The sequence below is a fragment of the Cupriavidus sp. GW822-FHT06G04 genome, assembly GCF_058799075.1.
The window spans coordinates 284,390-342,060 of record NZ_JBXALD010000006.1; the positions used below are offsets into that span (position 1 = coordinate 284,390).

Annotated in this window: 50 protein-coding genes and 1 tRNA gene (2 of these 51 running past the window's edge); 27 read left to right on the forward strand and 24 right to left on the reverse strand. The window is 64.3% G+C overall.

Annotated elements, in window-relative coordinates:
- Positions 1-180 carry the start of a 2-C-methyl-D-erythritol 4-phosphate cytidylyltransferase gene (gene ispD, locus AC1RKI_RS16015; protein ID WP_492796289.1) on the reverse strand. The gene continues 561 nt to the left of window position 1, outside the view, so only the first 180 of its 741 coding nucleotides appear in the window; it begins with the start codon at positions 178-180; its stop codon lies off the left edge, out of view.
- A gap of 183 nt (positions 181-363) precedes the next feature.
- Between ispD and mfd the strand changes: the two genes are divergently transcribed.
- From mfd to AC1RKI_RS16045, 6 genes are all read left to right on the forward strand, one after another.
- Positions 364-3,816, forward strand: coding sequence for a transcription-repair coupling factor (mfd, locus tag AC1RKI_RS16020; RefSeq protein WP_061957511.1), 3,453 nt, complete (start codon positions 364-366; stop codon positions 3,814-3,816).
- Between the two features lie 55 nt (positions 3,817-3,871).
- Positions 3,872-5,083: an acetylornithine deacetylase gene (gene argE, locus AC1RKI_RS16025; RefSeq protein ID WP_244787291.1), complete on the forward strand. Its 1,212-nt coding sequence runs from the start codon at positions 3,872-3,874 to the stop codon at positions 5,081-5,083.
- Between the two features lie 94 nt (positions 5,084-5,177).
- Positions 5,178-6,032: a phosphoserine phosphatase SerB gene (gene serB / locus AC1RKI_RS16030; protein WP_061957505.1), complete on the forward strand. Its 855-nt coding sequence runs from the start codon at positions 5,178-5,180 to the stop codon at positions 6,030-6,032.
- Between the two features lie 147 nt (positions 6,033-6,179).
- Positions 6,180-6,557, forward strand: coding sequence for a hypothetical protein (locus AC1RKI_RS16035; protein ID WP_223505701.1), 378 nt, complete (start codon positions 6,180-6,182; stop codon positions 6,555-6,557).
- Positions 6,554-6,853, forward strand: coding sequence for a hypothetical protein (locus AC1RKI_RS16040; protein WP_061957503.1), 300 nt, complete (start codon positions 6,554-6,556; stop codon positions 6,851-6,853). The genes AC1RKI_RS16035 and AC1RKI_RS16040 overlap by 4 nt, the downstream gene beginning before the upstream one ends.
- 10 nt (positions 6,854-6,863) lie before the next feature.
- The gene (locus AC1RKI_RS16045) at positions 6,864-8,495 is read left to right on the forward strand and encodes a PepSY-associated TM helix domain-containing protein (RefSeq protein ID WP_492796286.1); all 1,632 of its coding nucleotides are present in this window, start codon (positions 6,864-6,866) and stop codon (positions 8,493-8,495) included.
- 94 nt (positions 8,496-8,589) lie between these two features.
- Here AC1RKI_RS16045 and AC1RKI_RS16050 read toward each other — a convergent pair whose 3' ends face one another.
- From AC1RKI_RS16050 to phaC, 8 genes are all read right to left on the reverse strand, one after another.
- Positions 8,590-9,804, reverse strand: a complete 1,215-nt coding sequence (locus AC1RKI_RS16050) for a cystathionine beta-lyase (protein WP_341248945.1) — start codon at positions 9,802-9,804, stop codon at positions 8,590-8,592.
- 191 nt (positions 9,805-9,995) lie between these two features.
- On the reverse strand, positions 9,996-10,526 hold the full coding sequence (locus tag AC1RKI_RS16055; RefSeq protein ID WP_492796477.1) for a hypothetical protein: 531 nt from the start codon (positions 10,524-10,526) through the stop codon (positions 9,996-9,998).
- Between the two features lie 125 nt (positions 10,527-10,651).
- Complete coding sequence (gene bktB, locus AC1RKI_RS16060) at positions 10,652-11,836, reverse strand: beta-ketothiolase BktB (protein WP_492796284.1); 1,185 nt, start codon at positions 11,834-11,836, stop codon at positions 10,652-10,654.
- 125 nt (positions 11,837-11,961) lie between these two features.
- Entirely contained in the window at positions 11,962-13,335 is a 1,374-nt protein-coding gene (gene rimO / locus AC1RKI_RS16065) for a 30S ribosomal protein S12 methylthiotransferase RimO (RefSeq protein WP_061957498.1), read from the reverse strand.
- A gap of 395 nt (positions 13,336-13,730) precedes the next feature.
- Complete coding sequence (gene phaR, locus AC1RKI_RS16070) at positions 13,731-14,282, reverse strand: polyhydroxyalkanoate synthesis repressor PhaR (protein WP_061957497.1); 552 nt, start codon at positions 14,280-14,282, stop codon at positions 13,731-13,733.
- 421 nt (positions 14,283-14,703) lie between these two features.
- Positions 14,704-15,444: a 3-ketoacyl-ACP reductase gene (locus AC1RKI_RS16075; protein ID WP_061957496.1), complete on the reverse strand. Its 741-nt coding sequence runs from the start codon at positions 15,442-15,444 to the stop codon at positions 14,704-14,706.
- 127 nt (positions 15,445-15,571) lie between these two features.
- Positions 15,572-16,750, reverse strand: coding sequence for an acetyl-CoA C-acetyltransferase (locus AC1RKI_RS16080; RefSeq protein WP_061957495.1), 1,179 nt, complete (start codon positions 16,748-16,750; stop codon positions 15,572-15,574).
- 76 nt (positions 16,751-16,826) lie between these two features.
- The gene (phaC, locus tag AC1RKI_RS16085) at positions 16,827-18,701 is read right to left on the reverse strand and encodes a class I poly(R)-hydroxyalkanoic acid synthase (protein WP_061957494.1); all 1,875 of its coding nucleotides are present in this window, start codon (positions 18,699-18,701) and stop codon (positions 16,827-16,829) included.
- Positions 18,702-19,019: 318 nt separating this feature from the next.
- Between phaC and AC1RKI_RS16090 the strand changes: the two genes are divergently transcribed.
- Positions 19,020-19,241, forward strand: coding sequence for a hypothetical protein (locus AC1RKI_RS16090; protein ID WP_061957493.1), 222 nt, complete (start codon positions 19,020-19,022; stop codon positions 19,239-19,241).
- Here AC1RKI_RS16090 and pgeF read toward each other — a convergent pair.
- Both pgeF and AC1RKI_RS16100 read right to left on the reverse strand, forming a co-directional pair.
- Positions 19,238-20,056 (reverse strand): peptidoglycan editing factor PgeF, encoded by an 819-nt coding sequence (pgeF, locus tag AC1RKI_RS16095; protein WP_492796280.1) that lies wholly within the window; start codon positions 20,054-20,056, stop codon positions 19,238-19,240. The genes AC1RKI_RS16090 and pgeF overlap by 4 nt on opposite strands.
- On the reverse strand, positions 20,043-21,239 hold the full coding sequence (locus AC1RKI_RS16100; RefSeq protein WP_244787279.1) for an RluA family pseudouridine synthase: 1,197 nt from the start codon (positions 21,237-21,239) through the stop codon (positions 20,043-20,045). Before AC1RKI_RS16100 ends, pgeF begins: the two co-directional genes overlap by 14 nt.
- 16 nt (positions 21,240-21,255) lie before the next feature.
- Here AC1RKI_RS16100 and AC1RKI_RS16105 point away from each other — a divergent pair, with 16 nt between their 5' ends.
- Together AC1RKI_RS16105 and AC1RKI_RS16110 are read left to right on the forward strand one after the other, a co-directional pair.
- Complete coding sequence (locus AC1RKI_RS16105; RefSeq protein ID WP_061957491.1) at positions 21,256-22,086, forward strand: outer membrane protein assembly factor BamD; 831 nt, start codon at positions 21,256-21,258, stop codon at positions 22,084-22,086.
- A 229-nt stretch (positions 22,087-22,315) separates the two neighbouring features.
- A complete protein-coding gene (locus tag AC1RKI_RS16110; protein ID WP_490713391.1) occupies positions 22,316-22,981 on the forward strand; it encodes a response regulator in 666 nt (221 codons plus the stop codon).
- Between the two features lie 9 nt (positions 22,982-22,990).
- On the opposite strand, the gene yoaA is transcribed toward AC1RKI_RS16110, so the two are convergent.
- From yoaA to AC1RKI_RS16125, 3 genes are read right to left on the reverse strand one after another with little or no spacing between them, the layout of a single operon-like run.
- Positions 22,991-25,246: a DNA repair helicase YoaA gene (gene yoaA / locus AC1RKI_RS16115; protein WP_492796475.1), complete on the reverse strand. Its 2,256-nt coding sequence runs from the start codon at positions 25,244-25,246 to the stop codon at positions 22,991-22,993.
- 59 nt (positions 25,247-25,305) lie between these two features.
- Complete coding sequence (locus tag AC1RKI_RS16120; protein ID WP_061957488.1) at positions 25,306-25,509, reverse strand: DUF465 domain-containing protein; 204 nt, start codon at positions 25,507-25,509, stop codon at positions 25,306-25,308.
- A gap of 59 nt (positions 25,510-25,568) precedes the next feature.
- Positions 25,569-26,339, reverse strand: coding sequence for a hypothetical protein (locus AC1RKI_RS16125; protein ID WP_227459565.1), 771 nt, complete (start codon positions 26,337-26,339; stop codon positions 25,569-25,571).
- 176 nt (positions 26,340-26,515) lie between these two features.
- On the opposite strand from AC1RKI_RS16125, the gene AC1RKI_RS16130 reads away from it, so the two are divergent.
- The gene (locus AC1RKI_RS16130) at positions 26,516-28,885 is read left to right on the forward strand and encodes a Tex family protein (RefSeq protein ID WP_492796277.1); all 2,370 of its coding nucleotides are present in this window, start codon (positions 26,516-26,518) and stop codon (positions 28,883-28,885) included.
- A 67-nt stretch (positions 28,886-28,952) separates the two neighbouring features.
- Here AC1RKI_RS16130 and AC1RKI_RS16135 read toward each other — a convergent pair whose 3' ends face one another.
- The 8 genes from AC1RKI_RS16135 to AC1RKI_RS16170 all read right to left on the reverse strand — a co-directional run bounded on the left by AC1RKI_RS16135 (position 28,953) and on the right by AC1RKI_RS16170 (position 38,557).
- Positions 28,953-30,851 carry a potassium transporter Kup gene (locus AC1RKI_RS16135; RefSeq protein ID WP_061957485.1) on the reverse strand — a complete coding sequence of 633 codons (1,899 nt, stop codon included), beginning with the start codon at positions 30,849-30,851 and terminating at the stop codon, positions 28,953-28,955.
- Positions 30,852-31,227: 376 nt separating this feature from the next.
- Positions 31,228-31,941: an ABC transporter ATP-binding protein gene (locus AC1RKI_RS16140; protein ID WP_492796275.1), complete on the reverse strand. Its 714-nt coding sequence runs from the start codon at positions 31,939-31,941 to the stop codon at positions 31,228-31,230.
- Positions 31,938-32,711 (reverse strand): ABC transporter ATP-binding protein, encoded by a 774-nt coding sequence (locus tag AC1RKI_RS16145; RefSeq protein WP_227459568.1) that lies wholly within the window; start codon positions 32,709-32,711, stop codon positions 31,938-31,940. The genes AC1RKI_RS16140 and AC1RKI_RS16145 overlap by 4 nt, the downstream gene beginning before the upstream one ends.
- An 8-nt stretch (positions 32,712-32,719) precedes the next feature.
- On the reverse strand, positions 32,720-33,784 hold the full coding sequence (locus AC1RKI_RS16150; RefSeq protein ID WP_061957482.1) for a branched-chain amino acid ABC transporter permease: 1,065 nt from the start codon (positions 33,782-33,784) through the stop codon (positions 32,720-32,722).
- Positions 33,785-33,799: 15 nt separating this feature from the next.
- Complete coding sequence (locus tag AC1RKI_RS16155) at positions 33,800-34,666, reverse strand: branched-chain amino acid ABC transporter permease (RefSeq protein ID WP_061957481.1); 867 nt, start codon at positions 34,664-34,666, stop codon at positions 33,800-33,802.
- 54 nt (positions 34,667-34,720) lie between these two features.
- The gene (locus tag AC1RKI_RS16160) at positions 34,721-35,944 is read right to left on the reverse strand and encodes an ABC transporter substrate-binding protein (protein WP_244787269.1); all 1,224 of its coding nucleotides are present in this window, start codon (positions 35,942-35,944) and stop codon (positions 34,721-34,723) included.
- Between the two features lie 76 nt (positions 35,945-36,020).
- The gene (locus tag AC1RKI_RS16165; RefSeq protein WP_227460166.1) at positions 36,021-36,836 is read right to left on the reverse strand and encodes an alpha/beta fold hydrolase; all 816 of its coding nucleotides are present in this window, start codon (positions 36,834-36,836) and stop codon (positions 36,021-36,023) included.
- A gap of 11 nt (positions 36,837-36,847) precedes the next feature.
- The gene (locus AC1RKI_RS16170; protein ID WP_492796272.1) at positions 36,848-38,557 is read right to left on the reverse strand and encodes a benzoate-CoA ligase family protein; all 1,710 of its coding nucleotides are present in this window, start codon (positions 38,555-38,557) and stop codon (positions 36,848-36,850) included.
- Between the two features lie 264 nt (positions 38,558-38,821).
- On the opposite strand from AC1RKI_RS16170, the gene AC1RKI_RS16175 reads away from it, so the two are divergent.
- The 13 genes from AC1RKI_RS16175 to AC1RKI_RS16235 all read left to right on the forward strand — a co-directional run bounded on the left by AC1RKI_RS16175 (position 38,822) and on the right by AC1RKI_RS16235 (position 51,989).
- The gene (locus tag AC1RKI_RS16175; protein ID WP_227459571.1) at positions 38,822-39,784 is read left to right on the forward strand and encodes a helix-turn-helix transcriptional regulator; all 963 of its coding nucleotides are present in this window, start codon (positions 38,822-38,824) and stop codon (positions 39,782-39,784) included.
- 168 nt (positions 39,785-39,952) lie between these two features.
- Positions 39,953-41,626: a 2,3-epoxybenzoyl-CoA dihydrolase gene (gene boxC / locus AC1RKI_RS16180; protein ID WP_492796271.1), complete on the forward strand. Its 1,674-nt coding sequence runs from the start codon at positions 39,953-39,955 to the stop codon at positions 41,624-41,626.
- A gap of 45 nt (positions 41,627-41,671) precedes the next feature.
- Complete coding sequence (gene boxB, locus AC1RKI_RS16185) at positions 41,672-43,096, forward strand: benzoyl-CoA 2,3-epoxidase subunit BoxB (protein WP_061957475.1); 1,425 nt, start codon at positions 41,672-41,674, stop codon at positions 43,094-43,096.
- 21 nt (positions 43,097-43,117) lie between these two features.
- Complete coding sequence (boxA, locus tag AC1RKI_RS16190; RefSeq protein WP_227459573.1) at positions 43,118-44,365, forward strand: benzoyl-CoA 2,3-epoxidase subunit BoxA; 1,248 nt, start codon at positions 43,118-43,120, stop codon at positions 44,363-44,365.
- Positions 44,366-44,463: 98 nt separating this feature from the next.
- A complete protein-coding gene (locus AC1RKI_RS16195; protein WP_150978974.1) occupies positions 44,464-44,853 on the forward strand; it encodes an antitoxin Xre/MbcA/ParS toxin-binding domain-containing protein in 390 nt (129 codons plus the stop codon).
- Positions 44,813-45,577, forward strand: a complete 765-nt coding sequence (locus AC1RKI_RS16200) for an RES family NAD+ phosphorylase (RefSeq protein ID WP_244787259.1) — start codon at positions 44,813-44,815, stop codon at positions 45,575-45,577. Before AC1RKI_RS16195 ends, AC1RKI_RS16200 begins: the two co-directional genes overlap by 41 nt.
- A 110-nt stretch (positions 45,578-45,687) precedes the next feature.
- A tRNA-Met gene (locus AC1RKI_RS16205) sits at positions 45,688-45,764 on the forward strand.
- Between the two features lie 193 nt (positions 45,765-45,957).
- On the forward strand, positions 45,958-46,542 hold the full coding sequence (locus AC1RKI_RS16210) for an NUDIX hydrolase (RefSeq protein ID WP_061959661.1): 585 nt from the start codon (positions 45,958-45,960) through the stop codon (positions 46,540-46,542).
- Positions 46,543-46,566: 24 nt separating this feature from the next.
- The gene (gene aat, locus AC1RKI_RS16215) at positions 46,567-47,325 is read left to right on the forward strand and encodes a leucyl/phenylalanyl-tRNA--protein transferase (protein WP_222156415.1); all 759 of its coding nucleotides are present in this window, start codon (positions 46,567-46,569) and stop codon (positions 47,323-47,325) included.
- Positions 47,326-47,717: 392 nt separating this feature from the next.
- Positions 47,718-47,993: a hypothetical protein gene (locus tag AC1RKI_RS16220; RefSeq protein ID WP_150978972.1), complete on the forward strand. Its 276-nt coding sequence runs from the start codon at positions 47,718-47,720 to the stop codon at positions 47,991-47,993.
- 9 nt (positions 47,994-48,002) lie between these two features.
- Positions 48,003-49,793, forward strand: a complete 1,791-nt coding sequence (locus AC1RKI_RS16225) for a glycoside hydrolase family 19 protein (RefSeq protein WP_244787253.1) — start codon at positions 48,003-48,005, stop codon at positions 49,791-49,793.
- Positions 49,794-50,070: 277 nt separating this feature from the next.
- The gene (locus tag AC1RKI_RS16230) at positions 50,071-50,868 is read left to right on the forward strand and encodes an arginyltransferase (protein ID WP_244787251.1); all 798 of its coding nucleotides are present in this window, start codon (positions 50,071-50,073) and stop codon (positions 50,866-50,868) included.
- Positions 50,869-50,954: 86 nt separating this feature from the next.
- Complete coding sequence (locus tag AC1RKI_RS16235) at positions 50,955-51,989, forward strand: quinone-dependent dihydroorotate dehydrogenase (protein WP_061959666.1); 1,035 nt, start codon at positions 50,955-50,957, stop codon at positions 51,987-51,989.
- Between the two features lie 129 nt (positions 51,990-52,118).
- On the opposite strand, the gene AC1RKI_RS16240 is transcribed toward AC1RKI_RS16235, so the two are convergent.
- Entirely contained in the window at positions 52,119-53,171 is a 1,053-nt protein-coding gene (locus AC1RKI_RS16240) for a sensor histidine kinase (protein ID WP_492919052.1), read from the reverse strand.
- Between the two features lie 546 nt (positions 53,172-53,717).
- Here AC1RKI_RS16240 and AC1RKI_RS16245 point away from each other — a divergent pair.
- From AC1RKI_RS16245 to AC1RKI_RS16260, 4 genes are all read left to right on the forward strand, one after another.
- Positions 53,718-54,230: a cytochrome P460 family protein gene (locus tag AC1RKI_RS16245; RefSeq protein ID WP_084004258.1), complete on the forward strand. Its 513-nt coding sequence runs from the start codon at positions 53,718-53,720 to the stop codon at positions 54,228-54,230.
- Positions 54,231-54,588: 358 nt separating this feature from the next.
- Positions 54,589-55,569, forward strand: a complete 981-nt coding sequence (locus AC1RKI_RS16250; RefSeq protein ID WP_492796263.1) for an ABC transporter substrate-binding protein — start codon at positions 54,589-54,591, stop codon at positions 55,567-55,569.
- Positions 55,570-55,669: 100 nt separating this feature from the next.
- Positions 55,670-56,566 (forward strand): ABC transporter permease, encoded by an 897-nt coding sequence (locus tag AC1RKI_RS16255; RefSeq protein WP_061959669.1) that lies wholly within the window; start codon positions 55,670-55,672, stop codon positions 56,564-56,566.
- Position 56,567: 1 nt separating this feature from the next.
- Positions 56,568-57,362, forward strand: a complete 795-nt coding sequence (locus AC1RKI_RS16260) for an ABC transporter ATP-binding protein (protein ID WP_061959670.1) — start codon at positions 56,568-56,570, stop codon at positions 57,360-57,362.
- 79 nt (positions 57,363-57,441) lie between these two features.
- Here the strand turns inward: AC1RKI_RS16260 and AC1RKI_RS16265 are convergent, their stop codons facing one another.
- Positions 57,442-57,671, reverse strand: the 3' portion of a protein-coding gene (locus tag AC1RKI_RS16265) for a hypothetical protein (RefSeq protein WP_061959671.1). The gene runs 37 nt beyond the window's last position; only the last 230 of its 267 coding nucleotides appear in the window; the start codon falls outside the window, past its right edge — the gene reads right to left on this strand; its stop codon occupies positions 57,442-57,444.

The window sequence follows — 57,671 nt, forward strand, 5'->3', positions numbered from 1 at the left end:
CAGGTCGTCCGGCGCCAGCACCAGCGCCGTGGCGCTGATGGCCTCACATGCCGAAAACGCGGCCAGCGCGAACCACAGCATCGGCCGTCCGGCCACCGTCTGGTATTGCTTCTGCACGGCGCCGCCGGCACGGCTGCCGGTACCGGCACAGGGAATCAGGGCGAATCGACGATCGGACACGGGCTTGGCGGTTGGGATATCGGAAGCCGGCCTGCAGGCCGGCCGGTGCGCATTCTATAATACGGCCCTCGCCCGCCGCCACGATCCTCCGATCCAGGCAGGCAAAAACCGATTTTCCCTGCCCGCGACATGCCGCACGCATGCGCCGGCGGGGTATGGTCGTTTACGCGTTATCTGCTGCCAATGCCTGACAACCAAGCTGCTTACCCGTTTGCCGTGCTGCCGCTGATCAAGCCCGGCATGCGCCATGCCGTGCCCGGCCTGACCGGATCCTCCGACGCGCTTGCCGTGGCCGCCTACGCGCGCCAGCATCGCGACAGCGTGCCGATGGTGGCCGTGGTGTGCGCCCATGCGATCGATGCGCAGCGGCTGGCCGACGAAATCCCGTGGTTTGCGCCCGAACTGCGCGTGCGCCTTCTGCCTGACTGGGAGACGCTGCCCTACGACAGCTTCTCGCCACATCAGGATCTGGTGTCCGAGCGGCTGGCGACGCTGCACGATATTCAAGGTGGCCAATGCGACGTGATGATCGTGCCGGCATCGACGGCGCTCTATCGTCTGGCCCCGCCGTCGTTTCTGGCTGCCTACACGTTCTTCTTCAAGCAGGGCGAAAAGCTCGACGAAGCCGCGCTCAAGGCGCAATTCACGTTGGCCGGCTACGAGCATGTGAGCGCCGTGATGCGCCCCGGCGAGTACAGCGTGCGCGGCGGGCTGATCGATCTCTATCCGATGGGCTCGGCGTTGCCATACCGGATCGACCTGTTTGGCGACGAAATCGAGACTATTCGCGCCTTCGACCCCGATTCGCAACGCAGCCTCTACCCGGTCAAAGAAGTGCGGTTGCTGCCGGGCCGCGAATTTCCGCTCGACGAGGCCGCGCGCACGGCGTTTCGCGGACGCTGGCGCGAGGTGTTCGAAGGCGACCCGACCAAATCGCCGATCTACAAGGATATCGGCAACGGCGTGCCGTCGGCCGGGATCGAGTACTACCTGCCGCTGTTCTTCGAGCAAAGCGCCACGCTGTTCGACTACCTGCCGCAAGGCACTCAGCTGGCATTCACCGGCGGCGTCGACGACGCCATCCGGCGTTTCTGGGCCGACACCACGCAGCGCTACAACTTCATGCGGCACGACCGCGAGCGCCCGCTGCTGCCGCCTGCGGATCTGTTCCTGTCCGAAGAACAGTTCTTCGTCGCGGCCAAGCCTCTTGCGCGACTGTTGCTGCAGCGCGAGCCCGCGCCGGAGCAGGCGCCATCGTTCGCGGCCGGGCTGCCCGATGTTTCGGTCAACCGGCGCGCCGAAGATCCGCTGGTCAATCTGGAAGCGCTGCTGCTGAACAAGGCCACGCGCGTGCTGATGTGCGCGGATTCGGCCGGCCGGCGCGAGACGCTGCTGCAGCTGTTTGCCGAAAGCGGCTTGCGTCCGACGATCGTCGACGACTTCGCATCGTTCCTGAGCGGCGAGTCGCATTTCTCGATTGCCGTGGCCCCGCTGCAAAGCGGCTTCGCACTGCCATCGGCGCAACTCGCGTTCGTCACCGAAAACGAACTGTATGCAGGCACCGCGCGCCGCGCGGGCCGCCGCAAGCAGGAACAGGCCAGCACCGTCGATGCCATGGTGCGCGACCTGGCCGAACTCAAGATTGGCGATCCAGTCGTCCACAGCGAACACGGAATCGGCCGCTACCAGGGCCTGGTCACGCTGGACATGGGCCAGGGCGACGAAGAGTTCCTGCATCTGGACTACGACAAGGCCAGCAAGCTCTATGTGCCGGTGCACCAGTTGCACGTGATCTCGCGCTATTCCGGCGCCGATCCCGAAACCGCGCCGCTGCACTCGCTTGGCACCGGGCAGTGGGACAAGGCCAAGCGCCGTGCCGCGCAACAGATCCGCGACACCGCCGCTGAACTGCTGAACCTGTACGCGCGCCGCGCCTCGCGCGAGGGTTTTGCGTTCCCGCTGCAGCCAAAGGATTACGAGACCTTCGCCGAGAGTTTCGGCTTCGAGGAAACGCCGGACCAGGCCGCAGCCATTGCTGCGGTGATCGCCGACATGACGTCGGGCAAGCCGATGGACCGCCTGGTCTGCGGCGATGTGGGCTTTGGCAAGACTGAGGTGGCGTTGCGCGCGGCGTTCGTGGCGGTGCTTGGCGGCAAGCAGGTGGCCATGCTGGCGCCCACCACGCTGCTGGCCGAGCAGCATTTCCAGACCCTGTCCGATCGCTTCGCCGAATGGCCGGTGCGGATCGTCGAGCTGTCGCGCTTCAAGACCAAGAAGGAAATCGACGCGGCAATCAAGCAAATCAACGAAGGCACGGTCGATATCGTGATCGGCACGCACAAGCTGCTGTCCGACGACGTGAAGTTCCAGCGGCTGGGGCTCGTCATCATCGACGAGGAACACCGCTTTGGCGTGCGTCAGAAGGAAGCGCTGAAGACGCTGCGCGCCGAGGTCGACGTGCTGACGCTGACCGCCACGCCGATTCCGCGCACGCTGGGCATGGCGCTGGAAGGCCTGCGCGATTTTTCCGTGATCGCCACCGCGCCGCAAAAGCGCCTGGCGATCAAGACGTTCGTGCGTCGCGAGGAAGACGGCGTGATCCGCGAGGCCATCCTGCGCGAGCTCAAGCGCGGCGGCCAGGTGTACTTCCTGCACAACGAAGTCGAAACCATCGAGAACAAGCGCGCCAGGCTGGCCGAACTGGTGCCCGAGGCGCGCATCGCCGTGGCTCACGGTCAGATGCACGAGCGCGAACTGGAGCGCGTGATGCGCGATTTCGTCGCGCGTCGCGACAACATCCTGCTGTGCACGACGATCATCGAAACCGGAATCGACGTGCCCACGGCCAACACGATCCTGATCCACCGCGCCGACAAGTTTGGCCTGGCGCAGTTGCACCAGTTGCGCGGTCGCGTGGGCCGCAGCCACCACCAGGCGTACGCCTACCTGCTGGTGCACGATGTGGATGGGCTGACCAAGCAGGCACAGCGCCGGCTCGAAGCAATCCAGCAGATGGAAGAACTTGGTTCGGGCTTCTATCTGGCCATGCACGACCTGGAAATCCGCGGCGCCGGCGAGGTGCTCGGCGACAAGCAATCGGGCGAAATCCACGAAATCGGCTTCCAGCTCTATACGGACATGCTCAACGCGGCCGTGAAGGCGCTGAAGGCGGGCAAGGAACCTGATCTGATGGCGCCGCTGGCCGCCACAACCGAGATCAATCTCGGCACGCCGGCGCTGCTGCCCAACGATTATTGCGCCGATGTGCACGAGCGCCTGTCGCTGTACAAGCGGCTCGCCAACTGCGAGACCGGCGAGCGCGTGGACGACATCCAGGAAGAGCTGATCGACCGTTTCGGCCGGTTGCCGGCGCAGGCCCAGGCACTGATCGAAACGCACCGGCTGCGTATCGCCGCCGCGCCGCTTGGCGTGCGCAAGATCGACGCAGGCGAGGCGACGGTCAGCGTGCAATTCGTGCCAAACCCGCCGATCGACGCCATCCGTATCATCGATCTGGTACAGAAGAACCGCCATATCAAGCTGGCCGGCCAGGACAAGCTGCGCATCGAGGCAAAGATGCCCGATGTGGCCGCGCGTGCGCAAACCATCAAGCACACGCTGCGCCAACTGGCCTGATACGACCGCCCGGTGTACGATCACATCCTTGACGAATCAACCGTTTCGACGCCCCATGCAAGCCACTTCCGACACCAAGACCGCCGCAACCGAAGCGTCCGGGCGCCATAGTGCGCTCGACTGGACCAAGCGCCTGGTGTCGTTCGACACCACTTCGCGCCATTCCAACCTGGGATTGATCGAATCGGTGCGCGACCACTTCCTGGCCAAGGGCCTGCGCCCGCACCTGAGCTACAACCCGCAGGGCGACAAGGCAAACCTCTTCGTCACGGTGCCCGCCGCAAACGGCGCAACCGATGGCGGCATCGTGCTTTCGGGCCATACCGATGTGGTGCCCGTGGACGGCCAGAACTGGACCACCGATCCGTTCACCCCGGTGATCCGCGACGGCAAACTTTACGGCCGCGGTACGTGCGACATGAAGGGCTTTATCGGCACGAGCCTGGCGCTGCTGCCAACCATTCTCGAAGCGAAGCTGCGCGAGCCGGTCCATTACGCGCTGTCGTTCGACGAGGAAATCGGCTGTATGGGCGCGCCGTATCTGCTGACCGAACTGCGCGATCGCGGCGTCAAGCCGGCCGGATGCATCGTTGGCGAGCCGACCAGCATGCGCGTGATCGTCGCGCACAAGGGCATCAATGCCTATCGCTGCTGCGTAAAAGGCCAGGCCGCGCATTCGTCGCTCACCCCGAAAGGCGTCAACGCCATCGAATACGCCGCGCGCCTGATCTGCTACATCCGCGACATCGCCGACGAATTCAAGGCCAACGGCCCGTACGACCGGGCTTTCGATGTGCCATTCACCACGGCGTCGACCGGCACCATTCACGGCGGCATTGCACTCAACACCATTCCCGCGGAATGCGAGTTTGTGTTCGAATTCCGCAATCTGCCCGGTGTCGATCCCGAAGCCATCCTCGCGCGCATCGAAGCCTACGTGCACGATGTACTGGCGCCGAAGATGCGCGCCGAGCATGTCGACGCCGGAATGGTCATCAGCAAGATTGCCGCAGCGCCCTCGCTCGACGCTGCGGAGGCCGATGCCATCACGCAACTGGTGCGCGCGCTGACCGCCGACCGCGACACCAACAAGGTGGCCTACGGCACCGAGGCGGGCCTGTTCCAGCGCGCCGGCATTCCAGCCGTGGTTTGCGGCCCCGGCGATATCCAGCAGGCGCACAAGCCTGACGAATTCGTCGCCCTGGACCAGCTCGCGGCATGCGAGGCGTTTTTGCACAAGGTGGTGGACAGCCTGCGCGTGGCATAACCGCCAGCGTTTCAGTGCGCGCCCTCGCCCCGGGGCGCGCATGCACTCGCAGTACAATACCGCCTCCCCGCTTCCAGCCTATTCTTCCGCTGTCATGCCCCTGATTCTCCAGAGCTTGTCCCCGCTGTCCGCGGCCGACATCGCCGCCGTGCGCACCGTGGCCAACGCGTCAGCCTTCGCACTGCGCGATGAAAACGTCGCCGTTGCGGACGAATGCCTGCCCTTGTCGCCCCCCTTGCACACTGCGCTCGATGACCTGTGCGGACCGCGCGGCATCGACTGGGCAGTGGTGCCGGCCGGCCGCAAGCTGTCGGACTTTCGCCTGGTCGCCATGGACATGGACTCGACCCTGATCACGATCGAGTGCATCGACGAGATCGCCGATTTCTGCGGGCTCAAGGCTGAAGTGTCGGCGATCACCGAAGCCGCGATGCGCGGGGAAATCACCGATTTCAACGAAAGCCTGCGCCGCCGCGTGGCGCTGCTCAAGGGCCTGGACGCGAGCGTGCTCGACCGGGTGTACGAAGAACGGCTGCGTCTGTCGCCGGGCGCCGAGCGCATGCTCAAGGCGGTCCAGGCACTCGGCCTGCGCACACTGCTGGTTTCCGGTGGATTCGTGCATTTCACGGACAAGCTCAAGCCGCGCCTCGGGCTCGATTTCACGCGCGCCAACACGCTGGAAATCGTCGATGGCAAGCTGACCGGCAATGTGGTCGGCGAAATCGTCAATGCCGACGTCAAGGCGCGCACCGTGCGCGAGGTCTGCGAACAGATCGGCGCCGATCCCGCTCAGGCAATCGTGATGGGCGATGGCTCGAACGACCTGAAAATGATGGCCGTGGCCGGGCTGTCGGTGGCTTTTCGCGCCAAGCCCATCGTTCGCGCGCAGGCCAGCGTCGCATTCAATCATGTCGGACTTGACGGCTTGCTGAACCTGTTCGCCCAGTAACGCGCCCCCGCTCAGCATCCCACCCGCCCGGCCATCGTGCCGGGCGTTTTCATTTGCACGACTGGCTGCGGCGTGGACATTACATTTTTGTCATGTCGCTGCGGGCCGAGAGCGTACCAAATCGTCACATAAGGCCCTGATTTCCTTGTGAAATTAAATGCGAATCATTATTATTATGTTTTTATTCGTTACCGCCTTCGGGACGCCCGACGCATGCAAGCGTTAGCCATACTTTTCTCCCTGGCCGCTGCCGCGTGCCTGTATCTTGCCTCGCCGAATCAGGTGTTGATGGTCGACGCCAACGGCAAGGGTCGTGCGCCGCTGTCTGCGCGCACGCTTTGCTGGATCGCCGTGTTGCTGGCTGCGGCCGGCATGTGGCTGATGAGCGTGCCCGAAGGCTGGCCAGTTGCCATCGCCGCGACGCTCGTCACGCTTACCTGCTGCCTGTCGCTATGGCCGTTCATCGGCACCTGGCTCCATCACCACCGCGACGATGAATCGTGCAGCGAAGGAAATCCATCATGATGGGCACCAAATGGCTGGCCGGAACACTGCTGGGATTGCCGCTGGCGATTGCGCTTTGCACGCTCGGCGTGCTGTGGCTGCCGGGCGGCTGGGAAGGCGGCGTGGTCGTTGCCATCGTACTGAGCTTCGTGCTGTGGGTCGCCATCATCAGCCTGACCCTGCTGTTCCACAGCAGTCGCGCCGCATGGCTATGGCTGGCCGGCGGCAATCTGGTCTGTTACGGCATTCTGTGGGCCGTGCGAGCCATGCATGCGATGCCACCCGCTTCCACGCTCTCCGCAGTGACTGGCTCCTGAGACGATTCGCATGAAACCCAATACTCTTCGCGTGTTCAATACGCTTCACACCTGGGTCGGGCTGATGGCCGGATGGGCGCTCTTTATCGCGTTCTTCGCGGGCGCGATCACGGTGTTCCATCACGAACTGCATGTCTGGCAGAACCCGGCGCGCCTGGAAGGCCATCACGCCACCGATGTCGCGGTGGAAGGCCCCGCCATCGACGCGTTCGTGCAAAAGCTGGTCGCCGTGCATCCCGAAGCGGCCAATAGCGTCTTCGTCGGCCTGCCCAGCAAGGAAGAGCCGGACTTCAATGCCTACTGGCAGGACAAGGCGGGCGAGTGGCAGACGATAAACGGCGCGCGCCTGAACGGCGACAAGGCGGCGCAGACCGACACCTCGCTCGATCATGTCACCGGCGAGTTGTCGGCGTTCCTGAATTCCCTGCACTATGCGCTCGGGCTCGGCATGAACGGCATGTACTTCATGGGGATCATCTCCGTGCTGTATGGCCTGGCGCTGGTGTCCGGCGTGATCCTGCATCTGCCACGCCTGAAGAAAGACCTGTTCGCGGTGCGCCCGGGGCGAAATCTCAAACGCTTCTGGATGGACGCGCACAACGTGGTGGGCTTGTTCAGCCTGCCGTTCCATCTGATCTTCGCCATCACCGGGGCCATGTTCTGCCTGTCGCTGGTGATGGTGATGGTCTTCAACACGCTCACGTTCGACGGCAAGTTGTTCGAGGTGGTGCCGCGTGTGACCGCCGCCACGCCGGAAGTCACGGCGTCGGGCCGTCCGTCGCCCACGCTGCCGGCCGCGCAATTGCTGGCCATCGCGCGCGACCATGGCGGCGAGCGCTTCACGCCGAATGCGATCCGCTTCCAGCGCTACGGCGACGCAAATGCCGTGGCCGAAGTGCGCGGTGACAGCAGCCGCGCTCTGGGCAACGGCGGTGGCGTCGGCATTCATGCGGCGTCGACCGAACCCAATGCCGGCCAGTTGATCGCCAACCAGACCGCGGGCGCGCGCGACACGAACCACATGTTGCTCAGCGCCATGTACGCGCTGCACTTTGGCACCTACGGCGACCTGGCCGTCCGGCTGGTCTATCTGCTGGCCGGCCTGGGCGGCGCCTTCCTGTTCTATTCCGGCAATCTGCTGTGGATCGAGACGCGCCGCAAGGCGCGCCAGAGCGAACAACCGCGCGTACATAAGTTGCTGGCGCAGGCTACGGTGGGCGTGTGCATCGGCACCTGCATCGGCGTGGCGCTGTGCTTCCCCGCGGCACTGCTTTGGCCCGAACGCGCCGTGAGCTACGTGTTCTGGCCGGTTTTCGCGGCCGCGATCGTCTGGGCATTGATCCGGCCGCCGATCCGCGCCGCGGTGGAATTGCTCTACATCGCCGCGCTGGCTGCGCTGAGCGTGCCCGTATCGAACGCATTGCTGACGGGCGACCACCTGTTTGTCGCCGCGCTCAATGGGCGCTGGGCCATCGCCGGCTTCGACATTGGCGCCATCGCGATGGCGGCGGGCTTTGTCGCCATCGCGCGCGCCACGCAGCGTCGCGCCCGGAATGGCCCGGCCGAATCGGTGTGGTCGACACGCGCCGCTGCGGAACATCTATCGCCACAAACGAGCATGCGCAACGCCGACGCATCCTGACCCGCGTCCCGCCATCCATGCAAAAGCCCCGCTGTTTCCGCGCGGGGCTTTTTTTTGGGCTTCGCGAGGCGCAACCGTACGCCCTGGTTCCGGCCTATCGCAGATGCGTCTCCATCGCCTGTTTCAGATCGGCGATGAGGTCGCGTGTGTCTTCGAGTCCGATATAGAGCCGCACCAGTTCGCCAGCATTTTCCCATCCCGCTGGCGGCCACGTGCCGGCCGGGCGCATGGTCTCGACGTGGTACGGCACCGCCAGGCTATGCGCGCCGCCCCACGACCAACCGATTGCAAACAACTTCAGCGCTTCGACAAACGCATCCACCTGCTCAGGCGTGTAACGACGGTGAACAATTAGCGAGAACAGGCCACCGCCGCCCGTGAAGTCGCGCTGCCATGCCTCGTGACCCGGGCAGTCCGGCAGCGCCGGATGCAGTACGCGCGTCACTTCGGGACGTCGTTTGAGCCATTCGGCCACCTCCCGCGCGGCGCGATCATGCGCGGCCAGACGCACCGGCATGCTGGACAGTCCGCGCAGCACGAGGAAGCAGTCGTCCGCAGACACACCCCAGCCCATGATCATCCGCGTGCGTTTGAGACGATCGTGCAACTTTTCGTCGCGCGTAATCACGGCGCCCATCAGCACGTCGCTGCCGCCCGACTGGTATTTGGTCAGCGCCTGCACGGAGATGTCGATGCCTTTCTCGAACGGCTTGAAATACACCCCTGCGGACCATGTATTGTCGATCGCGGTGAGGACGCCGCGGGCGCGCGCCGCCGCCACAATCGCTTCGCTATCGGGCACTTCCATCGTGACCGAACCCGGCGCCTCCATCCAGATCAGCCGCGTGTTGGGCTGAATCAGCGCGGCGATGCCGGCCCCGATCGACGGATGGTAGTAACGGACCGTGACACCATATTCGCGCGCCAGCCACTCGCCGTGGTCGCGGTTCGGGCCATAGACGTTATCGGGCACGAGCACATCGTCGCCCGAGCGCAGGCATGCGAAATAAACCAGCGAAATGGCCCCCATGCCCGACGGCAACAGCAGCGTCTGCCGGCCGCCCTCGATCTGGGCCAGTTGCTGGCACAGTGCCTCGCTGGTGGGCGTGGCGTGCAGACCGTAGCGCCAGTACGTCTTGCTGCGATCGCCGTAGGCGCGCAGCTCTGCCAGATTGCGGAAGACGATGGTCGACCCACGATAGGTAGGCGTGGAAAACGATTCAAAGCCCGGCGCGATATCCAGTTCGGGCTGGACCGCGGTGGTCTGAATGTAATGGGACGATTTACGGGACGAGTCGGATGCAGACACGGCGAGTACCCTGGGAAGTCAGTTCGGACGCCCGAGCTTACCAGCAAATGCCGGGTCCGCTACATCGCGGGCGCCGATCGTCGGAGTGCGGTCCAGGCTGCGGTCCAGGTGCGGATCCGGCTGGCGCACCAGATCGCGCAACGATCAGCGCCTACGGAGCCGCAGGTGGTCGCTTTGCGCGGGGCACGCGGCTATCGCGTCGTTCCCGTGGAAATCGACGACTTGGGCGGTGGCGGCGCGTAGGTGACGCCGCTGCCCGCGCGCATGTCGAACGGCGGGATCACGAGATTGCCTCCAGACGGGCGAATGAAAAACGGCAGCACGATGGACGGATCAAATGCATCGGTCCACGTGCCGCGCACAGCGCCATTCTGGTCGATCTGCCCTTCCCAATTGCCGGAAACACGCGTGCCGTCGTCGGACTCTTCCATCAGGAAGCTGCCATCGTCCCATTCGCCCGATAACAGCCGCACACTTTTGCCGTCGCCGATCGTGTATTCGCCTTGCAGACTGTCTCGTGTGTCCGACTTCGGCGCCACGCGCATTCTTACGGGCTTGTCCCCAACCGTGCCGACATAGACCGGATAATTCGCATATTCCGATCGCGGTAGTAGTGGGCGCGCCGGCCCGGTGGAAAGCGAGGTGCCGCGCCTGGCTTCTCCCGCGCGGATGGCGTCGTTGATGCCGAAGGCGCTGCCCTGTCCTTCCCCGGTCGACACCATCTCGTCGGCCCCCAGCACAGCGGCGGGAAGCGAGAGAATTGTCGCGATTATCACCAAACACCGCGATCGAAACGGGGCAAAACGGAACAAGACAGCCTTCCTTCGGCAAATGGGGCAACAGGACTTTAGACGCGCTCGAAGATCGCGGCAATCCCCTGCCCGCCGCCGATGCACATCGTCACCAGCGCATAGCGTCCTTGCACGCGCTGCAACTCATGCAAGGCCTTCACGGTGATCAGCGCACCTGTCGCGCCGATCGGATGGCCCAGGGAAATTCCGGAGCCATTCGGATTGACCTTGGCCGGATCCAGGCCCAGCGCCTTGGTAACCGCACAGGCTTGCGCGGCGAACGCCTCGTTAGCCTCGACGACGTCGAGATCCTTGACGGACAGCCCTGCGCGCTCCAGCGCAATCTTCGTCGCCGGAACCGGCCCGATGCCCATCGTCTTCGGATCCACGCCAGCGTGGCCATAAGACACCAGCCGTGCCAGCGGCTTGAGGCCACGTCGCTCGGCTTCGGCACGCTCCATCAGCACCACGGCGGCAGCGGCGTCATTGAGTCCCGACGCGTTGCCGGCCGTGACCGTCCCGTTTTCCTTGGCGAACACCGGCTTGAGCTTGGCCATGTCGTCCATCGTCGCGTCGTGACGCACGTGCTCGTCGGTATCGAACACCACATCGCCCTTGCGGGACTTCAACGTGATGGGAACGATCTGATCCTTGAAATATCCGGCCTTGATCGCTGCAGACGCGCGGCGATGCGATTCCAGCGCAGCTTCATCCTGCTGCTGCCGCGAGATGTCATATTCCTTGGCGACATTCTCGGCCGTCACGCCCATATGAATGCTGTGGAACGGATCGTGCAGCGCGCCGAGCATCATGTCGATCAGCTTGGCATCGCCCATGCGCGAACCCCAGCGGGCCATGGGCGCCAGATACGGCGCCCGGCTCATGCTTTCCGCGCCGCCGCCGATGGCCACGTCGGCATCGCCGAGCAGGATGGTCTGGGCAGCGCTGACGATCGCCTGCAGGCCGGACCCGCACAGCCGATTCACGGTCAGGGCCGGCGCGTTGATCGATACGCCGCCGTTCACTGCGGCGACGCGGCCGAGATACATGTCCTTCGGCTCGGTCTGAATCACGTTGCCGAATACCACGTGGCCGACGTCGTCGCCGGATACGCTCGCGCGCGCCAACGCCTCGCGGACAACGAGGGCTCCGAGTTCGGTCGGCGCCAGCTCTTTCAGGCTGCCGCCAAAGGTACCGATGGCGGTGCGTACACCGCTGACAACCACTACTTCACGCGTCATGTCTGTCTCCATGCGTTATGTTGCGGTGCACAGTATAGACCCCGGGCAAGAAAAACGAACGACCGTACTTTTACCTAATTGTGCAGACAGGTGACGGGCCGAGCCCGCCCCACCGAGTGATGCCTTCAGGCCACTTCACCCCACAGATCGTGACCGTCGGCGCCGGTAATCTTCACGTTGACGAAATCGCCGGTCTTGTAGCGTTGCGACGTCTTGGCGGCCGGATCGATATAAACCAGACCATCGATCTCCGGCGCATCCGCGGACGACCGGCCGATGCCACCATCCTGATTCACCTCGTCGACCAACACGCGCAGCGTCTGGCCGACCTTGCGCTGCAGGCGCCGCGCGGACACCGCCTCGGCCACTTCCATAAACCTTGCACGGCGCTCCTCGCGAACTTCGTCCGGCAATGCGCCCGGCAGATCGTTGGCGGTCGCACCTTCCACCGGCGAGTAGGCAAAGCAGCCCACGCGATCCAGCTCGGCTTCGGCGATGAAATCGAGCAGGGTCTGAAACTCGGCTTCCGTTTCCCCCGGGAATCCGGCGATAAAGGTGCTGCGGATGGTCAGGTCGGGACAAATGGCGCGCCACGCGCGGATGCGGTCGAGCGTCTTTTCGGCATTGGCCGGGCGCTTCATGCGCTTGAGGACATCGGGATGCGCGTGCTGCAGCGGTACATCGAGGTAGGGCAGCACGTTGCCCTGGTTCATCAGCGGGATGATTTCATCGACGTGCGGGTACGGATAAACGTAGTGCAGGCGCACCCACGCACCGTATTGGCTGGCCAGTTCGCCCAGCGCCGCCACCAGCTCGGTCATGCGCGTCTTGAGCGGACGGCCGTCCCAGAACCCCGTGCGGTATTTCACATCCACGCCGTAGGCGCTGGTGTCCTGGGAAATCACCAGCAATTCCTTGACCCCGGCCTTGAAGAGGTTTTCCGCTTCCAGCATGACCTCGGCGACGGGACGCGACACGAGGTCGCCACGCATCGACGGGATGATGCAGAACGAGCACCGGTGATTGCATCCTTCCGAAATCTTCAGGTATGCGTAGTGCTTCGGTGTGAGCTTGATGCCGGCTGCCGGCACCAGATCGGTAAACGGATCATGCGGCTTGGGCAGGTGCGTGTGCACGGCCTGCATGACCTCGCCCAGCGCATGGGGGCCCGTGACAGCCAGCACCTTTGGATGCACCGACGTCACCACATCCTGACCCGCCGCGTCTTTCTTTGCACCGAGGCAGCCGGTCACGATCACCTTGCCATTCTCGGTCAGCGCCTCGCCGATGGCGTCGAGGCTTTCCTGCACCGCTTCATCGATGAAGCCGCAAGTGTTGACCACTACGAGATCCGCGCCGTCATAGGTTCCGCTGATGGCGTAGCCTTCGGCACGCAGCTGGGTAATGATCTGCTCGGAATCGACCAGGGCCTTGGGACAGCCAAGTGAGACAAAGCCGACTTTTGGCGCGGAGTTGGACAAATTGGTTTCAGACGACATGGGGCACCGCAAATGTGGGAGGTCCGGACGCTTCCTACCGTCCCCGGTGGCGCGCCTCGTTGGGCTACGGCATCCGGCGAGCCTGCCGGGCGCCGTTGTTGCCGTAAAAGGCGGCAATTTTAACCCGGCAACGCCAAGTTGGCTCGCGTCTCGACGCCCGGCAGATCATCGCGCCCATGGGAGAGTGGTTGCGAGTGGCCGCGCAGGTTCGTGCAAGCGCCCAACGAGAACGCTGAACGATTGGATCACACCAGCACTGTCGAAGTCTTTCGCATCGGCTCAGTGCATCGCGAATATGGCAAATTGCCACGCAACCACAACAAGCCGTGGCAGCGACGCAACCAAAAAGGCCCTGCATGTGCAGGGCCTCGGATTCGCTTGCCAACCTGGCGCGGCTACTTCTTCTCGGGCTGATTGAAGGGGAACGTGCCGAACATGTTCTTGGCCTGGTTCTGCATCTGCTCTTGCATCTGGACGAACAGGTTCTTGCTCTGCTCGATGTAGTTGCTCATCATGCCCTGCATCATCGGCCCCTGCAGGTTCATGAACTGCGACCACATGTCAGGGCTGAACGCCTCGCCCGAGTACAGGCCCTTGGAGTTTTCCGCCAGCTTGCTCTGGATATCGATGAAGGCCTGGATGTTCTTTTCCAGATAGGTGCCCATCATGCCTTGCATGGCATGACCGTAGAAACGGATGATCTGCGAGAGCATCGCGCTCGAGAACATCGGCACGCCGCCGGTTTCTTCTTCCAGGATGATCTGCAACAGGATGCTGCGGGTGAGTTCCTCGCCGGACTTGGCGTCAACGACCTTGAAGTCCTCGGTATCCATGACCAGCTGCTTGACGTCCGCCAGCGTGATGTAGGTGCTGGTTTGCGTGTCGTAGAGCCGGCGATTCGGATACTTCTTGATCAGTCGCTCTGCGCCTTTCTTGGTCGTGGCCATCGGTGCTCTATCCTTTTGTCGTCGCTGATGCCGGACGGACACCGGCAATCCGCTGCTGCGGCATCGCTCTCTTACTGCTGCACCGCATGCGGTGCAGTGCGCAATGAGGCGTCATTTCCGCGTGAAATCCTGCCGCAGGCGCACAAGAAACAACCGGACCAGACCCGTGTAGAGCGCTCTACTTTGGTGCCGGTTGCGCCATTGCCCTGATTCTATGCTCAAGAAAGCACTATGGAAAGACGGCCGGGTTTAAGGAAAACCCGCAGCAAAAGCGCACCTGACGCGAGAAAACTGGCGCCGCGAGGGGCTCGATCCAGCTAGTGCTTTCTAAAAATACGAACGCGGGCCCGCATGCGACCCGCGCTTGTGCACTGCGCTCGGTGCGCCGCATCAACGACGCACCGCATCGCTCACGTGCCCATCAGCCCATGTGCAGGCCGCCGTTCAGCGAGAAGTCCGCGCCGGTCGAAAAACCCGATTCGTCCGAAGCCAGCCACGCGCAGATCGAAGCAATTTCCGACGGCTCGCCCAGACGCTTGACCGGAATCGTGCCGACGATCTTGTCGAGCACATCCTGGCGAATCGCCTTGACCATGTCGGTGGCGATGTAGCCCGGCGACACCGTATTGACGGTCACGCCCTTGGTCGCCATTTCCTGCGCCAGCGCCATCGTGAAGCCGTGCAGCCCGGCCTTGGCGGTCGAGTAGTTGGTCTGTCCGAACTGGCCCTTCTGGCCGTTGACCGACGAGATGTTGATGATCCGGCCCCAGCCGCGGTCGGCCATGCCGTCGATCACCTGCTTGGTGACGTTGAACAGCGAGGTCAGGTTGGTGTCGATGACGGCGTCCCAGTCCGCGCGGGTCATCTTGCGGAATACCACGTCACGCGTGATGCCGGCGTTGTTGACCAGCACGTCGACCTCGCCCAGCTCGGCCTTGACCTTGTCGAACGCGGCCTTGGTCGAATCCCAGTCGGCAACATTGCCCTCCGAAGCCACGAACTCGAAGCCGAGCGCGCGCTGCTGCTCGATCCATTTCTCGCGGCGCGGGGAATTCGGGCCGCAACCGGCCACCACCTTGAAGCCGTCCTTGGCCAGACGCTGGCAAATGGCAGTCCCGATGCCGCCCATGCCGCCGGTCACATATGCAATGCGCTGAGTCATATCTACTCCTGGGTTGGCTCGCTCGATTTGTCTTATCGATGCTTAGCGTCGTTGTTTTAGAAGCCGACAGCGGCGTACCTCGGCCGCCGCTGCCGGCAATGCCCCTCACTTGCGGGCGTGCACTTTCTTATCGCTCAACCGCCAGTGCAACACCCATGCCGCCGCCGATGCACAGCGAAGCCAAGCCTTTCTTTGCATCCCGACGCTTCATTTCGTGCAGCAAGGTCACCAGAATACGGCAACCCGATGCGCCGATCGGATGGCCGATGGCGATGGCACCGCCGTTCACGTTGATCTTCGACTGGTCCCAGCCCATCTGCTGATGAACGGCCAGCGCCTGCGCAGCGAATGCCTCGTTGATTTCCATCAGATCCAGGTCCTTGACCTCCCAGCCCGCGCGCGACAAGCAGCGCTTGCTGGCCGGAACCGGGCCCATGCCCATCACGGCCGGATCGACGCCGGCATTGGCGTACGCCTTGATCGTCGCCAGCGGCGTCAGGCCCAGCTCGCGGGCCTTGGCGGCGGACATCACCACCACCGCGGCGGCGCCGTCATTCAGCCCCGATGCGTTGGCGGCGGTGACCGTACCGGCCTTGTCGAAAGCCGGCTTGAGGCCCGCCAGGCTCTCTAGCGTGGCGCCGTGACGAACGAATTCGTCGGTCTTGAACGCGACCGGATCGCCCTTGCGCTGGGGAATCATCACCGGAACGATTTCCTCGTCGAACTTGCCGGCCTTCTGCGCGGCCTCGGCCTTGTTCTGCGAGCCCACGGCAAATTCGTCCTGCGCCTGCCGCGTGATGCCGTATTCCTTGGCGACGTTTTCGGCCGTGATGCCCATGTGATACTGGTTGTAGACGTCCCACAGGCCGTCGACGATCATCGAGTCGATCAGCTTGGCGTCGCCCATCCGGAAACCGTCGCGCGATCCCGGCAGCACGTGCGGCGCGGCGCTCATGTTTTCCATGCCGCCAGCCACAACGATCTCGGCCTCGCCCGCCAGGATCGCATTCGCGGCGAGCATCACCGCCTTCAGGCCCGATCCGCACACCTTGTTGATGGTCATGGCCGGCACCATGTCGGGCAGCCCGGCCTTGCGTGACGCCTGACGCGCCGGGTTCTGCCCCGACCCTGCCGTCAGCACCTGGCCCATGATCACCTCGCTGACCTGATCGGGCTTCACACCGGCGCGCTCGAGCGCGGCCTTGATCACGATGGCGCCCAGTTCCGGCGCCGGAATCTTTGCCAGGGACCCGCCGAACTTGCCTACGGCGGTACGGGCTGCGGAAACGATGACGATGTCAGTCATTTGAGATCCTTTTAAGAAAGCGATTCGATGATGGATGCAAAGCTGGCCGGCGGACGTCCGCCGACCCTTGTGCAATTCATGCGCGCTGCCTCACATAGCGGCCGGGGGCTGGTTCTATAGCCTTGTAATGGTCATTGCCGAACCTGGTGGGCGCGGCACGCTTCTGGCCGGCGTGCTTGCCAAGCCAGCTCATCCAGTCGGGCCACCAGCTGCCGCGATGTTCCTGCGCGCCGGCCAGCCAGTCATGCGCGGACGTCGGAAGCGCGTCGTTGGTCCAATGGCTGCGCTTGTTCTTGGCCGGAGGATTGATGACGCCGGCAATATGGCCCGATGCCCCGAGCACGAAACGCAGCTTGTTCTTCAACAGCGCCGTCGATGCGTAGGCCGCGGTCCATGGCACGATGTGATCTTCGCGCGAACCATAGAGATAGGTCGGCACATCGATCGCGCCCAGATCCACCGGTGAATTGCACACCGAGAGCTTACCCGGCACCTTGAGTTCGTCCTGCAGATACGTATGCCGCAGGTACCAGCAATACCAGGGCCCCGGCAAATTGGTGGCATCGCCGTTCCAGAACAGCAGGTCGAACGGGACAGGCGTGTTGCCTTTCAGATAGTTGTCGACGACGTAGTTCCACACGAGGTCGTTCGGGCGCAGGAACGAGAACGTGTTGGCCAGCTCGACGCCGCGTAGCAGACCGCAAGGCGCACCGGCCGCGCCGCCCAGCGTGGCTTCGCGCAATTGCACGTGGGCTTCGTCGACGAAGACGTCGAGAATGCCAGTGTCGGCGAAATCGAGCAGCGTGGTCAGCAGCGTGAGGCTGGCGGCCGGGCGTTCGCCGCGCGCCGCCAGCACGGCCAGCGCGGTGGAAATGATCGTGCCGCCCACGCAGAACCCAAGCACATTGATCTGGTCCAGCCCGCTGATGTCACGCGCCACTTCTATCGCGCGAATGGCGGCGTGCTCGATGTAGTCATCCCAGGTTCGCTCGGCCATCGTCGCATCGGGATTGCGCCACGACACCAGGAACACGGTGTGCCCCTGCTCCACGGCATGGCGCACCAGCGAACTTTCGGGCTGCAGGTCAAGAATGTAGAACTTGTTGATGCACGGTGGCACCAGCAGCAATGGCCGTGCATAGACCTTTTCGGTCAGAGGCTTGTACTGCAGCAGTTGAAAGTACTCGTTTTCGTAAACGACGGCCCCTTCCGTCACCGCCACATTGCGGCCAACTTCGAAGGCGGTTTCGTCGGTCTGCGAAATCTTTCCGCGCCCCAGATCCTCGAGCATGTTGCGCACGCCATTGCGCAACGATTCTCCGCCCGATTCGATCAGACGCTGCTGGGCTTCGGGGTTGGTCGCCAGGAAGTTGGCCGGGGACATTGCATCGACCCATTGCGACACGGCAAACCGGATGCGCTGGCGCAGCTTGGGATCGGCCTGTACGGCATCGGCCAGCTCCGTCATGGCGCGTGCGGTCAGCAGGTAGAACGCCGCGGTGTAGCGATACGAGGCATTGTTGCGCCACGCCGGGCTGGCAAAGCGCCGGTCGGACAGGCGCTGGCTGGCATGGTCGGCATCGGCGCCGGGCCTGGCCGCGGCCGCCACGGCGCCCTCGCCCATTTCGCGCCAGAGGTCGGCAAAGTCCTTCAGATAGCGCTGCTGGATCTGCGCCAGCTGGGTCGGTTCGATCTTGATCGCACCATTGGCGCCGTTGCCCTGCAAGACGTGCTGGAACGCCTTGGCAAGCACGTCGCCACCTGGGAAGCCATTGGAAGGTGCGCCAGCCAAGCCGGCGGGAAAGCCTGACGGCAGCTCTCCAATGCTTTCAGGCATCCACTGACGGGACCACTCCAGCCATGCGGCTGGATCGAATGGCCCCGGCGCAAACTGAAACGGTTGGGACTTGCCTTCCTGATTGGAAGCTGCCGCACCTTTGCCGGTCGCCATGATGTAATCGTCTCTCTGCCAGTCGTGATGGATGACGGGCTCGGGGTAACTGTCTCCCGACCCGCCCCGAATCCGGGTTGCGTTCGCAGGCCGCCCAGGGCGACTTGCCTCTTACGCTATGCTTGCCGGCGAAACCCTGGAAGACTTCCTCGGTTCCGATACATTTGAAGGCATTGTTGCCTTGCTATGGAGAGACTGTCAATGCGGAAATCCGCATTGGCACGGCGCGCCCCGGCCCGCCAGGACTGACCTACCGGACGGTAGCCAAAAGCCGCACACCGCGCCCTGCAACCCTTACACCAGCGAGATGAAAGTCCGATGTATATCGTGGCAATTGGGTGGCTTTACGTCGCCATGATGATGGCCATTACCGAGACGAACATCGTCGCCGGCGCGGCGACGTTTGTGTTCTACGGCCTCGTACCCGTGTCGATCCTGATGTACATAATGGGCACGCCGGGTCGGCGGCGCCGGCGCAAGGCCGCGGAAGCGCGCGAGCAGGCCGCAGCGGCGCCCAGCGATCCCGACGCCGGCGCCTAGGCGGCGAGCCAGACCAGGGTGGCCATGCGGCCGGTCGTCCGATCGCGGCGATAGGAGAAAAAATCCTCCGCATCGCTGACCGTGCAGGCGCCGCCGCCAAACACCCGGGTACATCCGGCCCGCGACAAACGAATGCGCGCCAGCGCGTAGAGATCGGCGAGGTACTTTCCCGCATTCCCGGCGCGGAAGGCAGCGTCGACCCCGGCCTGTTCCGCCGGCTGCGCACGCTGCAGGAACGCATCGCGCACTTCCGGACCGACTTCGAATGTGTCCGGGCCGATGGCCGGGCCCAGCCACGCCAGCCATTCGGCATCGGCCCCGACCCGTTCGGCCATCCGCGCCAGGGTGGCCTCGATCACGCCATCGCACAGTCCCCGCCAGCCGGCATGCGCCGCGCCGACGACGCGGCCCGCGGTGTCGCAAAGCAGGACCGGCAGGCAATCCGCCGTCATGATCGCGCAAACCCGCCCGGGCGACGTGGCGATGCTGGCGTCGGCGCGCGGCACGCCGTCCGCACCATCCGAACTGTCCGCGCCATCGGCGGCCTCGTCGGCGGTCACCACCCCGCAGCCATGCACCTGGTCGAGCCAATGCGGCATGGCCGGCAGGTGTCCGGCCAGAATCCGGCGATTTGCCGCGACGGCTGCGGGATCGTCGCCCACATGCGAGCCCAGATTCAGGCCGCCGGGGCGGCCATCTGCCAGCCCATACGGCGCCACGCTGACCCCGCCGCGCCGCGTGGTCGACAGCGCGCGCACCCGGGCCGGCGCCGGCCAATCAGGCACGATCCAGGGCGACTTGTCAGTCGTCGTCATCGGCTTCCCCTTCGTACCATTCGGGCTCGTCGTCCTCGTCCTCGTCTTCCTGGCCATCGAAATCGAGCGCGTCGATCAGCGCCTGAAGATCCTCGGGCGCCTCGGCTTCCCATGAGATCTTGCGGCCCGTCACCGGGTGCACGAGGCCCAGCTTGTAGGCATGCAGCGCCTGGCGCGTGAACGGCACGGGAAGCGGCACCCGCACGGCCGGACGCTGCCCGCGCTGCGTGGCCTTGTGATAGACCGGGTCGCCCACGAGCGGATGGCCGATCGATTCGAAATGCACGCGGATCTGATGCGTGCGTCCGGTTTCCAACTGACACATCACCATCGACACCTTCGAGCGTCCCAGCGGCACGGTGCCGAGCGTTTCGAAGTGCGTACGCGACGGCTTGCCGCTGTTGGTGTGCACAATGGCCATGCGCGTGCGCTCGCGCGGATCGCGGGCGATCGGCGCATCGATGGTGCCTTCATCGGGCGTCTCGCCCCAGACCAGCGCGAGGTAGGTCCGCTTGACGGTGCGCGCGGCAAGCTGCCGCACGAGGTCTGTCTGCGCGGTCAGCGTGCGCGCCACCACCATCAGGCCGGAGGTTTCCTTGTCGAGCCGATGCACGATCCCGGCGCGCGGCAACCGCGCCGCGTGCGGATCCCGATGCAGCAGGCCGTTGAGCACGGTGCCACTCCAGTTGCCCGCGGCGGGATGCACGACCAGACCGGCCGGCTTGTTGATGACCAGCAGCGCGTCGTCTTCATAGAGCACGTCCAGCGGCACGTCTTCGGCCGTGAATGCCATCGACTCCGGCGCGGCCTGCGGGCGGATCTCGATCCGCTGCCCCATCTGGACCGACGCCTTGGCCCGGCTCGGCTCGCCATCGACGCGCACCGCGCCGTCCTCGATCCATTGCTGGATGCGGCTGCGCGAAAATTCGCTAAAGTGTCGCGCTAGCAGTTTGTCGAGCCGCTCGCCATGTCCGGCGCTATCGACCTCGAGGTACATCGGCACCAGGTCGGGCGCCGCGGGCGCCGTTGCCGGCACCTCGTCGTTGAACTCGCGGCCGTCGTCGATCGGATCGTCCAGATCCTCCGATACGAGGTCAATTTCCTCGGCGGATTCGATGTGGCGTTCCAGACCGGTTTCGGCACTGGGGGTTCGGCTATAATGCTTGGCGCTATTTTTTTTCATCCGGAACAGGTTGCCCATGCAATTGCAGAGCATGAAACGCGCTGATTGGCGCGCGAAATTTGGAGCGATTTTGCTCGCAGGCGGCTGCCTTATGCTGTCTGCATGCGGCCTGCTGGGAGACCAGCCGGACGAAACCGCCAGCTGGTCAGCGAACAAATTATATTCGGAAGCAAAGGATGCTCTCGACGGCGGAGACTATACCCGCGCTGTCAAGCTTTACGAAAAGCTCGAGGGCCGCTATCCGTTCGGCCGCTTTGCGCAGCAGGCGCAGATCGACACCGCCTACGCCAACTACAAGGATGGCGAGACGGCTGCCGCGCTGGCTGCCGTGGACCGCTTCATCCAGCTCCACCCGAGTCATCCGAACATCGATTACGCCTATTACCTCAAAGGCCTGATCAATTTCAATGACAACCTGGGCTGGCTGGGCCGGTTCTCGGGCCAGGATCTCAGCGAACGCGATCCCAAGGCTGCCCGCGCCGCCTATGACGCGTTCCAGACTCTGGTCACACGCTATCCGGACAGCAAGTACACGCCCGACGCGACGCTGCGCATGCAGTACATCGTCAACTCGCTGGCCCAGCACGAGGTGCACGCTGCGCGTTACTACTATCGTCGTGGCGCGTATCTGGCCGCGGTGAACCGCGCGCAGCAGTCGCTCAAGGACTATGACGGCGCGCCGGCCAACGAAGAAGCGCTCTACATCATGGTCCGGTCGTACGACGCCTTGGGCATGAAGGATCTGCGCGACGACGCGGCGCGCGTGATGGAGCGCAACTACCCGAACAGCGATTTCATCAAATACGGCCAGCGCCGCAAGGACAAGTCCTGGTGGGAAGTGTTCTAGGCGGCTGAGCATCGGCGGCCGACAAACCTGCGTCGCCGCCTTGATCCGACTTTTCGCAAGTGTCTCGCCTCCTCAGCACCCCAAAGCCGCGCGCGGTTTTGGGGTGTTTTGCTTTGGGCGCCGACGCACCCCAGTCCGAGCGCGCGGTCTGCGCAGACGAAAGGCCGTCGATCCGGATACGAGATTCAGCATTTGCCGATGCCGATGCGGGCGGACTTCGGGTAGTTTCATGGCCCCACGTCAAACGGACCCGATCGTGATTCGCCTACTCGTTGCCGATGACCACCCGCTGATCCTGATGGGGGTGCGCTCTGTCCTGTCTTCGCTGACGCGCTTCAAGATCGTTGGCGATGCATTGGGTCCCGAATCGCTCTTCGCGCGGCTTGCCGATGTGGGCTGCGATGTCTTGATCACCGATTTTCATATGCCGGAGGAGCGCGTTTCCGACGGACTCGCGATGCTGGGCGTCATCCGGCGCAAATTCCCGGAGGTCAAGACCATCGTGCTGACCGGGCTTGCCAATCCGGCGTTGATGAACAGCATGCTTCAGGAAGGCGTGATGGGCGTGCTCAACAAGCGCAGCGACATGGGGGAACTGCCTGCCGCCATCGATCTGGCGTCGAAGGACAAGATCTATCTCGGCAAGGCGACGCAAAAGGAAATGGCCCGCCTTGGCGATGCGCGTGCGCCCGGCATGCCGGCAAGGGCATTGAGTCCGAGCGAGCTCGAAGTGATTCGCTTGTATGCAAGCGGCCTGCCAGTATCCGGCATCGCCGTGCAACTGCGCCGCAGCATCAAGACGATCAGCACGCACAAGCGAAGCGCCATGGACAAGCTCGGCCTTCGCAGCGATGCCGAGCTCTGCCGCTACGCCGCGGGCAATGGGCTCGGGTAGGCGCGCGCCTCAGTCCGGATCCCGCCCTTCCAGCTCGATCGCCGGCTTGCGCAGGTCTGTCAGAAAACGGATCACCGTATCGGCTTCGCGCGTGCGGGTAAACGGCGGAAGACTCTGCCAGATCTGCCGGCCATAAGGTTTTTCCACGAGCCGCGTATCGCAGATCGCCAACACGCCGCGGTCGGACTCCGATCGAATCAAGCGTCCGGCGCCTTGTTTCAGCGTGATGACCGCGTGCGGCAACTGATGAACGGCAAACGGGCTCAGCCCCTTCTTTTGCAGCACTTCCATCCGCGCCGCCAAAACGGGATCGTCGGGCGGGGCAAACGGCAACTTGTCGATGATGACCAGCGACAATGCCTCGCCGCGAACGTCCACACCCTCCCAGAAACTCTGGCTTCCCACCAGCACCGCATTGCCCAGTTGCCGGAAGCGATCGAGCAATTCAGTACGGCTGGCCTGCCCCTGCACCAACAGCGGCAGACTGATACCGCGCTCGGCGAACAGGTCGTACAGCATATCGGACGCCTTCTGCACCGCGCGCAGCGTGGTGCACAGCAGGAACGTGCGGCCGCCCGCCGCTTCGATCAGAGGCAGCGCCTTTTCCACCACGGCTTCCGTGAACTGCGGTGACTGCGGCGGCGGCATGTCGCGCGGCACGTATAACAAACCCTGCTTCGCATAGTCGAACGGACTCGGTAGCGTCAGCGACCGGTCCTTGTCGAGCCCCAACTGCGCGGCGTAGTGTGTGAAATTGCCTTTTACCGATAACGTGGCCGACGTAAACACCCAGGCGCGGGGCTGGCCTTCGCGCTGCCGCGTGAAAATCGGCGCAATCGACAGCGGCGTGCGGTGCAGTTGAACGGTGTGGGAAAACACCTCGACCCAACGCACGGTGTCCGGACCCAGCGGCACGGGTTTCGGCGGGGGACTATCCGGGGCGTTTTTTCCCGGCGCGTCCGATAACGAGGCCCGGTCCGACGTCTGCCCTGACTGCAGATCCAACGACTGATCCGACGACTGATCCGCCAGCGCCGCCGGCATCGGCGCAGCCACCGCACCATCGTCGCGCCATGCCGTCAGGCGCTGCATCAGTTCCACCGCGCGGCGATGGCACTGCTCAAGCGTCTCAGCCCGCTCGGCCTGCGATTCCAGCGCTTCGACAAACCCCGACAGCGCCTCTTCCAGCGCGTCGAGCGTTTCATAAAAGGGCTCGCGCGTGCGCGGATCGGCGTCGATCTGACCCAGCGCCATGCGTGCGTTGTCCTTGCCGAATGCGAGGCGCAGATCGCGCGCCGCGCGTTCCAGCGGCGCGCCCAGCGCCACCCAGTCCACGGCGTCGCGTGCGTGGGACAACCCTTCTGCAACGGTATCGCGTGCCAACTCCAGCAGTTGGCTGGTCGACAGCGTTTCGCCAAAAAACAGCGTGGCGGTTTCCGGCAGCTGGTGCGCTTCGTCGAAGATCACCGTATTGGCGGTCGGTAACAGCTCGGCCATGCCGGTATCGCGCAAGACGACGTCCGCAAAGAACAGATGATGATTGACGACCACGACGTCGGCCTGCTGCGCTTCCTTGCGCGCGCGCATCACAAAACACTCTTTGTAATGCGGACATTCGCTGCCCAGGCAATTGTCGCGTGTCGATGTCACCATCTGCCACACCGGCGCGTTTTCAGGCACGGCGGCCAGTTCCGCCTTGTCGCCGGTCGACGTGGTCATCGCAAAGCGCGCGATATCGCGCAGCCACGCGGCATCCTGTTTCGACGCCAGACGGCCATTGGCCTGAGCCCGTTCCAGATGGTAGTGGCACAGGTAGTTTGCCCGCCCCTTCAGCAGCGACACCGACACCGGCACATTAAGCGCGTGCCGCACGGTCGGGATGTCGCGCAGGAAGAGCTGGTCCTGCAGATTCTTGGTCCCCGTGGACAGGATGACCTTGCCGCCCCAGAGCATGGCGGGTACCAGATACGCAAACGTCTTGCCGGTTCCCGTGCCCGCCTCGACGATCACGGTGTCGTTCTCGGCAATGGCCTTTGCCACCGCTTCGGCCATCTTCTGCTGCGATGCGCGCGGGCGATAGCCGGGAATCGCCGTCGCCAGCGTGCCGGTGTCGGCGAACATCGTGGCCAGCTGCGCAGACTGCGAGGCCGCCTGTTTGGCGGACGCCGCCTGCGCGTCACCGGACGACGGCGCATGGTCGGCCGCTTCGGATGCATCTGCGTGACCGGAAAGAAGGTCTTCGTTGGAATCGGGCAAGGTGGGGATTTTTCTTTGATACCTGCGGCGGCACATCGCCGGGCAGGAAAAGTGCAACGCGAGCGATGTCAGGCGGGCACGTCGGGTTCCAGATGGAGCTGCAGCAGCGTGATGGCGTCCTTGAGCTTCAGCCTGCGCTTTTTCAGGCGACGCAACTGCAGCTCATCGTGGTGCGGGTCAGCGGACAGACGATCGATCAGGAAGTCGAGATCGCGATGCTCGATTTGCAATTCAATGATCTGTCTTTCCAGCGTGTTGAGGTTTTCATCCATGATGCGCTTCCCTGCTCATCGACGCCGGCGATAGGGCCGCGCCTGACCTGGTGGTCGACTCAGAATCCAAACGGACTCGGCGTCGAACCCTGGCCCTCTTTCTGCTTTTCCGCAGCGCGGGCACGGCGCTCGTCCAGATCCTTCTGGCGTTGCACGGCATCGGCCTGCTTCTGCTGGTACGCCTTGGCATTTTCCTGCCGCTGGCGCGCCTGCTCGGCCCCCTTCTGCTGGGCCTCGTTCATGCGCGCATTGAAGTCGTCCTGCTTCTTCTGATAGGCCTCGGCGTTGGCAGCGCGTTGTGGCGCCTGCGCGTTGGCCTGCGCATCGCGTAACGCCTGTTCCTGCTGCTTGCGGTCGAAGGCTTCGCGGCTCGCCTGCTCGTTGGCGGCCCGGCCCGGCTGGCCGGCCTCGTATTCGGCGCGGCGAATGGCCTGTTCGCGATCGCGCTTGGCGGCCTTGTAGGCACGCTCGGCATCGCCGATTTCCAGATCCTTCGCGCGCAGCACATGCAGTTCTTCGCGCTGCGCGTCCTTGGCCTTCTCGATGCAATGATTGACCAGGAACTTGCTGTAGCACGCGCGCTCAGCCACGGAAAAACGATAGTTGGTCCAGGCGCGGGAATCGCTGATGGCCTTGCGTTCGGCCTCGAAATCGCGGGGCTGGCCAGGATCGGCTGGAATCGCTGACGCGGACGGCTGCGATCCGGGTGCGGATGCCTGTGCGTGCGCGATGCGCGGCGCAACCGCCAGCAGCATCGTCGCCAGCACGAGGGAGGAAAGCGTTACGGTAACCGGGGCAGCCATGGCGGCCGAATGGGGCTTGACGATCATGCCCGGATTCTAGCATCCGGGGCCACCTCGGACGCCGACACGAAAGTTGCAATATGTGTCCACGTGGCGCCACGCCCGCGCGCTGCGAAAAGGCGGTGGAAAAGCTGCCTTTCCGTCACCGGAACCCCATCCCGCTTGTGGCACAATGCCCCGCTTTCGACTGACTCGTTTTCTCGATGTCCAATCTGCCTGCTTCCGTGCTGCAAAAGATTGTGTCGCTGATCGCGGCCGAACTGACTGTGCAACCTCGCCAGGTGGCGGCTGCCGTCAACCTGCTGGACGAAGGCGCCACGGTGCCGTTCATCGCCCGCTACCGCAAGGAAGTGACGGGCAACCTCGACGATACGCAGTTGCGTACGCTCGAAGAGCGGCTGCTATACCTGCGAGACATGGAAGATCGGCGCGCCACCATCGTGGCGTCGATCGAAGAACAAGGCAAGCTCACCGACGAACTGCGCGCGGCCATCGAAGCGGCCGACACCAAGCAGACGCTCGAAGACCTGTACCTGCCCTACAAGCCGCGCCGCCGCACGCGCGCCCAGATCGCGCGCGAGTGCGGGCTGGAACCGCTGGCCCAGGCGTTGCTGGCCGACCCGACGCTCGACCCGCAGGCCGAGGCCGCCAAGTACGTCAACGGCAACCCGACCGCCGATGGCGGCGTGCCCGACGTGAAGGCCGCGCTCGACGGCGCGCGCGACATTCTTTCCGAGCAATTTGGTGAAACAGCCGAACTGCTGGGCAAGCTGCGCGAACACCTGTGGAACAACGGCGTGGTGTCGTCCTCTGTCATGGAGGGCAAGGAATCCGCCGAGGAAGAAAAGTTCCGCGACTACTACCAGTACAGCGAAACGATTCGCACCGTGCCATCGCACCGCGCGCTGGCGCTGTTCCGCGGCCGCAATGCAGGCGTGCTGATGGTCAAGCTGGGCCTGGGCGAAGAGCAGGACGCAATGGTGCCGCATCCGTGCGAAGGCATGATCGCGCGCCACGTCGGCATTCAGAACCAGAACCGTCCGGCCGACAAATGGCTGTCCGACGTGTGCCGCTGGTGCTGGCGCGTCAAGGTGCAGCCGCACCTGGAAACCGAATTGCTCACGCAACTGCGTGAATCGGCCGAGGCCGAGGCAATCAAGGTGTTCGGACGCAATCTGCACGAACTGCTGCTGGCCGCGCCGGCCGGTCCGAAGGCCGTGATGGGCATCGATCCGGGCATCCGTACCGGTTGCAAGGTCGCTGTGGTCGACGCCACGGGCAAGCTGCTCGAGACCGCCACGATCTATCCGCATGAACCGCGCCGCGACTGGGCAGGCTCGCTGGCCACGCTGGCTCGCCTGGCCAAGCAGCACAACGTGGCGCTGTGCTCGATCGGCAACGGCACCGCCAGCCGCGAGACAGACAAGCTCGTGCAGGACCTGATGAAGGGCGCGCCGGAGCTCAAGCTGACCAAGATCGTCGTGAGCGAGGCCGGTGCGTCGGTGTATTCGGCCTCCGAGCTGGCGGCCAAGGAATTCCCCGATCTCGACGTTTCCCTGCGCGGCGCGGTGTCGATCGCACGACGCCTGCAGGATCCGCTGGCCGAACTGGTCAAGATCGATCCCAAATCGATCGGCGTGGGCCAGTATCAGCACGACGTGAACCAGCGCGAGCTGGCGCGTGCGCTGGACGCCGTGGTGGAAGACTGCGTGAACGCGGTTGGCGTGGACGTGAATACGGCGTCGGCGCCGCTGCTGGCGCGCGTGTCCGGCCTGAACTCGGTGCTGGCGCGCAACATCGTCGAATTCCGCGACGCCAACGGCGCGTTCGTCAATCGCGACGCGCTCAAGAAAGTGCCGCGCCTGGGCGACAAGACGTTCGAACAGGCCGCCGGCTTCCTGCGCATCAACGATGGCGATAATCCTCTCGATCGTTCGTCGGTCCACCCGGAGGCCTATCCGGTGGTGCAGCGCATCCTCGAACATATCAAGCGCGGCCTGCCCGATGTGATGGGCAACCGCGAAGCCCTGCGCGGCATCTCGGCGCAACAGTTCGCAGACGACAAGTTCGGCCTGCCGACGGTGCGTGACATCCTTGCCGAACTCGAAAAACCGGGCCGCGACCCGCGCCCCGAGTTCAAGACCGCGACGTTCCAGGACGGCGTGGAAGACGTCAAGGACCTGCAGCCGGGCATGATTCTCGAAGGCGTCGTCACGAACGTGGCGGCCTTTGGCGCGTTCGTCGATATCGGCGTGCATCAGGACGGTCTGGTCCATATCTCGGCGCTGTCCACCAAGTTCGTCAAGGATGCGCATGAGGTGGTCAAGGCCGGCCAGATCGTCAAAGTCAAGGTGATGGAGGTCGACGTCAAGCGCAACCGTATCGGCCTGACGATGCGCCTGGACGACGAGCCGGGCCAGACCGCTGCGCGCGTTGGCGGCGGCGACCGCACCGCGGACCGTCCCGGCCAGCGCAACGGGGGCGGATCCGGGGCCAACCGGGGCGGTGGCAATCGCCGCGAAGTGGAAACGCAAGGCGCCATGGCCGCGGCATTCGCCAAGCTCAAGCGCTAGTTCCGCCGCTGCCCTCGCCTAACGAAAAAACGCCCTTGCGGGCGTTTTTTTCATGCGGCGTCGGCGCTCAGATTTCGACCTTCGTCCCGAGCTCCACTACGCGATTGGCCGGAATAGAGAAGAAATCGGACGGCTTGGCGCCGTTCTGATGCATCCACGCAAACAGGCTTTCGCGCCACATCGACATGCCGGGCAGCTTGGACGGAATGACCGATTCGCGCGCGATGAAGAACGAGGTCTCCATCAGCTCGAAATGCATGTCCAGCTTGCGCTGAGCGAGGTCCAGCACGCGCTGCACGTCGGGGGTTTCCTTGAAGCCGTATTCGGACTTGAGGATGAACACGCCGCCGCCCAGGTCCTTGCAGGTCAGGCGATGGTCGTCGTCCACGTACGGGATATCGCGCGTAACAAAACACAGGAACACCACGCGCTCGTGCAACACGCGGTTGTGCTTCAGGTTGTGCAGCAGCGATACGGGCACCGATTCCGTGCTGCCCGTCAAAAACACGGCCGTGCCTTCCACGCGGTGCGGCGGATGGGCCAGCAGGCCGGCGATGAACGGCTCCAGCGGAATGCCGTCTTCGAGGCTGCGCGCGCGCAGCAGCTTACGGCCGCTATGCCACGTCATCAGCAGGAAGAACGCCAGCGAACCCATCAGCAGCGGGAACCAGCCGCCTTCGGCCACCTTGAGCAGGTTGGCCGCGAAGAATGACAAATCGACGATCAGGAACACCATGCCTAGCACGGTCACCAGCACGCGATTCCATTTCCAGAACCGGCGCATGACGATGACGGCCAGGAACGTGGTGATCAGCATCGTGGTGGTCACGGCGATGCCGTAGGCCGCGGCCAGATTCTCGGATTTCTTGAACGACAACACCACGCAGATCACCAGCAGCAGCAGCACCCAGTTGATCACCGGCATGTAGATCTGGCCGATTTCGGCTGCCGAGGTGTACTGGATGCGCATGCGCGGCAGGAAGCCCAACTGGATGGCCTGGCTGGTGAGCGAGAACGCGCCCGAAATCACCGCCTGCGACGCGATCACCGTGGCCGCGGTGGCCAGCAGCACCATCGGCAACTGCAGCAGTTCCGGCACCATCAGGAAGAACGGATTCTCGATCGACGAGGGGTTGCCCAAAAGCATCGCGCCCTGGCCAAAATAATTGAGCATCAGGCACGGCATGACCATCATGAACCAGCCGTAACGGATCGGCTTGGCGCCAAAGTGGCCCATGTCGATATAGAGCGCTTCGGCGCCGGTCAGCACCAGAAAGACGCTGCCCAGCACGATAAACGCCTGCAGCGAATGGTCGATCAGGAACGAAATGCCGTACCAGGGATTGATCGCCTTGAGGATTTCCGGCGACTGCATCAGGTTGAAAATGCCCAGCCCGCCCAGCGCCAGGAACCACGCGACCATGATTGGCCCGAACAGCTTGCCGACGGCGCTGGTGCCGTGGCGCTGGATCAGGAACAACACGCACAGGATCGACACCGTGATCGGCAGGACGAAATGCGATAAACCCGGCGCGGCGATTTCCAGGCCTTCCACGGCCGACAGCACGGAAATGGCCGGCGTGATCACCGCATCGCCATAGAACATGCAGGCGCCGAAGATGGCCGACATCATGATCACCTTGGCCATGCGCGAGCGCGGCGCGGCGGTGCGTAACGCCAGCGCCATCAGCGCCAGCACGCCGCCTTCGCCGTCGTTGTCGGCGCGCATCACAAACAATACGTACTTGATCGAGACCACGATGATCATGGCCCAGAACAGCAGCGAGATGATGCCAAGCACGGCCTCGGCGCTGAACGGAATGCCGTGGTCCTTGCTGAAGCATTCCTTGAGGGCATACAGGGGGCTGGTGCCGATATCGCCGAAGACGACACCGATCGCGCCGATCACGAGCGCACGAGTGCTCGGGCTATCGACGTAGTAGTGGCTGGTTGTGGATGGAGTCATGGATTTGGGTCAGCTGGACCAGCTTGCGCCTCCCATGCCTGGGTTCAACCGCGCCGGCAGAACGCCCGGCCAGATATGCAGTTGAAGTGATTCATCAGGCACAGTTTCTCTCACGCAAACGGTTCCGGTCCCGGATGGGGCGTGTTGGCCTTCTCTGCTTCTATTGCGTTGCACAAACGCGCGCATTCTAGATGAAGTGTCGTGCGGCGACCACTATGGAAACGCCCGTAAGCGTAACGCGACCGATCAAGCATCGGAAAGAAGCGCGGCCGGGTCAAGGTTGAAACGGCTCGTCGGCGTGGGATTCCCAACGGTCCGCAGCGTTGCGAGGTTGCGACACGGGTTGACGATACACCACTTTCTGTGACAGGACCGCTTACACGCCGAGATAGCGATCCAGCGCGGCGGGTGCAGCGGCAAGTTCCACGGCGGGCGCCGCCATCACGACCGCGCCCTTCTCCAGCACCACCACGCGCTCGGCATGCGCCAGCACCGCGCGGTAATTGCGATCCACCACGATCGAGGCGATGCCGGTGGCGCGGATCCTGGCGATCACGCTCCAGATCTCGTGCACGATCTTCGGCGCCAGCCCTTCGGTGGCCTCATCAAGGATCAGGCAGTCCGGATTGGTCATCAGCGCGCGGCCGATCGACAGCATCTGCTGTTCGCCGCCCGACAACTGCTGCCCGCCATGCGACAGCCGCTCCCGAAGGCGCGGAAACAGGTCCAGCACCCGCGCTTCGTCCCAGTCCTTGCGCCCGCCAATGCCGGGCCGCGCCGCCATCAGCAGGTTTTCGCGCACGCTCAGGTTCGGAAAGATGCCGCGTCCTTCCGGCACGTAGGCGACGCCAAGCCGCGCCACTTCATGCGGCCGCGCGCGCGACATGTCGCGCCCGGCCACGTGGATCCGACCGTCACGTTCGCGCACTTGTCCCAGCAGCGTGCGCAACAGCGTGCTCTTGCCCATGCCATTGCGGCCCAGCAGCCCCACTGTTTCGCCCGCGCCCACGCGGAAGTCCACGCCGCGCAAAACATGGCTCGATCCGTACCAGGCGTGGATGGCGGTGGCGTCGATGATGGCGTCGCTCATGCGCGCGGCTCCCCATGCGTGTCGCCTTCTTCGCCAAGATAGGCCAGCTGCACGTCGCGGTTGGCGCGGATGCTGGCGGGATCGCCCGACGCGATCACGGTGCCGTTGACCATCACGGTGATGCGGTCGGCCACGGCGAACACGGCTTCCATATCATGCTCGACGAGCAGGATGGCATGTCCTTCGCGCAAACCGCGTAGCAGTTCCAGCATGCGCGACGACTCCTCCGCACCCATCCCGGCCAGCGGCTCGTCCAGCAGCAACGCCACGGGCTCCGTGGCCAGACACATCGCCACCTCCAGTTGCCGCTTCTGGCCGTGGGCGAGTTCGCTGGCCAAGCGTTCCGCGTGCGCGGCCAGCCCGGCCCGCTCGAGCGCGTCGTCGGCAAGGCCGCGGCTGGTGCGGCAGGCCTGCGCGGGCTCCCAGAAACGCCAGGCGCGCTGGGCGCGCGATTGCGCCGCCAGACGACAGTTCTCGCGCACGGTCAGCGGCAGGAAGATGTTGTTGCGTTGATAGCTGCGGCCCACGCCGTGTCGCGCCAGCTTCGGCTGCGGCCAGCCGGTGACGTCCTGCCCCTGCAGTTGCAGGCGCCCTTCCGTCGGCGGCAATTCGCCCGACAGCATGTTGATCAGCGTCGATTTGCCTGCGCCATTGGTGCCGATCACGGCGTGGATCTCGTTCAGGTGCAATGACAGATCGACCTGGTTCACCGCCGTCAGTCCGCCAAAACGGCGCGACAGCATATGCGCTTCCATGACTGGCGCGGACATGCCTGGACTCATATCGCCTCCCGGCTGCGGGCATTGGACTCGGCAGTATCCGGGCCGCGGCGCACGCGGCGAGGCGCACGCTGCCGCACCACGGCCGGCACGCTGACCAGCCCGCGCGGCAGCAGCGCTACGGCGGCGATGATGAAGGCGCCCATCAGCAATTGCCAATGCTTGGTCAGCGCTGCCGACCATTCGGCCAACAGCACGAACGAGAAGGCCCCGAGCACCGCCCCCGCCAGGCTGCCGACACCGCCCAGGATGACCATCAACATCGCGTTGCCGGACTGATGCCACGAGGCGATCTCCGGATTCACGAAGCCGAACTGGATGGCATAGAGATAGCCGGCCAGCCCGGCCAGCATGCCGCCCACTACAAAGGCGCCCAGTTGATAGCGATACGTGGCGTAGCCGGCCGCCCGCATGCGCTGCTCGTTATGGCGAATGCCCACCAGCGCGTGGCCGAAGCGCGAGCGCAGGATCAACGCCAGCAGCCCCACCGTCAGCACCAGCGCCGCCAGCACCAGCCAATAGAACTGCACCGGCTCGTTGACGGTCAGCGGACGCGCCGAAAACAGCCCGAATTCGGGCCGGAAATAGATATAGGTGCCGTCGCTGCCGCCCGCGATCTTGGTGTCGTGGAACACGAAATAGACCATCTGCGCAAACGCCAGCGTGACCATGATGAAGTAGACGCCGCGCGTGCGCAGTACCAACGCCCCGACCACCAGCGCCAGCGCACCGGCTGCGCCCACCGCGCCGAGCATCAGCAGCCAGCCGTTGCCCGCGCCGCTCTGGGGCGCAAGCAGCGCCGTGGCGTAGGCGGCCATCGCAAAATACGCCGCGTGCCCCAGGCTGACCAGGCCTGTATAACCGATCAGCAACTGCAACGACAGCGCAAAGATCGCCATGATCATGACTTTGCTGAGCAGCTCGATGTAGTACTTGTCGCTGTCGGCGGTCAGCAGCGCGGGCACGGCGCACAGCAGCGCCAGGGCCAGCATCCAGCCCATGGCCGCAAGCCACGCGGGCCGTCGCACGGGCTGTGGCGAAGGCGTCGAAAAATCCGTTTGCATGTGAGGTTTTCCAACTCAGCCCGCGCGGAACAGCCCTTGCGGCTTCCACAACAGGATCATGGCCATCAGCAGATACACGAGCACGCCCGCCCCGTCCTGCCAGAAGACCTTGCCGAATGTATCGACAAAGCCGATCAGCAGCGACGCCACGAGCGCGCCCTTGACCGATCCGATACCGCCAATCACGACCACCACGAAGCAGATGATCAGCACCTGCCCGCCCATGCCCGGATACACCGACGACACCGGCGAGGCGATCATCCCCGCCAGCACGGCCAGCGCCACCCCGAGTGCGAACACGAAGCGATACAGCATGGTCACGTTGATGCCGAGCGACTGCACCATCTCGCGATTGGTGGCGCCGGCGCGAATCATCATGCCCATGCGGGTGCGGCGGATGACGTAGTACATGGCCCCGGCCACCAGCAGGCACACAGCGGAAATGAACAAGCGGTAGACCGGATAGGTCATGTCGTTGCCGATCGGCAGCGCACCGTCGAGCAACGCCGGCACCGGCACACCGTGCACATCATCACCGACCAGAATGCTGCGCAATTCCTCGAAGACAAGGATCAGGCCATAGGTCATCAGCACTTGTTGCAGATGGTCGCGCTGGTACAGGTAGCTGAAAAACGCCCATTCCAGAACGTAGCCGAACACGATGGCCAGCACTACGCCCAGCGGCAGCGCAATGAACAGGTTGCCGGTCAGGCTGGCCAGCGTGAACGCCAGGTAGGCGCCCAGCATGTAGAAGCTGCCATGGGCGAGATTGATCACGCCCATGATGCCGAAGATCAGCGTCAGCCCACTGGCCACCAGGAACAGCAGCAAGCCGTACTGGACGCTGTTCAGGCACTGGATCAGGAATGAGACGATGTCCATCGCGATGCCTGTTGCCGAAGCCTCTTGCCGAAGAAATATGTCATCGCGGCCCCGTTACAGCCGGCAGCCGCGCGCCGGATCGGCCAGCGACTTGACGGCCACGCTGCTGAGCTTGTTCTCGCGGCCATCGACCTTGCGCAGATAGAAATCCTGCACCGGGTTGTGCGCGCGGGACAGCGTGAATGCGCCGCGCGGGCTGTCCACCCTGGCCGCCTCCATCGCCTTGATGACCTCGGCCTTGCGCGTCATGTCGCCCTTGACCGCATTGGCGCCCGCGGCCAGCAGTTGCGCGGCGTCGTAACCCTGTACCGCGTAGACGTCCGGTTGCAGCTTGTAGGTCTTGGCGTAGTCCAGGCGGAACGTCTTGTCGCGCGCGTTGGTCAGGCCGTCCGCGTAGTGCAGCGTGGTTTCCAGCCCCTGCGCCGCGGCGCCCTGCGCTTCGAGCGTGCCGTCGGTCAGGAAGCCCGATCCATATAGCGGAATCTTGTCCTTCAGGCCGGCCGCCTGCCAATCCTTGACGAACTTGACCGCGCCGCCGCCCGCGAAGAACACGAACACCGCGTCCGGCTTCAGCGACGCCACCTCGGTGATCAGCGCCTGGAATTCGACGTTCGGGAATGGCAGGCTCAATTCCTTGATCACCTTGCCGCCCTTGGATTCGAACGCTTCCTTGAACCCCTTGACCGACTGTTCGCCAGCCGCGTACTTCCAGGTGAGCGTCACCACCTTCTTCATGCCCCGTTCGGCCAGTACGTGGCCCATGGCGTAGCCCGGCTGCCAGTTCGAAAACGACGAGCGGAAGATGTTCGCGCCGCACAGCGGGCCGGTGGCTTCGTCGACGCCGGCGTTCGGAATGATCAGCAGCGTGTTGTTTTCCTTGGCCACCTTGACGATGCCCATCTGCACGCCCGAATGGACGGTGCCGACCACCACGTCGACCTGGTCGCGCCGGATCAGCTTGGTGGCATTCTCGGGCGCCTTGGCCGGATCCGATTCGTCATCGACCTTGAAATACTCGACATCGCGCCCGCCCAGCTTGCCGCCCTGCTGGCCGACATACATGCGGAAGCCGTTCTCGATCGCCGTGCCCAACGCCGCATACGTGCCGGTGTACGGCAGCATGAAGCCGACCTTGAGCTTGCCGCCGGATGCGGCCGGTGCGACCGGAGCCGCGGTTTGTGCCATGGCGGCAGTGCCGGCGGCCATGAGCGCGGCGGCGCCCAGCGAAACCGTCATACGACGCGCGTGCAGCAGCCTGCGCAATGCATTGCGATGCATGGATTTCCTCCTGGTGGTCTACAGCCGTCGGCCCCGTACGGCATCGATTCCAAGCGGAACCGGCCATCGGCGCGAATTATTTTAGGATTGAAGTATGTGTGGTTATAAACGCCACGCTCGCCGCCGTCAATGCGCCCGCCTGGTCGCGGTGTGGCGAATGCCCACAGCGCGCGAGTTTAAGCAGCACGGTCTGCGGGGCATATCGATGGATACCCTCGATCTGGGCCATCGTGCCGTACTCGTCGTCCTCGCCCTGCACCGCCAGTACCGGGCAACGGATATCGGCCAGCAGCGGCCGCAGATCGAAGCGCCGAAACGCCGGATCGAGCCAGATATCGTTCCAGCCCCAGAATGCCGAATCGACGTCCTGATGATGACGCGCCAGCCGCGCGCGCAAGTCGGTGTGCAGATAGGTGTCGCGCGTGATTGCGATACTGCGCACCGACAGGTCCTCGACGAAGATATGCGGCGCCAGCACGGTGAGCCCGTCCACGGCGTCTGGAAAGCTGGCGCCGTAGATCAGTGCGATCGACCCGCCATCGCTGTGGCCCAGCAGCCAGGGCTTGCCGTGGCGCCGCCCCACGCCGATGTCGAGCGCATCGAACAGGGCTGGCAGCATCTCGCGCGCCTGCCGGTGCATGAAATCGACGCCCCATTTCTCGTCGTGCGGCCGCGGGGTGGACCGGCCATAGCCATAGCGCGAGATCACCAGTCCGCGAAAATCACCGGCATCGCAAATCTGCTGCGGGAAGTCGCGCCACATGCTGATGGACCCGAGGCCTTCATGCAGGAACACCACCAGCGGCCGCTGCATCCGCGTCTCACGCAGCCACTGGTATTCGATGTCGATCTGCCGGCCGTCGAACGGAATGCGAACGATGTCGCTGCCCATGATTGCGTCGCTCATGAAAGGCGCGCGGCTTCCTCGCGCTGGCGCAGCCGGAAGCGCTGGATCTTGCCGGTTGCGGTCTTGGGCAATTCTTCCACGCATTCGATCTGGCGCGGGTACTTGTACGGTGCGAGCCGGCTTTTCACAAACGCCTGCAGTTCAGCGGCCATGCCGTCGTGCCACGTCTGACCCGGCTTCATCACCACGAACGCTTTCGGCTTGATCAAATCGTCGGCATCGGCCACGCCGATTACCGCAGCTTCCAGCACCGCTGGATGTTGGGCAAGCACGGCCTCGACCTCGAACGGCGACACATAGATGCCACCGACCTTGAGCATGTCGTCGCTGCGACCCGCGTAGGTGAAATAGCCGTCGGCGTCGCACACGTATTTGTCGCCGCTGCGCGTCCACTCACCGACAAAGGTATCGCGGCTCTTGTCGCGATTGCCCCAGTACATCAGCGCCGCGGACGGTCCCTTGATATATAGATCGCCGATTTCGCCAGGCGCGCATGGTTCGCCCTGCTCGTCGAGCAGCTTGAGCTGGTAGCCCGGCACCGGCTTGCCCGTGGTGCCGTAGCGCACCTCGCCAGGGCGGTTCGATAGAAAGATATGCAGCATTTCCGTGGAGCCGATGCCGTCGAGAATGTCGCAGCCGAAATGCGCCAAAAACCGGTCGCCGATATCGCGCGGCAACGCCTCGCCTGCCGATGTGCAGACGCGCAGCGCCACGCTGTCGCGAGACGGCAGATCGACGGCGGCCAGCATGCCGGCAAACAGCGTGGGCACGCCGCAGAACACCGTGGGCCGATGCGCGACCAGCCGCTGGAACACGGCCTGCGGCGTCGGCCGCTCCGCCATCAGCACGGTGGTCGCGCCAACCGAAAGCGGAAACGTCAGCGCATTGCCCAGCCCGTAGGCAAAGAACAACTTGGCCGCGGAAAACACCACGTCGTCCTCGCGAATGCCAAGCACCCGGCGCGCATAGAGATCCGCGGTATGAAACAGGTTGCCGTGCGTATGCACGGTGCCTTTGGGCCGGCCGGTCGATCCCGATGAATACAGCCAGAACGCCATGTCGTCGGGTCCGGTGCTGGCGACGTCCGATGCAGGCGCGTTGTCGGCCACCATACGCGACACAGACTGCGCGACGCCCGCGCCGTCATCGACGCCCCCGGCGTACGGCGCGGCGACGATGACCTCGGGCTGCATTCCGGACTTGTCGATCGCAGCACGCATGGCCGGCAACAATGGCGTGGACACCACCACTGCTCGCGCGCCGCTATGTTCGAGCATGTACGCATAATCCTCGACGGTCAGCAGCGTGTTGACAGCAATCGGCACCACGCCGGCCAGCAGGCAGCCGAGAAAGACTATCGGAAAGTCGATGGTGTCGAGCGCGCACAGCAGCACGCGCTCTTCGCGCCGAAAACCAGCCCGACTCAGCGCGGCCGCAAAACGGCGGCAGCGCGCGTCCAGCTCCACATAACTGAGGCGTTCCGTATCGTCGATATAGGCAATACGCGCGCCGCGCCCAGCGTCCAGATTGCGCCCGAGCAGATCGGCGGCAGCGTTGTAACGCGCGGGCAAGACCGTTACTGCGTGCACGTCCGGCGCGGACGAATGCGGCGGCTGCGCGGGTATTGAAGATACGGCGGATACAGCGGAAAGCGCGTGCCCAGCCGGATTGGCTGCCGGCGCGGCACTGGTGATCGGGGGCGTCATGTCTCCACTCCTCGAGCCGTCCGACGCGTCGCCTGGGAGCAGCGCACGACGGTACGGCTTTCAGCACTTTGTCTTCTTGTACCGACAGCCAAGGGGCTACGCTGCCGTGATGATGCATTTTATTTCACATCGACTATTATGCAAGCAAGGGTATGCACTATAGAACAGCTGAAAGCCGCGCCGCCCGGAAATTTGCTGCACGTATAATGCGCGACGCGGTCCCCGCTATCCCGCCCCGCCGCCCTTTTTTCTGGCTTATTCCGCATGCGCCGCGATCCCCAGCCGCTCCTGACTTCCGACAGCCCCGCCGAGCATCGCGCTGATCCGCGCGCCAGCGGCGAGCGCGATCCTTATCTGACGCAGCTTGGCGAACGCATCCGCTCGTTGCGGGCCGCGCGCGGCATGTCGCGCAAGGATCTGGCGCGCGGCGCCGAGGTGTCCGAGCGCTATCTGGCCAATCTGGAAACGGGCACCGGCAATGCATCGGTATTGCTGTTGCGCCAGGTGGCGGGCGCGCTCGACGTGCCGCTGCCAGTGGTGCTGGCCGAAGTCGACGGGCACGCCGATCCGGCTGGGCAGAACGCGCATCGCGCCGCCGAGTTTTCGCAACTGGTGCAATGGCTGGCGCAGTTGCCGGCCAACGATCTGGCGCGCGTACGCGAGGCCGCGCGCCAGGCGCTTTCGCCGGCGGAATCGCGCGACGCGCGACACCGCCGTATCGCGCTGATCGGCCTGCGCGGTGCCGGCAAATCGACGCTGGGACGCGCCCTGGCGGCCGCCGAAGGCGTGCCGTTCGTCGAGCTCAATGCAGCAATCGAGCAGGAAGCCGGCGCAAGCCTTTCCGAGATCCATTCGCTGTATGGCCAGGCAGCCTACCGCCGCTACGAGATCCGCGCGCTCGAGCGCGTGCTGCGCGAACACACGACCATGGTGCTGGCCACGCCGGGCAGCCTGGTGTCGGAGCCGGCTACATTCAACCTGCTGCTGGCGCGCTGCTTCACCGTGTGGGTAAAAACCACGCCGGAAGAACACATGGCGCGCGTGGTGGCGCAGGGCGACATGCGGCCCATGGAAGGCAACCGCGAAGCCATGGCGGACCTGCGCCGCATCCTCCAGGCGCGCTCGCCCCTCTATTCACGCGCCGATATCGCGATCGACACCAGCGGCCAGGACGCCGCGTCGTCGCTTCTCGCGCTACAGACCCAGTTGCGCGCCAAGACTAGCTGATCGTTAGACCCGCCGTCGGGCGGGCTTTCCGACTGAACCTGCCATGACGTGAGCGATGCGTATCAACGCGCATCGCCGGCCTTGCGTCGACCTTGCGTCCATCGTTTCGATGCACTATATTTCATCTTCAACGATAAAGCACTATAGTGCATCAAGGAGACAGCCCCCATGTCGACAACGGACCTCGCCGCGCACGACCCGGTCACGTTCGAGCGCCATCCCGAGCAGTATCGCCACTGGCAGCTGACGTTCGACGGCCCGATTGCCACCCTGGCCATGAACGTGGACGAAGAAGGCGGCCTGCGCCCGGGCTACGCGCTGAAGCTCAATTCCTACGACCTCGGTGTCGACATCGAACTGCACGACGCACTGCAGCGCATCCGCTTCGAGCATCCCGAAGTGCGCACGGTCGTGCTGACCAGCACGAAGGAGCGCATTTTCTGCTCAGGCGCGAACATTTTCATGCTCGGCAAGTCAAGCCACGCGTGGAAGGTCAATTTCTGCAAATTCACCAACGAAACGCGCAACGGCATCGAGGATGCCAGCCGGTATTCGGGCATCAAGTTCATCGCCGCATGCAACGGCACGACGGCTGGCGGCGGCTATGAACTGGCGCTGGCATGCGACGAGATCATCCTGATCGACGACCGCTCGTCGGCGGTCAGCCTGCCGGAAGTGCCCTTGCTGGGCGTGCTTCCCGGCACCGGCGGGCTCACGCGCGTGACCGACAAGCGCCGCGTTCGTCGCGATCACGCCGATATCTTCTGCCTCACCACGGAGGGCGTGCGCGGCCAGCGCGCCAAGGACTGGCGTCTGGTGGACGACGTCGTCAAACCGGCGCGCTTTACGGAACACGTGCGCGAACGTGCGCAGGCGTTGGCCGCGCAGAGCGACCGCCCGGCCGGCGAACGCGGTATCACGCTGACGCCGCTGGCACGCCAGAGCGACGCGCTCGGGTATCGCTATGACACCGTGCGCGTCGAGATCGACCGCGACGCGCGCCACGCCACCATCACCGTGGCTGCGCCGATCGGCGATCAGCCCCGGGATCTCGCCGCGATCGTCGATGCCGGCGCGCAGTGGTGGCCGCTCAAGATGGCGCGCGAGCTCGATGACGCCATCCTCACGCTGCGCACCAATCATCTCGACATCGGCATGTGGATCCTCAAGACCGAAGGCGACGCCACACAAGTGCTGGCAGCCGACGCGCTGATGGATGCCCACGCCGGGCACTGGTTTGTGCGGGAGACCATCGGCATGCTGCGCCGCACGCTGGCGCGTCTCGATGTGTCGTCGCGCAGCCTGTTCGCGCTGGTGGAACAGCGGTCGTGCTTTGCCGGCACGCTACTCGAACTGGCGCTGGCCGCCGATCGCAGCTACATGCTGCAGTTGCCCGATGCGCCCGACGATGCCCCGCGCATTTGCGCGGGCTCCGCCAACTTCGGCCGCTATCCAATGCCCAACGGGCTGGCGCGGCTGGCCGCGCGCTTTTACGAGGATGCGCAGGCAATCGAGGCGGTACGCGAGCAGGCGGGCAAGCCGCTCGATGGCGCCGCGGCGGAGGCGCTTGGACTGGTGACCGCCGCGCCCGACGATATCGACTGGGAAGACGAGATCCGCATCGCCATCGAGGAGCGCGCGAGCTTGTCTCCGGACGCGCTGACCGGGCTGGAAGCGAATCTGCGCTTTGGCGGCCACGAGACCATGGAGACGCGCATCTTCGGCCGGCTGACCGCGTGGCAGAACTGGATTTTCAATCGCCCGAATGCGGTCGGCGAGCATGGCGCGCTCAAGGTGTTCGGCACCGGCAACAAGGCGCGCTTCGACTGGGACCGCGTCTGACAACGCCCCTCGATCCACTGAAAAAACGATAACGGAGACGCCACGATGAGTATCGACTACAGCCAGAAGATTCCCAACAATGTGAATCTTTCCGAGGATCGCGCGCTGCAGCGCGCGCTGGAACACTGGCAGCCCGCGTTCCTGGACTGGTGGCGCGACATGGGGCCGGACGGCTCGCACAATTTTGACGTGTATCTGCGCACCGCTGTATCGGTCGATCCATCGGGCTGGGCGCATTTCGATCATGTGAAGATGCCCGACTATCGCTGGGGCATTTTTTTGCAGCCGGCCGATGCCGATCGCAAGATCCATTTCGGCGAGCACAAGGGCGAGGCTGCGTGGCAGGAAGTGCCGGGCGAACACCGCGCCAACCTGCGCCGCATCATCGTCACGCAAGGCGATACCGAGCCGGCGTCGGTGGAACAGCAGCGGCACCTTGGACTCACCGCGCCATCGCTCTACGACCTGCGCAACCTGTTCCAGGTGAACGTCGAGGAAGGCCGCCATCTGTGGGCGATGGTGTACCTGCTGCATCGCCATTTCGGCCGCGACGGCCGCGAGGAAGCCGAGGCGCTGCTGGGCCGGCGCTCCGGCGATGAGGACAATCCCCGCATCCTGGGCGCTTTCAACGAACGCACGCCGGACTGGCTGTCGTTCTTCATGTTCACGTACTTCACCGATCGCGACGGAAAATTCCAGTTGTGCGCGCTGGCCGAATCGGGCTTCGATCCGCTGGCGCGCACCACGCGCTTCATGCTGACCGAGGAAGCTCATCACATGTTCGTTGGCGAATCGGGCGTGTCGCGCGTCATCCAGCGTACCTGCGAGGTGATGCGCGAACGCGACATCCAGGACCCCGCCGATGTCCGCGCGGCCGGTGTGATCGACCTCGAAACGATCCAGCGCTACCTGAACTTCCACTACAGCGTGACGATCGACCTGTTTGGCGCCGACCAGTCGTCCAACGCCGCGACGTTTTACAGCGCGGGGCTCAAAGGCCGTTTCGAGGAAGGCAAGCGCGCCGACGATCACCTGCTCAAGAACGACGTGTACCGCATCCTGGAAGTCAAAGACGGCAAGCTCGGCGAACGCGAAGTGCCAATGCTCAACGCGCTCAACGAAGTGCTGCGCGACGACTACATCAAGGACTCCGTGGGCGGCGTGGCGCGCTGGAACAAGGTGATAGAAAAAGCCGGCATTGCGTTCCGCCTGAGCGTGCCGCACAAGGCATTCAACCGCAAGATTGGCTCGTTCGCCAATGTGCACGTGTCGCCCACCGGCGAAGTGATCGGCGAGGCCGAGTGGCGCGCCAATCAGGACAAATGGCTGGCCACCGACGAGGACCGCAGGTTCGTGGCTTCGCTGATGGGGCGCGTGGTGGAACCGGGCAAGTATGCCAACTGGATCGCCCCGCCGGCCGTGGGCATCAATCGCCAGCCCGCGGATTTCGAATACGTGCGTTTCAACTGAATGGCCGGAACACCAAAGATCATGGGCGCCCCCGACATCATCAAGCAACATCTGATCGATCCGGAAATCTGCATTCGCTGCAACACTTGCGAAGACACCTGCCCGATCGATGCCATCACGCACGACGACCGCAACTATGTTGTCAAGGCGGACGTCTGCAACGGCTGCGGCGCATGTCTGTCGCCCTGCCCGACCGGCGCCATCGACAACTGGCGCACGATGTTCAAGGGCCAGGCGTACTCCATCGACGCCCAGTTCGGCTGGGACGAACTGCCAGCCGAGGTGCCGCTGCCCGAAGCCGAGATCGATGCGGCGGCGGCCAGCGGACAGGCCGTCGAGCAGGCCGCCCAGACGCCGGAATCGCTGACGGTGCAGCAGGTGCAGACCAGCCGCCATACGTCGCCCAAGGCGCCGTGGTCGGCCGCGCACCCATATGTGAACCTGCACGGCGTACGCGCACCGGTGACCGCGACTGTCGCCGGTAACTACCGTCTGACCGAAGCCGATGCGTCGAGCGACATCCATCACATCGTGCTCGATTTCGGCAACCACTTTTTCCCGGTGCTGGAGGGCCAGGCGATCGGCGTGGTGCCGCCCGGGGTGGACGAATCGGGCAAGCCGCACTACATCCGCATGTATTCGGTGGCCAGCCCACGCGACGGCGAGCGGCCCGGCTACAACAACCTCGCGCTGACCGTGAAGCGCGTGGTGAGCGATCACGACGGCAATCCGGTGCGCGGCGTGGCGTCCAACTTCCTGTGCGATCTGGGCAAGGGCGACAAGGTGGAGGTGGTGGGCCCGTTCGGCAACACCTTCCTGATGCCCAACCATCGCGAGGCGAGCGTGATGATGATCTGCACCGGCACCGGATCCGCTCCCATGCGCGCCATGACCGAACGCATGCGACGCAACATGGCCGATTTTGGCGGACGCCGGCTGTTGTTCTTCGGCGCGCGCAACCGCCACGAACTGCCCTACTTTGGTCCGCTGCTGAAGCTGCCGCGAGACTTCCTCGATATGCATTTCGCTTTCTCGCGCGACCCCGAAGCGCCGCGGCGCTATGTGCAGGATGCGATTCGCGAGGCTGCGGCAAGCGTGGCAGCGCTGCTCGGCGATCCACATGGCTACGTCTACATCTGCGGGCTGAAGGGGATGGAGGAAGGCGTGCTGGAAGCGTTCGGGCAGGTTTGCGCCGCGGCGGGGCAGTCGTGGCCCGACATCGAGGCGCAACTACGTGCGGAGGGGCGGCTGCACATCGAAACCTACTGACCACCGCGTGGGGGCGTTGTGTGCGCCGCGCCGCGATTTGCGTCTTCCCAACTGAAATCGGGCTCCTATAATGTTTCTCAAGAAACAGGAGCGAGGCGATGCAATCGAGGCAAATCCCGCAGCCCGAAACCGGTGGCAGCCCCGACCCCGGCGTGACGCTGACTAAGGCCGTCATGCGCGCGGCGGGCTTTCTTGGCATCAGCCAGGCCATCGTCGCCAGCGTGCTCGGCATCAGCACCGCCTCGGTTTCCCGCATGGCCTCGGGCGGCTATGTACTCGATACGCATCGCAAGGAATGGGAATTCGCGGTGCTGTTCGTCAGGCTGTTCCGCTCGCTCGACGCCATCCTGGGGCATGACGAGCAGGCGCGGCTGTGGCTGACGCATGACAATCTCGCGCTCGGCGGCAAGCCGCTGGAGCTGATCCGAACCACCGAGGGCTTGGTCCGTGTCGTTCACTACCTGGACGCCACCCGCGGTCGCATCTGAGCGCAAGCCGTTTGCGCTCACGCTGTGGCGCGCCGTCGAGGCACAGCACGTGGCATCGACCATGCCGCTGGTCGACAGCCTCGACGAACAGGCGGTGCTCGAGGCGGTGCTGGACGCCGGCAAGCCCGCCGTGCCGCCTGAGGCACGTCATCTGCACTACCTGATATTCACGCCGTTTCGCTATCCGGCCAGCGCATCGGGCTCGCGCTTTCGCAGCAACCACGACCCAGGCGTGTTCTATGGCGCCCAGACCATCGGCACCGCGTGCGCGGAGCTCGGTTACCTGCGCTGGCGCTTTCTGCTCGACTGCCCCGATCTGCCACGCATCGACGCGCGCCCACAGACGCTGTTCCAAGTGGGAGTAAAAACGGAGGGCGTGGCGCTGGACGCACCACCGTTTCTGCAGGATGCGTCGCAATGGGCCGATCCCGACGATCACGACGCCTGCCAGGCATTTGCCGCGATCGCCCGCGAGGCGCGCGTCGGCCTGATCCGCTACGCTTCGGTGCGCGACCCCGGGCACGGCGTCTGCGCCGCGGTGCTCTCCCCGCGCGCGTTCGATCCGCCGCAGCCGCTGGCCACCACCACGTGGATGCTCACGGTGCGCCGCGAGCGCGTGATCTGGCAGCGCGACGACCTGCAGCAGCGCGACAGCTTCGAATTCGAAAGCGCGATGTGGGAAGGCCTGCCGCGACGCACAACAGATCGCCCGCAAACGGGTTGAACGCTCGGCGCCAGGATCGCTCCAATGCTTGTGTGCGTGGCAATTTGATGATGGGTGAAGTTTCTGTTGCATTGCGCCAACAGCTAACCTATAATCACTTCTTCGACGGACGCGGGGTGGAGCAGTCTGGCAGCTCGTCGGGCTCATAACCCGAAGGTCGCAGGTTCAAATCCTGCCCCCGCAACCAACCGATTTTCCCGTCGCACAGCAAACCCGCCATTGGCGGGTTTTTTGTTTTCCGCGCGCATCTGCGCTTCCCGACGAAGCGGCATGCGGCAGCGTCCCGCCGCCTGGCAAGACACGGGCCGCGCGCATGGCCCAGCACGGGCAGGCACGCGTCGCGGTGATACACTTGGCGCCATTCTTCCCGGACGCTCCCCATGAAATTCTGCTCGAACTGTGGTCATGCGGTTGTGTTGCGCGTGCCTGACGGCGACAACCGCCCGCGCAGCGTATGCGACGGCTGCGGCACCATTCATTACGTCAATCCGCGCAACGTGGTCGGCACGATTCCGGTCTGGGAAGACAAGATCCTGATCTGCAAGCGCGCCATCGAGCCGCGCTACGGCTTCTGGACCCTGCCCGCGGGCTTCATGGAAATCGGCGAGACCACGGCGCAGGCCGCATCGCGCGAAACCCTCGAGGAAGCCGGCGCGCGCGTGGAAGTGGGCGAATTGTTCTCGCTGCTCAACGTGCCGCACGTCCACCAGGTGCACCTGTTCTATCTTGCCAGGCTGCAGGATCTGGATATCGCGCCGGGCGAGGAAAGCCTCGAAGTGAAGCTGGTCGACGAAGCCGACGTGCCGTGGGACGACCTGGCCTTCCCGACCGTCATTCATACGCTGCGCTGCTTCTTTGCCGATCGTGCGGCCGGCAGGATCGCCGACGGCAACTTCCGCCTGCACACACTCGATATCGACAAGCCGATGCGGCCGCTCACGAGCCGCGCCACGGTCACGCCCTGAGCGCGGCCGCGCCAGATTACCCGCATGATCACCTGGCTCGACCCGCACGACCCGTTTCCGCCGGTCGAACGTGCGCTCGGCCCCGCCTCTGACGCGCCGGGGCTGCTCGCGGCCAGCCGGGACCTCACGCCCCAGCGTCTGCTGCTGGCGTACCGGCAGGGCATCTTCCCCTGGTATTCGGACGGCCAGCCCGTGCTGTGGTGGAGCACCGACCCGCGCATGGTGCTGCGGCCCGAGGCGTTCGCGGTGTCGCTTTCGCTGCGCAAGACGCTGCGGCGCGTGCTGCGCGATCCGGCGTGGGAAATTCGTGTCGACGACGACTTTGTGGCAGTCATGCGCGCCTGCGCGATGACGCCGCGCGACGGGCAGCTCGGGACCTGGATCACTGACGAGATCGTCGATGCCTACAGCGTGCTCCATCGCGCCGGTCTCGCGCACTCGGTGGAGACTTGGTATCAGGGCGCGCGCGTGGGCGGCCTTTATGGCGTAGCGCTGGGCCGCATGTTCTACGGCGAATCGATGTTTGCCCACCGCACCGACGCTTCCAAGATCGCATTGGCCGCCCTGTGTGCATTCCTCGCCCAGCACGCTGTGGCCATGATCGACTGCCAGCAGGAAACCGAGCACCTGGCCTCGCTGGGCGCCCGGCCGATACCCAGGGCAGACTTTGTAGCCCACGTGAAGACGGCCAGCGCCAGTCCGGACATCAACCCCTGGCGCTTCGACAAGTCGGTGCTGGCGCGCTGGGCGCATCCGCCGCTTTCCACCCCCACCTTCGACTGACCCCCCGGGGTGCGTCACGCGCCCCTTTTTCGTCTTTCGTATTTCGTCTTCCACACATCTAGTCGACTGCCGTCCCGATCGGGACGCTGCCGTTACGTCGCGGCGCGCCATCGCACCGCCGGCCGCACTCGCTTTTAAGCTATTAACGACATCCAAATCGGGCTTGCCGATTTACATTTCACCAGCGCCCAAAAGTCGGCATCGGCCAATCTCCAGATAATCTGGCATTACAAGATTATATCCCTTTGCAGATTCTGACTGAAGTCCGGCTTGTCGGGCGTTGTCGAGTTGATTCCTGTGGTTTTGCAGATAGTCCAAAGCGCGTTTCCAACGATTTTTCCTGCAGCCCTCGTCCTCGGCAACTTTCCATACATCCATATCTGGAATTTCACATGAAATTCATTTCACGAAAGCACACCCTGGGATTGATGTCGGCAGTATCGTGCGCCGCCCTGCTGGCGGCATGCGGCGGTGACGGCGGCGACAGCGGCGGCACCGGCACGTCGGCCGGCGGCGACACCCCGCCGCAAACGGTGAAAACGGTGCCCACGGTACCGGTGGCCGTCCAGTCGAATTACGCCGCCGATCAAAACGGCAATACCACCGATAAATACAACGCGGCACTTCAGAACTACAACAGCCTCGGCGAGGCGATTCACAATCAATAATCGGCTGCCATGAAAATCAGAAATACCTTCAAGACAGTTTCCCTGTCTGCACTGCTTATCAGCCCACTGGCCATGGTCGCATTTGCCGCGGGCACAGGTTCTTACGAGAATTACAGTCCCAGCAAAACCTACGACAGCGCCGGCAATTACGTCACCTATACCGAAAACGCCGACGGCAAGATCAAGACGGCGACATTCGTCAATTCGTGGTGGACGCAGGGCGAAACGCCGCGTTTTTATCCCAACGACGGCCCCTGGAAAATGGTCGGCAAGGCCGAAATCACCGATGAGACTTCTGGCGCCGCCGTGATTGAAAGCGTGCCGGAGTGGAATGCCAATGCGGCCTACGCTGGCGGATCGCAGGTCAGCAAGAGCAACGCCTGCTACGAGGCCAAGTACTGGACGCAAGGCTTCGATCCCGCCACGGCTGTCACGTACGACTGGGAAACGCCTTGGCAACCGCTGGCAACATGTCCGTCCGGCGGCAAGGATCCCACGCCCACGCCCACAGATGACACCAGCGGCGGTAGCGGCAGCGGCGCAAGCAGCGACGATATCGACAAGATTCCGCCCACCGAGGGCGGCTCGGGCGAACTTCCCGTCGACACCCCGGTGGTCCCCCCTGTGATTCCCGTGGAACCGTCTGAAGAAACAACGCTGCCCGCACCGGACGTCTGGAACAACGGCACACTGCCGGCAGAGGGCTACGCCTTCCTGCGCCAGGTCACCGACGTCCAGTGGGACTGGCTGTTCCCGATGCGCTCCGGCAAGTTCAACACCGCCGGCGGCACGCGCAATACCGATCCCACGCTTGCCCGCGCCGACGGCAGCACCGACGTATTCACGCTGACGGCGTTCCGCAAGGCGGTTCTCGAATACAACAACTGGGCCAAGATCAACGGCTACAAGCAGTTCCTCAACGAAGGCACGGCCAAGCAGCAGGCACAGGAATTCATCGCCTTCTGGGCCAAATCGGCACGCGAGACGTCCGGATCCTGGAGCGGCGCGCCCGCGCCATGGATCGTCGACTACACCGCGGCAGACGGCGAATCGACCAAGGTCTGGAAGGGCGGTCTCTACTGGGTCGAGGAAGTGGGCTACACGACCGACGCCACCGGCGTGAGTTCGGCAATCGGCTACGTCGATACAGGCTCGGCGGACTATCCCCCAGTTCCCGGCCGCTCGTACTACGGCCGCGGCATCATCCAGTTGTCGTGGAACTACAACTACGGCGCGTTCTCGTCGTGGCTGTACAAGAACGGCATGCTCAAGAGCCTGATCACGGAAAAGGACACGCTTCTCAAGCGTCCCGACTACGTGGCAACCAATGGCGAATTGTCGATCCTGTCGGGGATCTGGTTCTGGATGACGCCGCAAGGCGCCAAGCCATCCGCGCACGACGTCCTGTACGGCGATGTGACCAACATCTCCAAGAGCAGCAACGATCAGGGACTGCCCCAACTGCGCGCCGGCTACATGGTCGACGGCCAAAACTACGGCCCGACGGCGCCTGGCGATACCACCGACGAAGGCGTCATGGCGTTCCGGCTGGGCTCGATCATCAACATCGTCAACGGCGGTCTGGAATGCAACGGGGCATCGTCATGGCATGGCGGTCCGCCGCAGCGCGTGTCGTACTACAACGCGTTCGCCATGTACTTCAATGACCAGATGCCTGACCTTAAGGTCACGCGCGTGAAGCCGGCCACCAATATCTGGGATGACAAGATCTCGAGCAAATCGAACGAGAAAGTCCAGAGCGCAACCTGCTTCAACCAGAAGTCGTACTACGGCTGGTAACGGGATCGCGGCGCTCATCGCCCGGGCCATGCGGACGTCGATCCGGGCAGGTTGAGCGCGGCGTCCGACCTCGCAGCGATTGCACGGGGAATCCCAACCGGGATTCCCCGTTTGCATTCCCGCCGCGCTGGGCGGCGCCCTCACGATCGCATGCAGGCATGGCCTGTTTCGCTCTGATAGACTGCCAGACAAGACCGACTCGCCGACGCGCCCCCGCCCCGGCTGCGCCCCTGACGCAGCGTCCCAAGGAAGGCCGCGCCAGCCACTATTCGACGTCATGAGCAAGCTGAAGGAACTACCGCTATCCGCGCTGCAGTTTTATGCGACGGCGCCGTACGCTTGCAGCTACCTGGAAGGCCGCATGGCGCGCTCGCAAGTGGCCACGCCAGCGCACCTGATCAACGCTGATGTCTATTCCCGGCTGGTTCGCGCCGGCTTCCGGCGTAGCGGAATCTTCACCTACCGACCCTATTGCGACGAATGCCGCGCCTGCACGCCGTGCCGCGTGGTGGTCGACCAGTTCAAACCCGATCGCAGCCAACGCCGCGCCTGGCGTCAGCATGAACGGTTACAGGCGCTGGTGGCGCCGCTGACATATGTCGAAGAGCACTACGCGCTGTATCTGCTCTATCAGTCGATGCGGCACGCGGGCGGCGGCATGGATCAGGACAGTCGCGACCAGTACGAACAGTTTCTGCTGCAAAGCCGCGTCAATTCCCGCCTGGTGGAGTTTCGCGAACCGCCCGGTTCGGCCGAAGCCGGCAAGCTGCGCATGGTGAGCATGATCGATGTGCTGGACGACGGACTCTCGTCCGTCTACACGTTCTACGATCCGACCATCGAGGGCGCCAGCTACGGGACGTACAACATCCTTTGGCAAATCAACCAGACGCGCGAACTCGGGCTGCCCCACCTCTACCTCGGCTACTGGATCGCCGACAGCCGCAAGATGGCCTACAAGGCGCGTTTCCAGCCGCTGCAGGTACTGACCGGCAACCAGTGGCACGCCTTCGAGGGTGCGGCGGCAGCGCCCGAACCGCAGCGACGGCCCGAGCCGGGCCCGGCCCAGGAATAAGCCGAAACCCGGGGGCAAGCGGGCCGAGCGGATACAATGCCGCCCTGGTTCCGACTTCTCGCCGGCCTGCCGGCCGCGCCCCACCCGTGCTCAACGCGCTCTACCCTCTTTTTCGCCCCGCCCTGTTTTCGATGGACGCGGAGGACGCTCACCATTTCACGCTCAACAACCTGATGCGCGCGCAGCGCATGGGGCTGGCCGGGTGCATCGGCAACAGCATTGCCGACGATCCACGCACCGTGATGGGCATACGTTTTCCGAATCCCGTCGGCCTGGCCGCGGGCCTGGACAAGGACGGTGCGTATATCGACGGATTGGCGGCGTTCGGCTTCGGCTTTATCGAAGTGGGCACGGTCACGCCGCGGGCACAGCCGGGCAATCCGCGGCCGCGCATGTTCCGCCTGCCACAGGCTGACGCGCTGATCAATCGCATGGGCTTCAACAATGGCGGCGTCGACGCATTCATCCGCAATGTGCAAGCGTCGCGCTGGAAGGCCAAAGGCGGCGTGTTGGGCCTGAATATCGGCAAGAATGCCGACACGCCGATCGAGCGCGCAGCAGACGACTACCTGTATTGTCTGGAGCGCGTCTATCCGCACGCCAGCTATGTAACGGTGAATATCTCGTCGCCGAACACCAAGAACTTGCGCCAGTTGCAGGGCGCCAGCGAACTCGACAGCCTGCTGTCCACCCTCAAGGCCGCGCAGCAGCGCCTGGCGGATCAGCACAAGCGCTATGTCCCCGTGGCGCTGAAGATCGCGCCCGATCTCGATGACGACCAGATCCGCAACATTGGCGACGCGCTGGTGCGGCACCGCATCGATGGCGTGATCGCCACCAACACGACGATTTCGCGCGATGCCGTCAAGGGCCTGCCGCATGCCGACGAAGCTGGCGGCCTGTCCGGCCGCCCGGTCTTCGAGGCCTCCACGCGCGTGGTGCGTGAGCTGCGCAAGGTGGTGGGCAACGAGTTGCCGATCATCGGCGTCGGCGGCATTTTCGACGGCGCCGGCGCGCGCGCCAAGATCGATGCGGGCGCGCAACTGGTACAGGTCTATAGCGGCCTGATCTATCGCGGCCCAACGCTGGTGCGCGATTGCGCGACAGCGCTGCGGCAATAAGCGGGTCAAGCGGGTCAAGCGGGTCGAGCGGGGCAAACGGGGCAAACGGGTTCGCGGCGGCCTTGGCGGGCAAGTTGGCGGCGGGCTTGGCGGCAATCCGGCCGCCGCGGGGCCGCCGCCCGGATCGGATCAGAGCGGCAGGGTCAGGCGCGCCGCCAGGCCGCCTTCCGCGCGGTTTTCCAGCCACAGATCGGCACGGATGGCCTGGGCCAGCCGCCGCGCGATCGACAGCCCCAGGCCGCTGCCGGGCGCGCGCCCGGCCGTATCCGGCACGCGATACCACGGCATGAAGACCGCCTCCAGCTGGGTGGGCGCGATGCCCGGCCCAGAATCGAGAATCGCCACATGCAGCCGCTGCGCCTCGATGCGCACCAGTAGCCGGGCATCGTCGCCATAACGCAGCGCATTGTCGATCAGGTTGGCAAGAATCCGACGCAGCGCGTGCGGACATGTTGTCACGGGTCGACCGATTTTTCCGTCCAGTTCGATCACCCGACCGGCGCCCCGGTAGTTTTCCACCATGACTTCGAGCAGCCTGTCGGCGTCGACCTGCCGCAGCGTCTGCACCGTGCGTCCCTGCATCCGCGCACACGCCAAACTGGCTTCGGCCAGCTCGCGCATTTCATCGAGATCGCGCTCGATTGCGGCGCGCAGCCGCGCATCGTCAACCAGTTCGCAGCGCAGCATCAGGCGCGTCATCGGGGTGCGCAAATCGTGTGCATAAGACGCCTGGACCGCCAGCAGTTCCGCTTCCCGTTCCGCGCAGCGCCGTCGCGCGTCGTTGATGGCCTGAATCAGGCGCGCGACCACCTCGGGACCTTCCGGCGTCAGAAACCGGCTCGTATCGTCGGATGCCATCTGGTGGATCGTCGATGCCAATCGGGATAGCGCGGCGCGCACCGCCAACGCATGGGCGATGCACAACGCGGCCACGACCATGAGCGCCGCGCCGCACAGGACCAGGACCACCGCCAGCGGCATGCTGGCCAACTGCCCGTGGATGGCGAGCCAGCCCGCCGTCGTCAGCGATGTCGCCACCCCGATCGAACCTTTCACCGGCGAGCGTCGATATCGGGCAACACCGTCGCGAAACCATCGCATGCGTGCCGCCGCGCCGGTCTCCCGCAGCGCATGGGATGGCAAGCTCGCGCGCTGTGATGCTGTCGGGTGCATGGTCATCATCGCTCTCCATTACCGCTTCACCGGCGGCTCCGATGCATGACACCACGCTTGCGTGCGAGCCGCCATCAGACGCGGGTTCACACACCCTATACGATGATTTAGGTCCTTCCATGGAGCCCGCGGGGAAGGTCCAGTGCCTGCCGCATGCGACCAGATCCATCATTAAGCGCGTTCGACTTGCGCATGCCCTTGCCTCGCCGCTACGGACGCGGCAGAACGGGGGCATCCGGCATGGTGCAAATAGTTGGACGACGTGCTGCGGCCAGTGAAAACGCGACGACAACATATCGAACACAAGGCCCGGAATTGCCCGTCGCATACGCAGGTAGAGGGACAGTCATACCCAGGGATAGTCGCGACGGGCGAGCGCCTGATTGCCGCAGATGGCGGGCTCGACGCCACGCTTTTCGATTGCCTGTTTTGTATCCGTATGTGTCACCACGCTGTTTCGACGCATCCTGATACGCGCTCCCGCGGACGGCGACATATCCGCAATACATGGCTGCGTCCCAATGGCAACGCGATCAACTTTCCCAAGGAACGACCATGACACCGCAGCACATCGCCGCGATCATCCTGACTGCCGCCGCCGCGCTCTCGGCCGCGGCCACGAGCGCCGCCGAAAAACCGTCGCCCAGCGACAACGCCTCGCCGATCTACGGCGTCACAGTTCCGGAGGGCTATCGCAAATGGCAACTGGTAGGCCCTGCGCTGGAAGGCGCGCCGCTCAACGAGTTGCGCGCGGTGGTCGGCAACCAGATCGCGATCGATGCCTACCAGCGCGGCCAGTTGCCGTTCCCGGACGGCGCGGTGCTGGTCAAGCTTGCATGGAAATACACGCAGTCTCCGGAATTTGAATCCGCGCTGGTGCCGGCGCAGGCGACCACCGTGCAGGTGATGGTCAAGGATTCGAAGAAGTACGCAGCGTCGGGCGGCTGGGGATACGGGCGCTTCGTCAACGGCAAGCCGGTGGACGAGGCGCAGCATCAGACTTGTTTCGCCTGCCACGCCGCTCGCGTGAAGGACCGCGACTATGTGTTTACCCGCCTTGCGCCGTGACGCAATTTGTAGTCGGAGCTCGGCGGCGCCAAGGAGCGAAAACCCGCCAAAATCGGCACTTTGCCGCAATAATTTGCGGTAGCACTCCCCTCCAGTAGCGTTTTTCGGCAGGATATGCCGCCGTGCAGCACTAAAAGAGAGCCATGCTGACGGTGAAAATGGTATCCTCGCAGGCTTCGCGCCGTCGCATCCGAAGCGACTTTCGCGCGTGCCCGCACCTGCCGCCGGGCGCGCCGCCCCGCTTCCGGACCGGCCGGGCTCGCAGCAACACTCGGTTGTCTGCGGCGGCCCGCCAGGACGGTCGTCGTACTGCTTGCGGCTGACTGAAAGCACCGATTCTTCGGGGGAGAACAATTACATGCTGCGTCTGAAGGCATCCACCACTCAAACCATCCTCGGCAGCGCGGTAGCGCTGGCCCTGCTCTACGGCGGCGCCGTGCAGGCCCAGACGGCAACCGTGAAGGTCCTGTCGATCGTGGATCACCCTGCGCTCGACGCCATCCGCGACGGCGTACGCGACGAACTGAAGACCGCCGGCTACGAAGCCGACAAGAACCTGAAGTGGGAATACCAGAGCGCCCAGGGCAATCCGGGCACCGCCGCGCAGATCGCCCGCAAGTTTGTCGGCGACCAGCCCAGCGCGATCGTTGCCATCGCCACGCCGTCGGCCCAGGCCGTCGTTGCCGCCACCAAGACCGTGCCGGTGGTGTACTCGGGCGTGACCGATCCGGTCGCCGCTCAGTTGGTCAAGTCGTGGAGCGCCACGGGCACCAACGTGACGGGCGTCTCGGACAAGCTGCCGCTGGACAAGCAGGTATCGCTGATCAAGCGCGTGGTGCCGAAGGCCAAGACCGTCGGCATGGTCTACAACCCGGGCGAAGCCAACTCGGTCGTGGTGGTCAAGGAACTGAAGGATCTGCTGGCCAAGCAGGGCATGTCGCTGAAAGAAGCAGCCGCACCGCGCACTGTCGATATCGGACCGGCCGCCAAGAGCCTGATCGGCAAGGTCGACGTGATCTACACGAACACCGACAACAACGTGGTGTCGGCCTACGAATCGCTGGTCAAGGTGGCCAACGAATCGAAGATCCCGCTGGTTGCCGCCGACACGGATAGCGTCAAGCGTGGCGCCATCGCCGCGCTGGGCATCAACTACGGCGACCTGGGCCACCAGACCGGCAAGATCGTCGTGCGCATCCTGAAGGGCGAGAAGCCCGGCGCGATTGCCTCGCAGACCTCCGACAACCTTGAACTGTTCGTGAACACGGGCGCCGCCGAAAAGCAAGGCGTGACGCTGTCCCCGGATCTGATCAAGGAAGCCAAGACCGTCATCAAGTAATACCGCCGGATGCCGCGCGCCCCACCCGTGGCGCGCGGCCTGAAGCGCCCCCCAAGGCCCTATCCGGGCCGGCCGGTCGGCCTGCAAAGGATTTTTCCCCATGTCCCTCTTTTCCCTGCTGGGCGCCCTGGAGATCGGCCTGATCTTCAGCCTCGTGGCGCTCGGGGTGCTGATTTCGTTTCGCATCCTCAATTTTCCCGATCTGACCGTTGACGGCAGCTTTCCGCTGGGCGGCGCGGTAGCCGCCACGCTGATCGCCGCGGGCCAGGATCCGTTCGTCGCCACGCTGGTGGCGATCGTGGCTGGCGCGATGGCCGGCTTCGTCACGGGATGGCTCAATGTGCGGCTGAAGATCATGGATCTGCTGGCCAGTATCCTGATGATGATCGCGCTGTACTCGGTCAATCTGCGCATCATGGGCCGTCCCAACGTGCCGCTGATTACCGAGCCGACGATCTTCACGATCCTGCAGCCGGAATGGATGCCCGATTACGTGTTGCGCCCGGTGGTGCTGCTGGTCGTGGTGGTGCTGGCGAAACTTGCGCTGGACTGGTTCTTCTCCTCGCAGTTGGGCCTTGCCATGCGCGCTACCGGCGCAAATCCACGCATGGCGCGCGCGCAGGGCGTGCCGACCGGCCGCGCCACGCTGGCCGGCATGGCGCTGTCGAATGCGCTGGTCGCGCTGGCGGGCGCGCTGTTCGCGCAGACGCAAGGCGGCTCGGATATCTCGATGGGCATCGGCACGATCGTGATCGGCCTGGCTGCCGTGATCATCGGCGAAACGATCATCCCGGCGCGTCGCCTGGTCTTCGTCACGCTGGCCGTGGTGATCGGCGCGATCCTCTACCGCTTCTTCATCGCCCTGGCGCTGAACTCGGAATTCATCGGCCTGAAGGCGCAGGATCTGAACTTGGTGACGGCGGCCCTGGTCACGCTGGCGCTGGTCCTACCGGCCACGCGCAAGAAGCTGTTCGCCCGCAAGAACGGAGGTGCCTGACATGTTGCGCGCTGAAAACCTGAAGCTCACCTTCAACCCGGGCACGCCGATCGAAAACCGCGCATTACGCGGCCTGAACCTCGAAATCCCGGCGGGCCAGTTCGTGGCCGTGATCGGATCGAATGGCGCCGGCAAGTCGACCTTCCTCAACGCCGTCAGCGGCGACACGATGATTGACAGCGGCCGCATCCTGATCGACGACGCCGACGTCACGCGCCAGCCGGCATGGGATCGCGCCCATCTGGTGGCGCGCGTGTTCCAGGACCCGATGGCGGGCACGTGCGAAGCGCTGACGATCGAGGAAAACATGGCGCTGGCCATGGCGCGCGGCTCGCGACGCGGCTTCCGGCCGGCGTTGAACAAGACGTCGCGCGAGCTGTTCCGCGACAAGCTGCGCCTGCTGAACCTGGGCCTCGAAAATCGCCTGACTGACCGCATCGGCCTTCTGTCGGGCGGACAGCGTCAGGCGGTGAGCCTGCTGATGGCATCGCTGCAGCCGTCGCGCATCCTGCTGCTCGACGAACACACCGCGGCGCTGGATCCGAAGACGGCCGCGTTCGTGCTGGAACTGACCGCGCGCATCGTCGAGGAAAGCAAGCTGACCACGATGATGGTGACGCACTCGATGCGCCAGGCGCTCGACTACGGCCAGCGCACGGTCATGCTGCACCAGGGTCAGGTCGTGCTCGATGTGTCGGGCGATCAACGCAAGGGGCTCGATGTGCCCGATCTGCTCAAGATGTTCGAGCAGACGCGGCATGAGCAACTCGACGACGACGCGCTGCTGCTAAGCTGATCGAGCTAATCGACACCGCCTCGGCACAAGACCCGCTCCGCGCACGCGCAGCGGGTCTTTTCACATACGCGCGACCGCGTCAGATCGTCGCAGCCTTGTCCAGCCAGCGCTTGAGCTGATCGGTCACGGCGCTGCTGGAGAATGAGCAGCTATCCTGCGCAAACGCGGCCGACATCTCCAGACGGCGCAGCAATTCCTCCATCGCCTGGCCAAACACGGGCGGCAATTCCAGCGATGCCGCCGATGACCGCCACTGCGCGATCAGATCGCCGACGGGCAGATCGCCCGCCAGATGGGCGTCCAGTGTCT

Bases quoted from the DNA above. Each gene is read 5' to 3' on its own strand.
- mfd (WP_061957511.1), top strand. From the start codon at position 364: ATGCCTGACAACCAAGCTGCTTACCCGTTTGCCGTGCTGCCGCTGATC.
- argE (WP_244787291.1), top strand. From the start codon at position 3,872: ATGCAAGCCACTTCCGACACCAAGACCGCCGCAACCGAAGCGTCCGGG.
- serB (WP_061957505.1), top strand. From the start codon at position 5,178: ATGCCCCTGATTCTCCAGAGCTTGTCCCCGCTGTCCGCGGCCGACATC.
- AC1RKI_RS16040 (WP_061957503.1), top strand. From the start codon at position 6,554: ATGATGGGCACCAAATGGCTGGCCGGAACACTGCTGGGATTGCCGCTG.
- AC1RKI_RS16045 (WP_492796286.1), top strand. From the start codon at position 6,864: ATGAAACCCAATACTCTTCGCGTGTTCAATACGCTTCACACCTGGGTC.
- AC1RKI_RS16055 (WP_492796477.1), bottom strand. From the start codon at position 10,526: ATGGTGTCGACCGGGGAAGGACAGGGCAGCGCCTTCGGCATCAACGAC.
- bktB (WP_492796284.1), bottom strand. From the start codon at position 11,836: ATGACGCGTGAAGTAGTGGTTGTCAGCGGTGTACGCACCGCCATCGGT.
- rimO (WP_061957498.1), bottom strand. From the start codon at position 13,335: ATGTCGTCTGAAACCAATTTGTCCAACTCCGCGCCAAAAGTCGGCTTT.
- phaR (WP_061957497.1), bottom strand. From the start codon at position 14,282: ATGGCCACGACCAAGAAAGGCGCAGAGCGACTGATCAAGAAGTATCCG.
- AC1RKI_RS16075 (WP_061957496.1), bottom strand. From the start codon at position 15,444: ATGACTCAGCGCATTGCATATGTGACCGGCGGCATGGGCGGCATCGGG.
- AC1RKI_RS16080 (WP_061957495.1), bottom strand. From the start codon at position 16,750: ATGACTGACATCGTCATCGTTTCCGCAGCCCGTACCGCCGTAGGCAAG.
- phaC (WP_061957494.1), bottom strand. From the start codon at position 18,701: ATGGCGACCGGCAAAGGTGCGGCAGCTTCCAATCAGGAAGGCAAGTCC.
- AC1RKI_RS16090 (WP_061957493.1), top strand. From the start codon at position 19,020: ATGTATATCGTGGCAATTGGGTGGCTTTACGTCGCCATGATGATGGCC.
- pgeF (WP_492796280.1), bottom strand. From the start codon at position 20,056: ATGACGACGACTGACAAGTCGCCCTGGATCGTGCCTGATTGGCCGGCG.
- AC1RKI_RS16100 (WP_244787279.1), bottom strand. From the start codon at position 21,239: ATGAAAAAAAATAGCGCCAAGCATTATAGCCGAACCCCCAGTGCCGAA.
- AC1RKI_RS16105 (WP_061957491.1), top strand. From the start codon at position 21,256: ATGCAATTGCAGAGCATGAAACGCGCTGATTGGCGCGCGAAATTTGGA.
- AC1RKI_RS16110 (WP_490713391.1), top strand. From the start codon at position 22,316: ATGGCCCCACGTCAAACGGACCCGATCGTGATTCGCCTACTCGTTGCC.
- AC1RKI_RS16120 (WP_061957488.1), bottom strand. From the start codon at position 25,509: ATGGATGAAAACCTCAACACGCTGGAAAGACAGATCATTGAATTGCAA.
- AC1RKI_RS16125 (WP_227459565.1), bottom strand. From the start codon at position 26,339: ATGATCGTCAAGCCCCATTCGGCCGCCATGGCTGCCCCGGTTACCGTA.
- AC1RKI_RS16130 (WP_492796277.1), top strand. From the start codon at position 26,516: ATGTCCAATCTGCCTGCTTCCGTGCTGCAAAAGATTGTGTCGCTGATC.
- AC1RKI_RS16135 (WP_061957485.1), bottom strand. From the start codon at position 30,851: ATGACTCCATCCACAACCAGCCACTACTACGTCGATAGCCCGAGCACT.
- AC1RKI_RS16140 (WP_492796275.1), bottom strand. From the start codon at position 31,941: ATGAGCGACGCCATCATCGACGCCACCGCCATCCACGCCTGGTACGGA.
- AC1RKI_RS16145 (WP_227459568.1), bottom strand. From the start codon at position 32,711: ATGTCCGCGCCAGTCATGGAAGCGCATATGCTGTCGCGCCGTTTTGGC.
- AC1RKI_RS16150 (WP_061957482.1), bottom strand. From the start codon at position 33,784: ATGCAAACGGATTTTTCGACGCCTTCGCCACAGCCCGTGCGACGGCCC.
- AC1RKI_RS16155 (WP_061957481.1), bottom strand. From the start codon at position 34,666: ATGGACATCGTCTCATTCCTGATCCAGTGCCTGAACAGCGTCCAGTAC.
- AC1RKI_RS16160 (WP_244787269.1), bottom strand. From the start codon at position 35,944: ATGCATCGCAATGCATTGCGCAGGCTGCTGCACGCGCGTCGTATGACG.
- AC1RKI_RS16165 (WP_227460166.1), bottom strand. From the start codon at position 36,836: ATGGGCAGCGACATCGTTCGCATTCCGTTCGACGGCCGGCAGATCGAC.
- AC1RKI_RS16170 (WP_492796272.1), bottom strand. From the start codon at position 38,557: ATGACGCCCCCGATCACCAGTGCCGCGCCGGCAGCCAATCCGGCTGGG.
- AC1RKI_RS16175 (WP_227459571.1), top strand. From the start codon at position 38,822: ATGCGCCGCGATCCCCAGCCGCTCCTGACTTCCGACAGCCCCGCCGAG.
- boxC (WP_492796271.1), top strand. From the start codon at position 39,953: ATGTCGACAACGGACCTCGCCGCGCACGACCCGGTCACGTTCGAGCGC.
- boxB (WP_061957475.1), top strand. From the start codon at position 41,672: ATGAGTATCGACTACAGCCAGAAGATTCCCAACAATGTGAATCTTTCC.
- boxA (WP_227459573.1), top strand. From the start codon at position 43,118: ATGGGCGCCCCCGACATCATCAAGCAACATCTGATCGATCCGGAAATC.
- AC1RKI_RS16195 (WP_150978974.1), top strand. From the start codon at position 44,464: ATGCAATCGAGGCAAATCCCGCAGCCCGAAACCGGTGGCAGCCCCGAC.
- AC1RKI_RS16210 (WP_061959661.1), top strand. From the start codon at position 45,958: ATGAAATTCTGCTCGAACTGTGGTCATGCGGTTGTGTTGCGCGTGCCT.
- aat (WP_222156415.1), top strand. From the start codon at position 46,567: ATGATCACCTGGCTCGACCCGCACGACCCGTTTCCGCCGGTCGAACGT.
- AC1RKI_RS16220 (WP_150978972.1), top strand. From the start codon at position 47,718: ATGAAATTCATTTCACGAAAGCACACCCTGGGATTGATGTCGGCAGTA.
- AC1RKI_RS16225 (WP_244787253.1), top strand. From the start codon at position 48,003: ATGAAAATCAGAAATACCTTCAAGACAGTTTCCCTGTCTGCACTGCTT.
- AC1RKI_RS16230 (WP_244787251.1), top strand. From the start codon at position 50,071: ATGAGCAAGCTGAAGGAACTACCGCTATCCGCGCTGCAGTTTTATGCG.
- AC1RKI_RS16240 (WP_492919052.1), bottom strand. From the start codon at position 53,171: ATGATGACCATGCACCCGACAGCATCACAGCGCGCGAGCTTGCCATCC.
- AC1RKI_RS16245 (WP_084004258.1), top strand. From the start codon at position 53,718: ATGACACCGCAGCACATCGCCGCGATCATCCTGACTGCCGCCGCCGCG.
- AC1RKI_RS16250 (WP_492796263.1), top strand. From the start codon at position 54,589: ATGCTGCGTCTGAAGGCATCCACCACTCAAACCATCCTCGGCAGCGCG.
- AC1RKI_RS16255 (WP_061959669.1), top strand. From the start codon at position 55,670: ATGTCCCTCTTTTCCCTGCTGGGCGCCCTGGAGATCGGCCTGATCTTC.
- AC1RKI_RS16260 (WP_061959670.1), top strand. From the start codon at position 56,568: ATGTTGCGCGCTGAAAACCTGAAGCTCACCTTCAACCCGGGCACGCCG.